The organism is Sandaracinobacteroides sayramensis, assembly GCF_022014495.1.
Taxonomy (GTDB): Bacteria; Pseudomonadota; Alphaproteobacteria; order Sphingomonadales; family Sphingomonadaceae; genus Sandaracinobacteroides; species Sandaracinobacteroides sayramense.
In genome coordinates, this window is record NZ_JAKLSQ010000034.1 from 64,653 (window position 1) to 115,746 (window position 51,094).

The window sequence follows — 51,094 nt, forward strand, 5'->3', positions numbered from 1 at the left end:
GCCCTTGTCCACGCCCATTTCGGGGAATTTCCGCGCCTTGGTGAGGACGCGGGCTTCGAGCGAGGCGATGAAGTCGTTGTAGGCGCCCGTCGCTTCGCCGAGGTTGCGGCCGACCCGGCCGACATGCTCGGTCATGGTGGCGAGGCTGGCGTAGAGGTCGGCGCCCAGTTCGCCGATGGCGCGGGCTTCGTCCGCCATCTTCTCCTGCCGCCAGACCATGGCGACGACGCGGGCGATGGCCAGCAGATTGGTCGGGCCGGCGAGCAGGATCCGCTGGTCCAGCGCCCAGGCGAGGAGATCGAGATCCTGCTCTAGCGCGGCGGAGAGGAAATTCTCGCCCGGCAGAAACATCACCACGAAATCCGCCGATTGCGCGAATTCCTTCCAATAGGCCTTTTCGCTGAGCCCCTTGGCGTGGTTGCGGACCGAGAAGGCGTGGCGCTTCAGCGCCGACAGCCGCTCCGCCTCGCCCTCGGCCTCGGAAGCGGCGAGATAGTCGGCGAGCGAGCATTTGCTGTCCACCACCAGCTCGCGGCCGCCGGGCAGCTTCAGCACCGCGTCGGGCCGGCGGCGCTGGCCTTCCGTGTCGGTCGTGCTGGCTTGCAGCTCGAAGTCGATGCCTTCGCGAAGCCCGGCCATTTCCAGCACGTTGCGAAGCTGCGCCTCGCCCCAGGCGCCCGACGCCCGGGAGGAGGAGCGCAAGGCGGCGACGATCTTGTTCGCTTCTGCTTTCACCGCCTGCTGGCCGAGTGCCACCGACTGCAGCTGCTCGCTGAGCGAGCCATAGGCCTGCTCGCGCTTCGTCTCCAGCGCCTTCAGTTCGTCGCCGTAGCGGGCAAGGGTTTCCTTCATCGGCGTGACGAGGCTCGCCAGCGCCTCGCGGCTGTCCGTCAGGCCCTTGGCGGCTTCCGCCCGGTGCAGCTTCAGGGTTTCGGCCGCCTGTTCCGTGAATTGCTTCTGCGCCCGCTCCAGCGCTTCGGCGGCGAGGCGCTGGAATTCGCCGCGCATTTCCTCCAGCTGGCGCGCGTGCACGCGGTCCCGCTCGGTCAGCGCCTCCGTCTGCACCCGGTCCCGCTCGGCGAGTGCCAGATGATGCGCGCGGTCGCGTTCGGCCGCGCTCGATTCGGCGGCGGCCAGGGCCGCTTGCAGCTCCGCCGCGCGGCCCATGAAGGGGCGGGCTTCTTCCGCCTGCGCCTTGAAGGAGGCCACCTCCGCCACGGCCCGGCCCAGCGCTTCCCGCCGTTCGGCGAGCTCGTTTCGGCTGGAGGCGAGCGGCTTGCCCCAGATCGCCCAGCCGGCCGCCATTGCCACGAGCAGGCTGAGGAGGATGACGAGGGCGATGACCAGTTCGGGCGACATGTTTGGAACATTAGGCGAACATTGGTTGGCGAGTCACGCTATTTCTTCTGCGCCTTATTTCTTCTGAGCCTTGTCCGTTTCAGGCGCGCGTGAAAGCATTCGCCTGAAGAAAGCAGGGGAGTGAGCATGGAGTTTCGGATTCTGGCCGAAGGCCTCGCCTTTCCGGAGGGGCCGGTGTTGATGGACGATGGCTCGGTGATCGTCGTGGAGATTGCCGCGGGGCGGGTGACGCGGGTGCGGCGCGATGGCTCGACGCAGGTGGTCGCCACCCCGGGCGGCGGGCCGAACGGCGCGGCGATCGGGCCGGACGGGGCGCTATATGTCTGCAACAATGGCGGTTTTCAGTGGGCGGAGGTCGAGGGGCTGCGCGTCCCCGGCAACGTCGCGACGGATTATGTGACCGGCCGGATCGAGCGAATCGACCTTGGGACCGGCAAGGTGGAGCGGCTCTACGACAGTTTCGAGGGGCATCGGCTCTCCGGCCCGAACGACATCGTCTTCGACGCCCATGGCGGTTTCTGGTTCACCGACCTCGGCAAGCATTTCGCGCATCACACCGACCATGGCGGACTCTACTATGCAACGCCGGACGGGCGGACGCTGAAGCGCGCCGTGCACGGGCCGGACTTCAACGGCGTCGGCCTGTCGCCGGATGGCAAGACGGTTTACGCCGCCGTCTGCACCCGCTGCTACATATTGGCGTTCGACATCACCGGGCCGGGCGAAGTCGCGCCGTCGCCGCTGGCCGCCGTGCCGGGGCGGCTGGTGGCGGACTTTCCCGGGCGGACGCTGCTCGATTCGCTGGCGATGCTGGAGAGCGGCCGGATCGCGCAGGCGACGCTGGTGGACCGGCCGGGGATCGGTGTCGCCGATCCGGCGACCGGGGACATCGTCTATCACCCCTTCCCGGACCTGCTGACGACCAACATCGCCTTCGGTGGCGCCGACATGCGCGATGCGGCGGTGACGCTGTCCTCCACCGGCAAGCTTGCACTTGCCCGTTGGGACGAGCCGGGATTGCGGCTAAACCATAAGGCGTGACCCTGCCGACCGATCCCCGCGCCATCGCCCTGTTCCTCGACATGCTGATGAGCGAGCGGGGGGCGGCGGCGAACACGGTTTCGGCCTACAGGCGCGATCTGGAGGGCGCTTCCGCCGATCTGTCGGGCGGGTTGACGGCGTCGGGGACGGACGAGCTGGAGCGGCTGTTCGCCGGCTGGGCGGAGCTGGCGGCGGCGAGCGTGGCGCGCAAGCGCTCGGCGCTGAGGCGCTTCTTCGCCTTTCTGGTGGCGGAGGGCATCCGCGGCGACAATCCGGCGCTGGCGATCGCCGGGGTGAAGCCGGGGCGGCCATTGCCGAAGACGCTTTCCATCGAGGAGGTGGACCGGCTGTTCGCGACGCTGGACGAGTTGCTGGCCGCCGATGCGAATCCGCCGCTCGTGCGGCTGAAGGCGCTGATGGAGCTGCTCTATGGATCGGGGTTGCGGGCGACCGAGCTGGTTTCCCTGCCGCGCAACGCCATCCGCCCGCCGCAGCCTTTCGCCATCGTGACGGGGAAGGGGAACAAGGAGCGGCTGATTCCGCTGTCGCCCACCGCCTTGCGGGCGGTGGAGGCGCAACTGGCGCTGGTGCCGCGCGAAAGCCGCTATCTGTTCCCGTCCGGCAAGGGGCATCTGAGCCGCGTCTGGCTGTATAAGCTGGTGCAGGGGCTGGCGGCGAAGGCGGGAATCGCGCCCGAGCGGATTTCGCCACACGTGCTGCGCCACGCCTTCGCCACCCATATGCTGGCGAATGGCGCCGACCTGCGCGCCTTGCAGACGCTTCTGGGCCATGCCGATATCTCCACCACCGAGCGTTACACGCATGTGGAAAGCGCCCGGCTGGTGGCGACGGTGAAGGGGCTGCACCCGCTCGCGGATGAGGGATAGGCGGTTAGGCGGTTCGAACCGAAGCAGACACCACCCCGTCACCCCGGGCTTGACCCGGGGTGACGGGGGGTGGGGTTGCAGAGGTTTGAATCTTCCTTCCGGTCCGCCGGAAGGTTGGGCGGCTATCGCCGGCCGCCGGCCTGTGCCATGCTGCCGCGCATGGGGAGAGAGGCCGCCGTCGCGCATGTGAACCGCATCGCCTGTGCGGTGCCCCCCTTCGATGTGCACGCAGCCTTCGAGCGATTCGTCGGCGGCCTGCTGAAGGGGCGGCGCGAGGAGGCCCTGTTCCGCCGCATGGCTGGACGCTCCGGGATCGAGCGGCGCTTTTCCAGCTTCGAGCCGGTGGAGGACCCGGACGGCTTCGTCGCCGACCGGGAAGGCTTCTACGCGCCCGGCGCCTTCCCGCCCACCAGCCGGCGCATGGCGCGCTATGCCGAAGTGGCGCCGGAACTGGCGGCGGAGGCGATCGGCGGCTTGCGGGCCGATCTTTCCGGCGTCACGCATCTGGTGCTGGCCAGTTGCACCGGCTTCATGGCGCCGGGGCTGGACCAGGTGCTGGTGCGGCGGCTGGGGCTGGACCCGGGCGTGGAGCGCACCGTCGTCGGCTATATGGGCTGCTACGCGGCGGTGAATTCGCTGCGGCTGGCGCACCATATCGTGCGATCCGATCCCGGGGCGCGGGTGCTGGTGGTGACGATCGAGCTTTGCACGCTGCACTTCCAGGACACGCTGGACGTGGAGAAGCTGCTGTCCATGCTGCTGTTCGGCGACGGCTGCGCGGCGGCGCTGGTGACCGCCGACGAGGAGGGGGTGGCGCTGGACGGTTTCCGCAGCTTCGCCCTGCCGGAGTCCGGGGAGCTCATCACCTGGGACATCGGCGACCATGGCTTCGACATGCATTTGTCGGGGCAGGTGCCGCAGCGCATCCGCGGCGCCATGGCCGACGAGCGGGCGCGAAACGCCGCCGATGGCGTGCTGCGCGGGCGGCAGCCGGAGGATTACCGCCTGTTCGCCGTGCACGCCGGCGGCAAGGCGATATTGGATGCGGTGGAAACCGGGCTTGGGCTGGCGGAAGGGCGGCTGGATTGGTCGCGCGGCGTGCTGCGGGATTTCGGCAATATGAGCTCCGCCACCTTGATGTTCGTGCTGCAGCGGATACTGGCCGATGCCGCGCCGGGGAACGGGCTGGCGCTGGCCTTCGGGCCGGGGCTGGCCTGCGAGACGTTCGCCTTCCGCAAGCTGTGAGCGGCTGGCCCGATTTTTCCGCACGGGCCTCCGGGCCGGAATGGATGGACGTGCGGGATTATCCGCTCGGCGAATTCGAGGCCATATTGGCCGATCTGGAGGCCGCCAACCGCTTGACCTTCGCCGCGCCGCCGACGCTAGCTTTCCTCCGCCGGCTGACGAAGGGCTGGCCGGAAGGGGCGGAATTGCGGGTGGCGGATCTGGGCTATGGCGAAGGGGCGATGCTGCGGCGGATCCACCGCTGGGCGGTGGCGCGCGGGCTGCGGCCGAAGCTGACCGGAATCGACATGAACCCGCGCTGCCGGGCGTTGGCCGAGGCGCATACGCCCGCCGCCATGGGCATCGAATGGCACGAAGGCGACCTGTTCGGCTGGGAGCCGGCCGTGCGGCCGCATGCCGTCATTTCCTCGCTGTTCGCGCACCATCTGGAAACGGCCGAGGTCGTGCGCCTGCTGCGCTGGCAGGAAGGGATGGCGACCGACGGCTGGTTCGTGAACGACCTGCACCGGCACTGGTTCGCCTGGGGCGGTTTTCGTGCCATGGCCTGGGCGATGCGCTGGCACCCTTGTGTGCGGCACGACGGAGCGCTTTCGGTTCGCAGGGGCTTCCGCGCCGGTGAGTGGCGGGCGATGCTGGAGGCAGCGGGCGTGCGCGGTGCGGAGCTGCGCTGGCATCCTTTGTTTCGCCTCTGCGTCGGGCGGCTGAAGGCCGGCGCATGAGCGCGGCGCGGCACGAGGGGGCGCTGGTGCTGGGCGGCGGGCTTGCGGGCGCCGCCGCCGCCATCTGGCTGGCGCGCGCCGGGCTGCCGGTTCGCCTGTGGGAGAAGGAGCGCGGACCCGCCCACAAGATCTGCGGCGAGTTCCTGAGCTGGGAGGCGCAGGCCTATCTGTCAGACCTTGGGCTGGATCTGCAGGCGCTGGGCGCCGTCGCCATTGACCGGGTGCGGCTGGTGACGGCCGAGCGCGTCGCCGCCGCGCGGCTGGGGTTCACCGCCCGCTCCCTGACGCGGCGGACGCTGGACGCCGCCTTGCTGGAGAAGGCCGCCGAAGCCGGGGCGCGGGTGGAGCGCGGGGTGGCGGCGCGGGAAATCCTGAACGACGGCACGGTTTCTGCCGGGCTCGAACGGCTGCGGGCGAAGCATCTGCTGCTGGCGACCGGCAAGCAGAATCTGCGCGGCGCGGCGCGGGACGGCGCGGGCACGCTGAACGGGCAACTGGGTTTCAAATCCTATCTGCGGCTGGCGCCCGCCGAGCGGGCGGAGCTTTCCGGGCATGTGGAGCTGATCCTGTTTCGCGGCGGCTATGCCGGGCTGCAGTTGGTGGAGCGCGACGCCGCCAATCTCTGCTTCCTGGTCGATCCGGAGCGGTGGAAGCGCTGCGGCGGGGATTTCCTGGCGCTGCTCGCCGATCTGGCGGCGGAGGTGCCGCATCTGGCGAAGCGGCTGGGCGGGGCGATGCCGCTGCTGGACCGGCCGCTGGCGATTTCCGGCGTGCCCTATGGCTTCCTGCACCGGCCGGGCCGCGAGACGGAGGGCTTCTGGCGGCTGGGCGACCAGGCCGCGGTGATCCCGAGCTTCGCCGGAGACGGGATGAGCCTGGCGCTGCACAGCGCCCGGCTGGCGACCGCCGCGCTTCTGACCGGGGCGGGGCACGGCGGCTATTACCGGCGGCTGGAGCGCGACGTGGCGGGGCCGCTGCGTCGGGCGACCTGGCTGCAGCGCCTGTCCGCCGAGGAAGGCCGCAGACGGCAACTGGCCGGCGCGGCGGCGCTGCTGCCCGGCCTGCTGCGGCTGGGTGCGCGTTGGACGCGGCTGTCGCCCGGAGCGGTGCGGCGGGGCCGGGTGATGTAGGGGGCTGGAATCGGAAGGGCCGCAAGGGAATTGCCCTTGCGGCCCTTCGGTTTGCCGGTGCTGCCCCGGCGAGACTGCTGCTCCGGCGAGACTGCGGGCCGGCGCCGGGGCGCCGGCTGCGGCCGACTACGACAGATGCTTGGCCAGATGCTTGTTCATTTCGAACATCGTCACGCTGTCCACACCGAAGATCGGCTTCAGCTTGGCGTCGGCGTTGATCCGGCGCTTGTCCTTCGGATCCTGAAGATCGTTGGCCTTGATATAGTCCCACACCTTCTTCACCACTTCGCCGCGCGCCAGCTTCGCGCTGCCCACGATGGCGGCGAGTTCGGCGGAGGGCGTAAGCGGGGTTTGCAGTGCGTTCGGTTTCTTGTCGGCCATCTGTCCCTCTCCCTTGTACCCTTTAGGTCCGGTCGCATGGGGGTATGGCGGCCGGACTGATCCACCGGATGCAAGGCGGGAAAACCGCGCTTTCACCCGCAATGGCGGAACGGCGGGCCGTTCACCATTGTCCGCTTCTCATTCCACCGCTTTTGCCCCTCGTCAAACGGCAAAGCGGGCGCGGAGGTGCCGATCGGCGCATTTTTGCCCACCAGCCGGCCGAAAATGCGGCCATGGGGGTTTATCCACAGGAAAGATGATTAACAGCGGCGGTGCCGGGTGGCGGCCTCCGGGGCGATTCCCACTGCAAAACCCCGGCCGAAGTGGGGGAATCAGGCTTCGTCAGCCGGAAAAAGTTGCGCGAAAGCCACAACTTGCAGCAGATTCTTTCATTTTGTTCAGAAAGGATTGCCGAACCGGAATCAGAAGTTTACAGTTAACTCAATAATGACGTGGTAAGACAGGGTATGTGGAAACCGCCCCATACACGCCTATCTTACGGCGCAAGAACAAGAACTACGGGTCAGGACTGGATTCACGGCATGCGTTGCGCGGTGCTCGACGACGACAAGGCTCAGACGGAGCTGGTGGCGAAGCTGCTGGCCGATGCGGGGCATCAGTGCGAAGTGTTCCACCAGGGGCGCTCGCTGATCAACCGCCTGCGCCAGGACACTTTCGACCTTCTGGTGATCGACTGGAACATGCCCGGCATGTCCGGCATCGAGGTGCTGGAAACCGTGCGCCACGGCCAGCATGCGACGCTGCCGATCCTGATGATCACCAGCCGCGCCGACGATGAGGATGTGGTGATGGGGCTGGCCGCCGGCGCCGACGACTATATCCTGAAGCCGCTTTCGCCGCCGGTGTTCCTGGCGCGGGTGGATGCGGCGCTTCGCCGCGCCCAGTTGAACCGCCCGCAGAAGACGGCGGCGAGCTACGGCGTCTACAGCTTCGACGTGCCCACCGAAACGGCGACCGTGAAGGGCGAGGCGGTGAAGCTGACCGCCAAGGAAATGGCGCTGGCGATGACGCTGTTCGAGAATATGTCGCGGCCGCTCTCGCGCTCCTATCTGCTGGAGAGCATCTGGGGCCAGAGCCCCGAGGCCGAGACGCGGACGCTCGACGCCCATGTCTCGCGCATCCGTTCCAAGCTGAACCTCCGGGCCGAGAACGGCTATCGCGTGCTTCCCGTCTATTCCTATGGCTATCGGCTGGAACCGACGAACGGCAACGCCAATGCCATCGCCGAGGCAGAGCTGAGCGGCTGACCATGCGCTTTGCCGCCCCCTCCCTGCTGCTGTTGCTCGCCGCGACCGCGCCGGCGCTGCCCAATGGCGCGCGGCTGGAGCAGCGCCAGCGCGCGCAGGCGGAGGCCGGCGACGAGATCATCGTCTATCGCACCAGGGCCGGCGACAGCCTGCAGTCGATCGCGGCGCAATGGTTCGTCCGCCCGGAAGACTGGCGGCGGGTGCAGGCGCTGAACAAGATCCAGGATCCGGCGGACCTTCCGGCCGGCACGGCGCTGCGGCTGCGCAGCTCCTGGATCAAGACCAACCCGATCACCGCCGAGCTTGCCGCCTTCCGGGGCACGGTGCAGGTGGTGCGCGGCCATGAATCCCGCCCGGTGATGAAGGGGATGGAGCTTTCCGAAGGCGACATCGTCGAGACCGGGCCGAACGGCTTCGCGACGCTGGTGCTGCCGGACGCGAGCCAGGTTTCGCTGCCGTCCTCCAGCCGAATCCGTCTGGCGCGGCTGCGGCAGGTGCCGATGTCGGATTCGATCGACCGGCGCTTCACGCTGGAGCAGGGGCGGTCCGAAGCGAAGGTGACGCCGATGGCGAACCCGGCCTCGCGCTTCCTCATCACCACGCCGGTGGCGGTGGCCGCCGTGCGCGGCACGCAGTTCCGCGTGACCTACACGCCGTCAGAGTTGAAGGCGGTGACGGAAGTGACCGAGGGCAAGGTGGCCGTCGGCCGCTTCCAGAGCATCGAGGAAGTGCTGATCCGCGCCAATCATGGGGCGATCGCCACCTCCACTTCGCTGACCCGCGCCTTCGAACTGCTGCCGGCGCCGGCCGTCGACACGCCGGAGCGGGTGCAGAATGAGAAGGCGGTGACCTTCCGCCTGAAGCCGGTGCCCGGCGCGGCGCGCTATCTGGTGGAGATCGCCACCGACAAGGATTTCGTCGACCGGGTGGGCAGCGTCGAGGTCGATGGGCCCACCGCCGTGTTCGAAGGCGTGGAGAATGGCGAATTCTTCGTGCGGGCCTTTGCCATCGACGCATTGGGGCTGGTGGGGCAGCCGGCGCAATATGCCTTCGAGCGCAGCTACGCCGGATCGCTGAGCGACGCCGAAGACAAGGCGCGTGAGCGCAAGCGCGAGGAACTGGCCAGCCTGGGAGACCCTGATCCGCTGGACTACGCCTGGTTCGAAGGGGACGGCGGCACGATCAGCCTGGTCGATTCCGGTGCCATCGCCGGTGACGTCGGCGGCGGAGCAGCGGATATCGGGGCCGGCGGCACGCCGGTGGTGCCGATCGAGGATGTCGCCCAGCTGTTCGAGGACAATTATGAGTCCGACAATGGCGGCTATTGGGGCATCGACGGCGGCGGCTGGAATGGCGATGCCGGGCCGGGTGGCTATTCCGGCGGCGGCGGTGGTGGTGGACGACCGGGCGGTGGCGGCTATTCCCGCGATCAGGATGGCGGCACGGACCCGGACGGCAACAATGGCGGCAATCCCGGAAATGGGCCCGGAAATGGCAATGCTCCCGTGGATAATGGGCAGCCCGGTGGCCAGCCCGGCAACGGCGGCAACCCCGGCAACGGCAATCCTGGAAACGGGGTGATCCCCGGCAACAACGGCCTGCCCGGGGATGAAAATGGCGCTGGTCCAGGCGATGACGGCCAGCCGGGCAATGGCGATGGCGGCAACCCGGGCAATGGTACTCCGGGGAATGGCGACGATGGCAACCCTGCCAATCCCGGTCCGGGCAACGGCGGCAATCCAGGCGATGGCGGCGACAATGGCGGCGGTGAGGATGACGATGGCATCATCGTGATCCCGGTCGATCCGGCGCCGCCGACGCAGCCGCCCGGCGATAACGACGATGGCAAGGGGCCGGACGAAAAGCCGGTGCCCGGTGGAAACGGCAATGGAACCGTGCCGGCAGCCGTGCCGGAACCCGCCACATGGGCGATGATGATCGCCGGCTTCGGGCTGGTCGGCTGGGCGGTGCGCCGCAGGCGCGGGCGCCTGCCGGCCTGAAGGCCGCGCCGGCCGCCGGCTTGAGCCGCGCATATCCGCCGGTTAGCATCGCCTGCGATGAACATGCCTTCCCATCCGCTCCCGGCCCTGCCCGAAGGGAAGGGGGGCATTGCAGCCCCCGGCGCGCAGGCCCCCGGCGCGCAGGCCCCCGGATCGCAGGCTCCCGGATCGCAGGCTCCCGGATCGCAGGCTCCCGGATCGCAGGCCTCCACCGGGCCTGCCGCGGGCGAGCCGGAGGAGTTCAATTTCCGCAGCCGGCGCATGCTCATCGAATGGTGGGCGGTGCTGGTGACGGCGACTCTGGCCATCGTTTCCATCAGCTATCTGTGGCCGCCGGTCCGCGCCGACAATCTGTTCTACGATCTGGTGCTCCGCCTCAACCCGCCGCCGCCCAGCCAGCGCGTGCTGATCGTCGCCATCGACAACCGCAGCCTCAATGAAATCGGCCGCTGGCCCTGGAGCCGGGACGTGCACGCCCGGCTGATCGAGCGTTTGACGGAAGCGAAGCCCGCCGCCATCGGCTACGACGTGCTGTTCCCCGAAGCGCAGGCGCCCGAGGCCGACGCGCATCTGGCGCAAGCGATCGCCCGCAACGGCCGGGTGATCCTGCCGGCGATCATCGAAATTCCCGGCCCGGACGGCGCGCCCTCGCTCAGGGTGCCGCCGGTCGAGCCTTTGGCGACGGCGGCGGCCGCGACCGGCCATGTCGTCACCCGGCCGGACCGCGACGGGGTGGTGCGCGGCATCGACCGGCTTTCCGACCCCGAGGGGCGGCGCAACCTGCACATGAGCGAGGCGGTTGTCGCCTATGCGCAGGGCGACTGGGACCTGCTGGACGCGCCCAGGCCCGCGCCGGACGCGCCCGTCTACGCCCCGGCGCGCGACCTCATCCCCTTCGCCGGGCCGGCGGGCAGCTACGCGCAGCTGAGCTTCGCCGACGTCATGGCCGGACGGGTTCCGCCAGACCTCATCGCCGGGCGCATCGTGCTGGTCGGCGCGACCGGATCGGGCCTGGGCGACCGTTTCTCGACTCCGATGTCGGGCACGCTGGAGACGATGGCCGGCGTCGAGCTGCACGCCAATTATGTCGACAGCCTGCTAACCGACCGGATGATCCGCCCCGTCCCGCCGCTGGTGTGGCAGCTGTTCTCGCTGCTGCCCGTCTGGATGCTGATGCTGAGCCTGTTGTTCCTGGGGCCGCGCGTGAATCTCTGGCTCGGCGTGGGGATCGGCATCGGGGTGTTCGCGATCACGGTCGTCAGCCTCGCCTTCTTCCACATCTGGCTGCCGCCGGCGATGGCGCTGATCGCCGTCGGCCTCATCTATCCGCTCTGGGGCTGGCGGCGGCTGGACATCGCCAGCCGCTACATGGTCGCCGAACTGAAGGAGCTGCGGGCCGAGGAAACCGTGCTGCCGCGCCATCGCGGGGAAGTCTCGGGCGACCCGGTCGAGCGGCAGATCATCCTGATGCACGAGGCTATCCGCGACGTGCGCGACTTGCGGCGCTTCATCGCCCAGTCTCTCGACAGCCTGCCGGACGCGGCGGTGGTCACCGATCTCGACGGCTATGTGCTGATCGCCAACGACGCCGCCGACGCGCTGTTCGAGCGGCGGCTGGCCGGGCCGACGCTGGGGCGGCCGCTGGAGGATCTGTTCCGCAGCCTCGATCCCGACCCGCGCCTGCCGGACCCGCGCGCGGCCGAATTGATGGCCAATCTCAGCACCATGGCGATCCCGGCCGACGGCAAGCCGCTCGACGCCGGTTATGAGACGCGGCTGGCGGACGGCAAGAGCCTGGAAATCCGCCTTGCCCATTTCACCGACGCCGAGCGGCGGCCGCTGGGCTGGATCGCCCGCTTCGCCGACATCACCGCGCTGCGCGCCTCGGAACGGCAGCGCGAGGACGCGCTGCGGCTGCTGACGCACGACATGCGGGCGCCGCAGGCCTCGATCCTGGCCGTGCTGGAAGCCGAGGGGCGCAAGGTGCCGCCCGAACTGGCGCGGCGGCTGGAACGCTATGCCCACCAGACGCTGAGCCTCGCCGACGATTTCGTGCATCTGGCGCGGGCGGAAAGCGGCCGCTTCCTGGTGGAGACCTTCAATCTTTCGGAGGCGGTGCTGGACGCGGTCGACGACCTGTGGCCGCTGGCGGATGCGAAGCGGATCCGGATCGTTTCCGATGTGCCCGAGGACGAAGCGCTGGTGACGGGGGACCGGGCGCTCATCACCCGCTCGATCACCAACCTCCTCGGCAACGCCATCAAATATTCGGACGAGCGCACGAAGGTGCAGGCGCGGGTGCGGCTGGAAGAGCCGGAGGTGGTCTGCGAGATCGTCGACGAGGGGCGTGGCATCGCCGCCGAGGATCTGCCTAAATTGTTCGAGGCCTTTTCGCGGCTGGCGCCCCCCGAAGGCGCGGCGCCAGCCGCCTCGGCGCCGGGCGCCGGGCTGGGGCTGGCCTTCGTGAAGGCGGTGATCGAGCGGCACGGCGGGGCGACCAGCGTAACCTCGGAAGAGGGGAAGGGATCGGTCTTCGGCTTCCGGCTGCCCCGCACGCGGCTGGACTAGGCTGGGGCTTCCTGTTTCCCCTTACCTTCGTCACCCCGGGCTTGACCCGGGGTCCAGCTTTCTTCTTCGAGCGCGGCGCCAGCCGAAAAGCTGGACCCCGGGTCAAGCCCGGGGTGACGGAAAAGAGGGTAAAGGTCTTTGCAGCTTTCCAGCCGGCTCGGGGGCGCAGCTCTAGGCCGGAATTGACAGGACCGGCCCGGCTGGACCAACCCTTCCGGGCAGGGAGAGGAAGATGCGCGCCTGGACGGTGGATGAACTGGGGGGAATCGGCAGCCTGAAGCTGGTGGAGGCGGCCGAGCCGCCGCCGCCCGGCCCCGGCGAGGCGACGCTTGCCATTCTGGCCGTGGGGCTGAACTACCCCGACCTGCTGATGCTGTCCGGCGGCTACCAGTATCGGCCGCCCTTGCCCTTCACGCCGGGGATGGAGGGCGTCGGCCGCATCGTCGCCGTGGGGGAGGGGGTTTCCGGCGACCTTCTGGGCCACCGCATGCTGCTGAGCGGCCGCACCGGGCTGCTGGCGGAGCGCGTGACCCTGCCGCTCGAAAAGCTGCGCGACGTGCCCGAGGCGCTGTCGGACGCGGAGGCCGCCGGTTTCACCATGGGGGCGCTGACCGCCTGGGTCGCGCTGGCGGTGCGCGGGCGCTTGCAGCCGGGCGAGCATCTGCTGGTGCTGGGCGCGGGCGGCGGCATGGGGCTGGCGGCGGTGGCGGTCGGGAAAGCGCTGGGCGCGCGGGTGACGGCCATTGCCTCCTCGGCCGAGAAGGAGGCCGCGGCCCTGGCGGCGGGCGCCGACCGGGCGCTGCCGATGGACCGGGCTGCTCCCGATTTCACCCCGCTGAAAGGCGAGGTGGATGTGGTGTTCGATCCTGTCGGCGGGCCGGCGGTGATTCCGGCGGTGAAGACGCTGCGCTGGGGCGGGCGGTATCTGGTGGTCGGTTTCGTCGCCGGTCCGCCGGTCCGGCTGCCCACCAATCTGGCTTTGCTGAAGGGGATCGAGATTCTGGGGGTGCGCGCCGGCGAGGCCGGGCGGCAGGACCCGGAAGGCGGGCGGGCGCATCTCGCCGCCATCGCCCGGCTGGCGATGGAGGGCCATTTGCGCCCGCTGGTGGGGCTGGACGTGCCGATGGAGGCCCTGCCGCAGGCGCTGGAGGCGATGCGCGACGGCCGGCTGGTGGGGAAGGCGGTGGTGCGCGTCTGCGCCGATTGACGGCCGATGGCGTTGACCGAATCGCGGGGCTGCGCCATGGCGGTGAAGTCGACGGGCGAACGCCCGGCGGCGCTGCGGGAGAGTGAGGGCAAGCCCTCCGCCGAAGGAGCAACCGCCCCCGGAATCTCTCAGGCCAAAGGACCGCAGCGGCGCGTCCCCGAAAAGGGGGAACGGCAGTCTGGAAAGCGCAGGTTCCTGCCTGCCACCGAAGGGGTAAGCCCGGCCGCCTGGCGGGGTGAAAGCTCTCAGGTCTCGTGACAGGCGGGGGCGGGCGACAAGGGCCTTCGCGGGGAGGGCTGCGTTCGCGTCACGGGGAAAGGCTGCCGCCATGGCCGATTGCGACGTTACGGGCCTGAAGACATTGCCGCTGGATGCGCTGCACCGGGAACTGGGCGGGCGGATGGTGCCGTTCGCCGGCTATGCGATGCCGGTGCAATATCCGTCCGGCGTGATGGCCGAGCATCTGTGGACCCGCGAAAGCGCCGGCCTGTTCGACGTCAGCCACATGGGCCAGTTGACGCTGGAGGGCGAGGGCGCCGCGCAATGGCTGGAGACGATCGCGCCGGGGGATTTCCTGGCGCTGGCGCCCGGCCGGATGCGCTATTCGCTGCTGCTGGCGGACGATGGCGGCATATTGGACGACCTGATGGTCACCAGCACCGGCCGCTATTTCTATCTGGTGGTGAACGGCGCCACGAAGCAGGGCGACATCGCCCATATGTGCGCGCGGCTGCCGGCCGGGCTGGTGCTGACGCATCTGGAGCATTTCGCGCTGCTGGCGCTGCAAGGCCCGAAGGCGGTGGAGGTGATGCTGCGGCTGGGCGTGAAGCCCGAAGGGGCGGATATTCCCACCATCGAGGCGATGAAGTTCATGACCGCCGGGCCCTATCTGTGGGGCGATGTGCGGCTGGGCGTCAGCCGTTCGGGCTACACCGGCGAGGACGGCTATGAGATTTCGCTGCCCGCCGGCGACGCGCGGGCGTTCGCCGAGGCGCTGCTCGCCGATCCGGCGGTGAAGCCCATTGGGCTGGGCGCACGGGATTCGCTGCGGCTGGAAGCGGGTCTGCCGCTCTATGGCCATGACCTGACGCCGGAGATCGAGCCGGTGGAAGCCGGGCTGGGCTTCGCCGTCTCCAAGCGCCGTAAGGCCGAAGGCGGCTTCCCCGGCGCGGAGCGCATCCTGAAGGCGCTGGCGGACGGCCCGGCGCGGAAGCGTGTGGGGCTGAAGCTGGATGGTCGCCAGCCGGCGCGCGAGGGGGCGGAGCTGTTTTCGGGCGGCGAGAAGCTGGGGGTGGTGACGAGCGGCGGCTTCGCCCCCTCGGTCGGCGCGCCCATTGCCATGGGCTATGTGCCGGCGGCCTTCGCCGCCGAGGGAACGGCGCTGGAAATCGAGGTTCGGGGCAAGAGGCTCGGCGCCACCGTGGTGCCGACGCCCTTCCACCAGAAGAATTACGTCCGCTGAGGAGAGGGTTATGCGTTACTATTCCAAGGACCATGAGTGGATCGAAGTGGTGGGCGACGTCGTGACCGTCGGCATCACCGATTATGCCCAGGGGCAGTTGGGCGATGTGGTGTTCGTGGAGTTGCCCGCCGCCGGCACCGAGGTCGAAGCCGGCAAGGAAGCCGCCGTCGTCGAAAGCGTGAAGGCGGCGAGCGAGGTGTTCGCGCCGGTTTCGGGCACCATCATCGAGGCCAATGCGGCGCTGGAGGCGACTCCCGATCTGGTGAATTCCGCGCCCGAGGGGGACGGCTGGTTCTTCAAGCTCAATCTTTCCAATCCGGGCGAACTGGAAGGCCTGCTGGACGAGGCCGGCTACAAGGCGTTCGTCGAGACGCTTTGATCCGATGGGTTGGAACGCCACCGACTATGCCGCCAACGCCGGCTTCGTGCCGGCGCTCGGCGCGCCGGCGCTGGAGTTGCTAGCGCCGCGGGCGGGGGAGGCGATCCTCGACCTCGGCTGCGGCGACGGGGTGCTGACGAAGCGCCTCGCCGAAAGCGGCGCCGAGGTGCTGGGCGTGGACAGTTCCGGGCCGATGCTGGCGGCGGCGCGGGCGCTGGGGCTGAAGGTGGAAGTGGCCGACGGGCAGGCGCTGCCGTTCGACGCTCGCTTCGACGCGGTTTTCAGCAACGCGGCGCTGCACTGGATGCCGAGGCAGCGGGCGGTGGCCGGAGGCGTGTTCCGGGCGCTGAAGCCCGGCGGCCGCTATGTCGGCGAATGCGGCGGCTTCATGAACATCGCCGCCATCCGCACCGCCCTGCGCGCGGTGCTGAAGGCGCATGGCTACAGCCCGGAATCGGGCGGCGGGCAGACCTATCTGACGGCGGAGGCCTTCACCCATATCCACGAAGCGGCGGGCTTCGAGGCGGTGGAAGCGCGGATCATCGCCCGCCCGACGCCGCTGCCCACGGGGATTCGCGGCTGGCTGAAGACCTTCCGCGCCGGCTTCCTGGACGAGGCCGGCGTGCCGGAAGCCGCCCGCGCGCGAATCGTCGAGGAAATCGAGGCCCTGCTGGAGCCGGTGCTGAACGACGGCGCCGGCAACTGGAAGGCCGATTATGTGCGCCTGCGCTGGCAGGCGAAGAAGCCGCTTTAGGAGCATCGGATGCGCTACCTCCCCCTCACCCCCGAAGACCGGCAGGCGATGCTGGCGAAGATCGGGGTGGACAGCATCGACGATCTGTTCGTCGACGTGCCGGCCGAAGCCCGGCTTCCCGGCCCGATCCCCGACCTCGCCGCGCACCAGCCGGAAATGCTGGTGGAGCGCGACCTCACCCGCATGGCCAAGCGCAACATGGCTGCCGGCGAGCATCCCTTCTTCCTGGGCGCGGGCGCCTATCGCCACCATGTGCCGGCGAGCGTCGACCATCTGATCCAGCGCGGCGAGTTCCTGACCAGCTACACCCCCTATCAGCCGGAAATCGCGCAGGGGACGCTGCAATATCTGTTCGAATTCCAGACGCAGGTGGCGCGGCTGCTGGGCATGGAGGTGGCGAACGCCTCCATGTACGATGGCTCCACGGCGATGACCGAGGCCGTCTTCATGGCGCGGCGGATCACCAGGCGCGGCAAGACCATCCTCTCGGCCGGTGTGCACCCGCATTATGTGCGCGCGGCGGAGACGCTGTGCCGCTTCACCGGCGACCGGCTGGACGTGCGGCCGCCCGAGCCCGCCCGCAGCGATGTGGCGGAGCTGATCGCCCGGATCGACGACGACACCTCCGCCGTGGTGGTGCAGAACCCCGACGCCTTCGGCCATGTCGCCGACCTGACCGGGCTTGCCGAGGCGGCGCATGCGAAAGGCGCGCTGCTGATCGTGGTGGTGACGGAAGTGGTGTCGCTCGGCCTCCTGAAGTCGCCCGGAGAGATGGGGGCGGATATCGTCGTGGGCGAGGGCCAGTCCCTGGGCGTCGGCCTGCTGTTCGGCGGGCCGCATCTTGGGCTTTTCGCCTGCAATTCGAAGCATGTGCGGCAGATGCCGGGCCGCCTCTGCGGCGAGACGGTGGACGCCGACGGCCGGCGCGGCTTCGTGCTGACGCTTTCCACCCGCGAGCAGCACATCCGCCGCGAGAAGGCGACTTCCAACATCTGCACCAACTCCGGGCTGATGAGCCTGGCCTTCAGCATCCACATGACGCTGCTGGGCGAAAAGGGGCTGCGGCATCTGGCGGAACTGAACCACGCCCGCGCCTGCGAAGCCGCCGACAGGCTGGCGGCGGTGCCCGGCGTGGAGATGCTGACGCCGCGCTTCTTCAACGAATTCGCCCTGCGGCTGCCGGTGCCGGCGCGCAAGGCGGTGCGGGACATGGCGGAAATGGGCGTGCTGGGCGGAGTCAGCGCCGCGCGGCTCTATCCGGGCCAGCCCGATCTTGAGAATGTGCTGCTGGTGGCCGTGACCGAGACCGCCTCTTCCTCCGACATCGAGGCGCTGGTCCGCGCCCTCCAGCATGTGGTGACGCAATGAGCATGATGAGCGAAGGCCGCCCGACCCAGCCGCTTGCCGGCGCGGGCCATTCCGTGGCCACTTTCACCGGCAACAGGGCGCTGATGCTGGAAGAGCCGCTGATCTTCGAAAGCGGCTCGGCCGAAGTGACGGGTGTCGATCTGGAGCCGGTGCCGGCCCATGCCTCGCGCCTAGGCGGGCTGGAGCGCAAGGGCGCGATCGGCCTGCCGGGGCTGGCGGAAGGGGAGGCGGTGCGCCACTACACCCGCCTGTCGCGGCAGAATTACGGGATCGACCTGGGGCTGTTCCCGCTCGGCTCCTGCACGATGAAGCATAATCCGCGCCTCAATGAGAAGGTGGCGCGGCTGCCGGGCTTCGCCGACGTGCACCCGCTGCAGCCGCAGGACACGGTGCAGGGCGCGCTGGAGCTGATCCATGAATTGGCCGAATGGTTGAAGGCGCTGACCAACATGCCGGCCGTCGCCATGGCGCCCAAGGCCGGCGCCCATGGCGAGCTTTGCGGGATGCTGGCGATCCGCGCCGCGCATGAAGCCCGCGGCGACGCGCGCAGCGTGGTGCTGGTGCCGGAATCGGCGCATGGCACCAACCCGGCGACGGCGGCCTTCTGCGGCTATCGGGTGGAAAGCATTCCGGCCGACGCGCGCGGCCGGGTGGACACGGCGGCGCTGCTGGCGCGGCTGGGGCCGGATGTGGCGGCGGTGATGATCACCAACCCCAACACCTGCGGACTGTTCGAGCCGGACCTGAAGCGCATTTCCGATGCGGTGCACGCCGCCGGCGGCTATGTCTATTGCGACGGCGCCAATTTCAACGCCATCGTCGGCCGCGTCCGCCCCGGCGATCTCGGCGTCGACGCGATGCACATCAACCTGCACAAGACCTTCAGCACCCCGCACGGCGGCGGCGGGCCGGGTTCCGGGCCGGTGGTGTTCTCCGAAGCGCTGGCGCCGTTCGCCCCCTTGCCCTTCGTGGTGGAAGAGGGCGGCCGCCTGCATCTGGTGGAAGAGGAAAGCGCCTCGGCCGAAAACCATGGGCAGAGCTTCGGGCGCATGTCGGCCTTCCACGGCCAGATGGGCATGTTCGTGCGGGCGCTGGCCTACATCAAGAGCCATGGCGCCGACGGCCTGCGGCAGGTGGCCGAGGATGCGGTGCTGAACGCCAATTATGTGCTGCGGAGCCTCGACGACCTGCTGTCCGCGCCGTTCGGCGACAGTGGGCCGTGCATGCACGAGGCGCTGTTCGACGACGGCTTCCTGAAGGACACGGGCGTGACGACGCTGGATGTGGCGAAGGCGCTGATCGACGAGGGCTTCCACCCGATGACCATGTATTTCCCGCTGGTGGTGCATGGGGCGATGCTGATCGAGCCGACCGAAACCGAAAGCCGGGCGCGGCTGGACGAGTTCATCGCCTCGCTGCGGGGCCTTGCCGAAGCGGCGAGGGCGGGGGACGCCGGGCGCTTCCGGACGGCCCCGCATTTCGCGCCGAGGAGCCGCCTCGACGAAACGCGGGCGGCGCGTTCACCGGTTCTGGCCTGGACTCCTGCGCAGACTGCGGAATAGGCGCTTCCCTGTTCCGGAACGCCTTTTGCGCCCCTGAAAAGGGGGTGGGCGCCACTTGCACGGGCAGCAAGTGGCGTGCGTGCGCATTTCGTTAACGAACAGAGAGAGTTGTTAAAAGCGCGTTGCAATTCGATGACTGATTGCTAACCTTTCCGCAGTCGAAAGCGAGTCTTTCGATCAGGGGTCAATCCAAGCAGGGGCATGTCATGAAAAGGATTGCATTTTTTGCTTTTGCGGCGCTTGCGCCGCTCGCACTGGCTGGCACTGCGCAAGCTCAAGTCAAGTTTGCGTCCGGTGCTCGGGACGGTCTGGTCTGGAAAGCTCAGAATGGCATCGTCGGGGTTACTTCGACCGCGACTGCCGACGGCGGTGGTGATCCTATCTATTTTGCTAATCAGCCCAAGTATAACGGCGTGGTCACTCTGATCATGCAATATGAAGGCGGCAGCGCCTTCATCTGCACCGGCACGCTGATCAGCGGCAATTCCATCGCCACGGCCGCGCACTGCGTCTCCGACGGCTATGGCACGAAGGGGCCGGCGCGAGTCCGGGCCTATTTCACGGACAGCCTGGATCCCGATCTGATCAGGTTCGATTCGGCCAACGATTTCAACGCTGTGCCCGGCGCCACGGCGATCGACGTCAGCCGCGTCTATGTGAATCCCGGCTATACGGGGGAAGTGATCGACCAGAATGATATCGCGATCCTGCGCCTTGCCGAAGCCGCGCCGGACTATGCCAAGGTCTATGGCCTTTACAGCGCCGGCGACCTGACGGGCGAGCAGTTCAATGTGGTCGGCAATGGCCGCCGCTCCGACACGGGTGGCGATGTCGGGGCCAACCTCGGCACCGGGCGGATGCGCCAGGGCGAGAATATCTATGATTATGCCTGGGGCAATTCGGCGTTCGGCGGCTTCTTCACCGAGATCATCGACGGCGAGAATTTCTTCGGCACCGCCGAGATCGAATACAGCTACGTGTCGGACTTCGACAATGGGCTGATCGCCAACGACACCGCCTGCCTCATCGCCTTCGCGGTGACCGGCGGGACGAGCTTCTGCCAGCAGGGCATAGGCGCGCTGGAAATCGGCGTCGCCGGCGGGGACTCGGGCGGCCCCGGTTTCATCGGCGACCGTCTTGCCTCGATCAACTCCTATGGCGTGACCTTCGGACCCAATTTCGGGGATGTCGATGGAAACCTGAACAGCAGCTTCGGCGAATTCTCGGGCTATGTGCCGATCTACATCCACGAGGATTGGATCGGCGGCGTGGTGCCGGAACCGGCCACCTGGGCGATGATGATCGCCGGCTTCGGCCTTGTGGGCGGCGCGCTGCGCCGCCGCCGGGTTGCGCTCAGCGCCTGATCCTATCCGGATCGCCTATGGAAGGGCCGGTGGCGCAAGCCGCCGGCCCTTTCTTTTGCCGGCGGTCCCATTGCCGGCCGGCTCCGCAATCGCCATCTGAAGGCCTCTGTCTGCTCTGGAGATGATCGAATGGAAAAGGCGAAGGGCCTCGAAACGGCGGTGCTGGCCGGCGGCTGCTTCTGGTGTGTGGAAGCGATCTTCGACCGGCTGCGCGGAGTCGAAAGCGTCGAAAGCGGCTATACCGGAGGCCATGTGGAGAATCCCTCCTACAAGCAGGTGTGCGGCGGAGACACCGGCCATGCCGAAGCCGTGCGGATTGCCTTCGACCCCGATGCCATTTCCTATGGCGAATTGCTGGACATCTTCCTTGCCACGCACGATCCGACGCAGTTGAACCGCCAGGGCAATGATGTCGGGCCGCAATATCGCTCGGCGATCTTTCCCCAGTCTCCGGCGCAGGAGGCCGAGGCGAAAGCCGCGATCGCCCGCGCCCAGGCCGACTGGCCCGCGCCGCTGGTGACGACCATCGAAGCCGCCGCCTCCTGGTATGTGGCCGAGGATGAGCATCAGGAATATTTCGACCGGGTGGGTGACAGGAATCCCTATTGCACGGCGGTGGTCAGCCCGAAGGTCCGGAAATTCATGCAGAAATATGGTGAACGGCTGAAAGGCTGAGGCCTTGCTCCAAGGGGATTCGGCCCCCTTTCCTTGACTCCTGCGTGAAGGTTTCGCGCCGGTTCCGCAATCCGTCGCGATTCTGCGGCGATTCGTCACGGATTCGCATCCGCGCGAGTCGGTCCTTGCCCGAGTGCCTGCTAGGCGGCGGCGCAAGCAGGGACATTTCAAGGGGTTCGCTCGCCAGTGCCAGCACATGATCGCTGGGGTTTCGCCTCCGGCCGATGGAATAATCTGTTTCGCGATCACGAACTCATCGTTCGAACCGATGGGCATGTCCGTTTCCTGCGCCTGAGCGCCAATGTGCAGCGCAAGGCCGCGTTCGTCGCCGTCTGCTCGCTCAGCGCATGGCTGGCGAGCACCGCGGCGCTTGTGGGCTGGCAGGCCTGGACGAGCTACCAGAACCGCGACATGCAAGCCCGCACGCTCGCGGTCGAGAAAGCGGAAGCCCGGGTGGCGGCGGAGCGCCGTTCGGTGGAGCAGATCGCCGACAATCTGGACGACCGGCAGGACCAGCTGGAAACGCTGTTCAAGCTACACTTCGGAGACGAGCCGAATCCGGACGCGCAGAAGGCCGGGCAGGCGGGAACAGGGCAGGCGGAAGCCGCGCCTCAAGCGCCTGCCGCCGACGCGCAGACCATGGAAACCGCCGCCGTTGAGGCCGCGCCGCAGATGAGCCAGGTCGCCCGCCTGCAGCAAAGCAGCCTGCGCCAGGAACAGCTTGTGCGCGCGCTCACGGAAGCGGCGGGCCAGCGCGCCTCGCGCGCGGAAGCGGCGCTGCTGGCGATCGGCCTGAAGGCGAACGGCCGGCCGCAGGGTCGGCTGGCGCAGGGTGGGCCTTTCCTGCCCTGGCGGTCGAAAGCGAAGGCGCCGCCGGTGGAGGCGGAAGACCCGGCCATGCGCCAGCTGATCGTGGCGCTGGAGCGCATGGAGCAGATGGAGTCGCTGCTGGTCGCGGTGCCCTCCGGCCGGCCGGCGGACGGCATGGAGCTGACCAGCAGCTTCGGCTATCGCTACGATCCCTTCAACGGCCAGCGCGCCATGCACGCCGGCATCGATTTCAGGGGGCCGCATGGCAGCCCGATCCGCGCCGCCGCCGCCGGGCGCGTCAGCTTCGTCGGCGTGAAGAACGGCTATGGCAATGTCGTCGAAATCGACCATGGCCATGGCATAGAGACCCGTTACGCCCACCTGTCGGGTTTCAACGCCCGCGTGGGGCAGACGGTGCATATGGGGGACATGGTCGCCCGCATGGGCTCGACCGGGCGCTCGACCGGCACGCACCTGCATTTCGAAGTCCGGGTGGATGGCGCCGCCGTCAACCCCCGCCGTTTCCTGGAGGCCAATCGCGATGTTCTCGAAGTCAAGGCAGACGCCCGCTCAAGGGTCCTCGGGCGTGTCGCAGCCGGCTAGGGCCGCGGGGCTTGCCAGCAGTTTCTCCGTGCTGGCCGCCGATGTGACCGTGAAAGGCAACATCGCCGCGGAAGTGGACCTGCATCTGGACGGGCGGGTGGAAGGCGATGTGGCCTGCGCGACGCTGGTGCAGGGGCCGGGCAGCGTCATCAAGGGGGCGGTCATCGCCCAGACCGCGCGGCTTTCCGGAACAGTCGAAGGCTCGATCGCGGTCAAGGAACTGGTGGTTCTGGCGAGCGCGCGGATTTCCGGCGACGTCAGCTATGAAACGCTGACGATCGAGCAGGGCGGGCAGGTGGATGGCCGGCTGAGCCATGGCACGCACACCACCGCCATCGGCCATTTCGGCGATGGGCCGAAGGTGGAGCTGATCGCCAGCAATTAGGTTGAGAACCTATAGAAGTATATGGTTTCCGTCACCCCGGGCTTGACCCGGGGTTCCGCTTCTTGCCTAAGCCAGCCGGAAAGCTGGACCCCGGGTCGAGCCCGGGGTGACGAAGGGGAATATGGGGCCCAGTCCAGGTCCGCCCGTTGGGTGATCCGGGCTTATTTGTTGCGTGAAAGGATTGACCATGAACAGGGTTTCGCTTCTGGCCGTTTCCGGCCTTTGCCTCACGCTTGCCGCCTGCGGCGGCGGCAAGGAGGCTGAGGAAGGCTCCAACGATTTCGCCAAGTCGGTTGCGGCCTCGGCCGTGGCTTCGGCGACGGGCCTCTCGGTCTCGACCGACGATCTGCCGGATTTCGTGGTGCTGCCGAAGGATGCGAAGGCGCTGCACCGCATGAACATGAACAACCCCACGCAAAAGGGCGGGATGCTGACGGTGGAAACCTCCATGGCGCCGGCCGAGGCGCTCGCCTTCTATCGCGAGGTTTTCGCAAGGCAAGGGCTGAAGGTGGTGATGGAAACCGCCAACGAGGATGGCGCGATGCTGGCCGGCACCAACGAGGGCGAGAATCACAGCCTGAACGTGGTGGTGGCGCCGGGCGAAGGCGGCAAGACCAATGTGACCGTCACCCATGTGGAGAAGCAGGCCGGCTGATCCGGCCCGGCTTGGCGGCGGGTCAGCTTTCGAGTTCGACCGTCGGGCGGATGTTGGGATAGATTTTCTCGATCGGCGGAGCGCCCGGCTCGCCCGGGCGCTTCATGCCATAGGCGTTCACCGGCTGCGAGCGGTTGACCCACAATGTGTAGTAAAGATGGTCGGCGCGCGGATCGTCGGAATTGGGGTGCAGCAGGATGGTGAGCCCGAGGCTGTTCAATTGCAGCCAGGGCACGATCACCGGCAGCAGGTCGTTGGTGAAGCCGAAATAGAAGGAGGGGGTGACATGCGGCCCCCTCGGCTCCAGATTCCAGTTGCCCAGTTCCACCGGGAAGCGCTCCACCACCCATTGCCGGAGGCGCTCGGCCTTGGGGTAGCTGTCCTCGTCGAAATAGATGTGGGCGTGATAGCTGTGGATGTCGGTATAGGGCCGGGGCTTGTCGGGCAGGCCGAAGCCACCTTCCGGGCGGACGCTGGCCGGGCGGACGGCGGGTTCCGACGCGGTTGCATAGCCCCAGGGGCTTTTCCCGACATCGCGGGGCGGAACGGTGGCGCGGAAGCCCGGATCGCCCAGCTTCGGCTCGGGCTTCGCGGCCGACGCCGGGCTTGTCGCCGCGACGAGGCCCAGCGCCCCGGCGGCGCCTGCGACCAGCGAGCGGCGCGTGGGCGCGAGGAAGTCCGCCCAGGCCTGATCCTGCTCGGAATTGGGAATGCCGTCTTTTGCCGTCATCGCGGAGCCATGTTCCTGCCTGTGAAGGCCGATTCTTCACGCCTATGGCAGCGGCTGTCGACGAAACTTGTCTGTTCGGCCCTGAAGCTCGGCTTCGGCGGAGCGGTGGGTGCGCCAATGCCCGCTTGTTTCGGGTGGAGGCTAGACACCGCATGTCCGTCTCCCCGGGCTTGACCCGGGGTCCAGCTTTTCTGCGGGCGCGGCGTGCGAAGAAGAAAGCTGGACCCCGGGTCAAGCCCGGGGAGACGGGGGGATCAGTTGTAATGGCTGGCCACGAACCGGAAGCCGGCCGCCAGCTTATTTCGCCTTGCGCTGGTTGAACCAGTCGATCGGCGCCAGGATAGATTGCAGCCACTGGCTCGGGCGGCCCATGCCATGGCCGGCGCCGGGCAGGCGGATCATCTCCGCTTCCACCCCGCGCAGCTTCAGCGCGCCGAACATCTGCTCGGTCTGGCTGATGGGGGTGCGATAGTCGTTTTCCCCGGTGATGAGCAGCGTCGGCGTCTTGATCTCGCCCGACAGGCTGAAGGGGGAGCGCTGGAAATAGAGGTCCGGCTTGTCCCAGGGGGTGGCGCCCATCCAGTGCTTCATGAAGAAGGCGGTGCCGTCCGACGTCGTCACCTGGTCGGTCCAGTCCACGACCGGGCGCAGCGCGACCGCGGCGCGGAACTTGTCCGGCTCCTTGCCGATGGCCCAGAGCGTCAGCACGCCGCCGCCCGAGCCGCCGCCGATGAAAAGGTTCTTCGCATCGGCATAGGGGCGGGCGGCCAGCGCGTCGACCATGGTCATCAGGTCGTCATGGTCCTGCCCGGGGTAGGCGTTGGTGATGAGGTTGGCGAATTCCCGCCCATAGCCGATCGAGCCGCGCGGGTTGGTGTAGAGGACCAGATAGCCGGCCGCCGCATAGAGGCTGTGCGTCACCGAGAAGAAGGGGCCGTAATCGGTGTTGGGCCCACCGTGGATATCGAGGATGATCGGGTAGCGGCGCGCCGGGTTGAAGTCGGGCGGATAGGCGATCCAGCCCTGCACGCGCCGGCCGTCCGCGCGCGAGGCGACGGTGATTTCCGCGATCCGCGCCGGCTTGCGGGCGGCGGCCCACTGGGCGTTGAAATCCAGCCCGTCCGTCTCGGCCGCGCCTTTCGAGACGCCGAGGCCGGTCGGCCGGTCGGTGAAGGCCGTCGTCCAGGCGCAGGTGCCGCCGGCGCAATCCGCCTGGCCGCTGGCGGAGGGCAGATAGAGGCGGGTGCCGCCGACCGAGGGGATCATCACCCGGGTGGCGCCGCTCGCCGCGTCGATGCGGGCGAGGCGTTGCGTGCCCTCGTCATGGTAGAGGATGTGGAGCGAGCGGCCGTCGTCGTCCCAGCCGAAGCCGGCGATGGGGCGGTCCAGCGCCTTCGAGAGGTGGTTGATCGGGCTGCCGGGGGCGATTCCGGTCGTCCACAATTCGGGCATGTCGTAGAATTCGCCCGAGGCTTCCGCGCCGACGAAGGCGACGCTGCGCCCGTCCGGCGAGACCTGCGGCGCCGTCTCGCTGCCCGGGCGGGAGGTGAGGCGGGTGGGCGGCTTGGGCTGGCCGCCGGCCGCCACATGCGCGTCGTAGAGGTAGAGGTCCACCTCGCGCGGGCCGTTGATGGGATCGGCGGTGAAGGCGCCGACGATGGCGCGGCCGTCCCGCGTCCAGTCGAGGCCGCCATTGTCGTTGATCCGGTCGGTGTCGCCGCTGGTCAACTGGCTGACGGCGCCCGTCGCCGCGTCGGCGACGAACAGGTGGGTGGCGCCGGGCTTGATCTCACCCGCGCCGTCGGCGCGCCAGAACAGGTCCGAGACGATCTTCGCGTCCGCCGCCGCTTCCACCCCCATGCCGGTCGGCTTCTCGGGCATGCCGGGGATGCTGGCGGGCTTCGCCTCCACCCGCCCGGCGAAGGCGATGCGCTTCCCGTCCGGCGACCAGACCGGGCCGACCGGCGAAAGATTGCCGCTGGTGAGCGGCTTGCCCACCGCTTCCGCCAGCGCCATCACATGCAGCTGCGGCTTGCCCAGATATTGCGCGACATAGACGATGCGGCTGCCGTCGGGCGAGAAGCGCGCCTGCCGGGGGGAGACGTCGCGGCCGACGAGCAGGCGCCTGTCGATGATCTTGCCGGCGGCGTCGACATGCGCCAGCCACAGTTCGGAGGCGCGGCGATCCGTCCCGCGGTCGAAGGCGCCGCGCGTGAAGAGGATGCGGCTTCCGTCCGGCGAGACGACCGGCTGCGTCACCATCTGCAGGTCGTAGATGTCGGCGGGCTGGAACGGTTTCGCTTCTTGCGCGACGACTTGCGTGGCGATGGGCAGGCTGCTTGCGGCCAGAAGCGCCGCTATCAGGATTTTCATCAGTTTATCCCCTCTTTCCGCCCTTGCTAGCGTGGAGGGAAGGGAGAGTTCAATGCGGCTTTTCGAAAAGTGGCGGGCGAAGAGCCCATATTATGACGCGAGCCATGAAGCGGTGGCGCAAAGCGTCCGCAGATTCGTGGAGACGGAGATCGCGCCCCATATCGACCGATGGGAGCGCGAAGGGGAATTGCCGCGCGAACTGCACCGCAAGGCCGCCGCCGCCGGAATATTGGGGCTGGGCTATCCCGAGGCCTATGGCGGCTGCAGCGAAGGCTTCGACATCTTCCATTCGCTCGTCCAGTCGGAGGAGCTGGCGGCGCCGGGGGCCGGCGGCCTCATCGCCAGCCTGATGACGCACGGCATCGGCCTGCCGCCGATATTGGCGATGGGGTCCGAGGCGATGAGAGAGCGGGTCGCCTGCGAAGTGCTTTCGGGCGAGAAGATCATCTCTTTGTGCATCACCGAGCCGGGCGCCGGTTCCGACGTGGCGCAACTGAAGACCCGCGCCGAAAGGAAGGGCGCGCATTATCGGGTGAACGGCTCGAAGATGTTCATCACCTCGGCCATGCGCGCCGATTACCTCACCGTCGCCGTGCGCACCGGCGGGCCGGGCATGGGCGGAATCTCGCTGCTGCTGGTGGAGGCGGACCGCCCCGGCGTTTCCCGCACCCGGCTGGAGAAGATGGGCTGGCACTGCTCCGACACCGCCGCCCTCTATTTCGAGGATGTGGAAGTGCCGGCGGAAAATCTGATCGGCCCGGAGAATGGCGGCTTTCCCGGCATCATGCGCAACTTCAATTCCGAGCGGCTGGGGATGGCGCATGGCTGCATGGCGATGTCGCGCGTGGCGCTGCAGGAGGCGGTCGACTGGGCGCTGCAGCGCGAGACCTTCGGCAAGCCGCTGATCGGGCACCAGTCGATCCGCATCAAGCTCGCCGATCTCGTCCGCCAGATCGAGGCGACGCAGGCGTGGGTCGATCTGCTGGCGCTGCAGCATCGCGAAGGCATCGGCGAGCCCGCCAGCTACGCCATGCTGAAGGTGCAGGCGACGCGCACCCTGGAGAATGTCGCCCGCGAGGCCGCGCAGGTGCTGGGGGGCGCCAGCTACCTGCGGGGCAGCAAGGTGGAGCGGATTTACCGCGAGGTGCGGGTGAACGCGATCGGCGGCGGATCGGAGGAGATATTGCTGGACCTCGCCGGGCGGCAGTTGTTCGGCGGGCGGCGGTAGCGGGTGGGCAGGTCTGCCACACAGGCTGTGTATAGGAACTCCAGCCGCGCGCGGTTCCTGAAAGATTTTCCAGAAAGGTTGACGCCATCATGAAACGCAATCCCGTCTTTCCCGCCGACCGCCACGCCCTTTACGAGGCGCATGGCTATTCCGCTGCCATCGCCTCGGGCGATCTTCTGTTCGTTTCCGGCCAGGTGGGAAGCCGCGCCGACGGCTCGCCGGAGCCGGACTTCGCCGGACAGGTCCGGCTGGCGTTCGCCAATCTGAAAGCGACGCTGGCCGCCGGAGGATGCACTTTCGACGACATCGTCGACGTGACGACTTTTCACACCGATCCCGAAAAGCAGTTCGAGACGATCATGGCGGTGAAAGGCGAGATGTTCCCGCAGCCGCCTTATCCGAACTGGACCGCGATCGGCGTCAACTGGCTCGCCGGTTTCGATTTCGAGATCAAGGTGATCGCCCGGATTCCAGATGAAAGCTGACCCATTGTCTCTGGCTAGGGGAAGCTGGTCGGTTTGAATCACAATAGCGGATCCGTCGGCCCGGGTTTGACCCGGGGTCCAGCTTCTTGCCTACGGCGGCCGGAAAGCTGGGCCCCAGGTCAAACCCGGGGCGACGTGTTCGGAGTGAAATGGGTTGGGGTCGAAATGGGTTGGGCGGGGCCCCGCCGGGGCCGAACCTGTTGCCGCGGGTGATTGACCCTTGCCGGCGCAACGGGCATCGCCCGCGGCAGCCAGCAAGGGAGACGAACATGCAGCCGACGGCGAAGATCCTGCTTCTGGGCTCGGGCGAACTGGGCCGGGAATTCGCGATCTCGGCGAAGCGGCTGGGGGCCGAGGTGATCGCCTGCGACAGCTACGCCGGCGCGCCGGCGATGCAGGTGGCGGACGGCTTCGAGGTGTTTTCGATGCTGGACGGCGAGGCGCTGAAGGCGGCGATCGCGAAGCACGCGCCCGATCTGGTCGTGCCGGAGGTGGAGGCGATCCGCACCGAGGTGCTGGCCGAGGTGGAGCGTGAAGGGGTGACGGTGGTGCCCTCGGCGCGGGCGACGGTGATGACGATGAACCGCGACCGAATCCGCGAACTGGCCGCCGTGGAGCTTGGCCTGCGCACCTCGCGCTATCGCTACGCCGAGAGTTTGGAGGAGGTGCGCGAAGGCGCGGCGCACGCGGGTTTCCCCTGCGTGGTGAAGCCGGTGATGTCGTCGTCCGGCAAGGGCCAGTCGACTGTGAGGGATGCCGATGGGCTGGAGACCGCCTGGGACTATGCGGTGGCCAATATGCGCGGCGACCGCAGGCGGGTGATCGTCGAGGAGTTCATCGATTTCGACTATGAGATCACGCTGCTGACGATCAGCTCGAAGCGCGGAATCAGCTTCTGCCCGCCGATCGGCCACCGGCAGGAACGGGGGGATTATCAGGAAAGCTGGCAGCCCACGCCCATGTCGGAGGCGGCGCTGCGCGAGGCCGAGGCGATGGCGGCGAAGGTGGTGCGCAACCTCGGCGGCCATGGCCTGTTCGGCGTGGAATTCTTCGTGCGCGGCGGCGAGGTGATCTTCTCGGAACTGTCGCCGCGGCCGCACGACACGGGCATGGTGACGTTGATTTCTCAGGATTTTTCCGAGTTCGACCTGCACGCCCGCGCGGTGCTGGGCCTGCCGGTGCCGGATGTGCGGCAATTGGGGCCGTCGGCGTCGGCGGTGATCCTGGCCGACCGGGAGGCGACGGATTTCCGCGTCGAAGGCCTGGAGGACGCCCTGGCGACCAGCGGAGGGGTGGTCGACCTCAGGGTCTTCGGCAAGCCTTCGACGCGGCCCTGGCGGCGGATGGGTGTCGCGCTGGCGCTGGCCGGAACAACGGACGAGGCGCGCGCGCTGGCCAAGGCGGCCGCCGACAGAATCGTGATCCGCTACCAGGGATAAAGCGGTGCCGGCACGGCGCGCACCGCTGCCTGCCAGAGGCGGCCGCGGTCGGTGACGGGTAGCATTTCCTCCAGCAGGCGCTGGGCGGCGGCCTCGTCGCCGTCGGCGGCTTCGGCCAGCAGGTCGAGCAAGGTCGCCTCGTCCGGCGAGACCTGCGCGGCGCAGGGCGGATAGGCGGTGAAGGCGTCGGGCCAGGCCGTCACCACCGTTTCCATCAGCGTGCAGAAAGCCCCCGTGTGGCCGGCCAGAAGCGAGATCAGCACCGGGCGGGGGTTGCGCTGGTGGCGGGCGAGCATGATCCACATGCGCGCCGCCTTCAGCCGCAACCGCGCCTCTTCTGGGAGGGCGGAGACCGGAGGGGCCATGAAGTTCAGCGTGGTGAGGCCGGCGCGCATTGCAAGCTCCTGCGAATGAGTCGCAGAAAAGTTATTGCGAAGAACTCGCAGGAGCAAGCGTTAATTCGCCGCGGTCTTCAAGAAGCTTGGCCGGCGGCTCGGCGGGCGAGCAATTCGTTGCGGTAATGCCAGGCGGTGCGGCCCGAGCGACCGCCACGGGCAAGGGCGAAGGCGATGGCGTCGGCCTCGTCCAGCGGCAGCCCTTCGGGTTCAAGATGGCGGCGGACCATTTCCAGCCAGGTGGGCTGGTCCGGCACGTGGAAGCCCAGCACCAGCCCGAAGCGGTCGACGAGGGCGAGCTGGTCGTCGGCCGAGTCGCGGGCGTGCCGGCTGTCGGCCGGCGGGCGTTCCACCAGATGCCGGTGGTTGGAGGTGACGGCGAGGCGGACATTGGCCGGGCGCTCGGCGATGCCGCCGTCCAGCAGCGAGCGCAGCGCCCGCACATCGCGGTCGGCGGAGTCGAAGGCGAGGTCGTCCACGAACAGCAGGAAGGGGCGCGGCACCGCCGCCAGCCGCTCGAAGAGGGCGGGGAGGGTGGCGAGCGCGTCGCCGCCGGCTTCCACCAGCGCCACGCCCTGTTCCACCGCGATCGAGCGCAGCAGCGCCGACTTGCCCATCCCGCGCGAGCCCCAGAGCATCATGTCGTGGGAAGGCGCGCCCTTCGCCAGCGCGCCGATATTCTGCCGGAGCGCCGCCACCTGCGCTTCGGCTCCGGCGAAACGCTCGACCGGGAAGGCGTGCGGGTTGGCGACCGCGTGAAGCCGCGCGCCGTCCCAGCGGAAGGCGGGGCCTTGCCCGGAATCGATCTCGGCGCGGGCGGGCGGGGCGAGCCGCTCCAGGCTGTCGGCTATGCGCCGCAGGGTTGCGGCAATTTCTTCGCTCAGGGCCTGATTCATGGCTTGTCCCTAGCGCCGGCCTTCCCATTTGAAAAACGCATTGCGCCCGTGTAAGCGCGGCGGCTTGAACAAATGCTCGCTTTCAGGGCCTGAACGGACGGACCAAAGATGTTTTCTTCACCTGCCTATGCCCAGGCCGCCGGCGGCGCGCCGGGCGGAACCGAGGCCTTTCTGATCCAGATCGTGCCGCTGATCCTGCTGTTCGTGATCTTCTGGTTCCTGATCATCCGCCCGCAGCAGCAGAAGCTGAAATCGCACCGCGCCATGGTGGACGCGGTGAAGAAGGGTGACGATGTGGTCACCGGCGGCGGCCTCGTCGGCAAGGTGACGAAGGTGACCGACGGCGAAGTCGAGGTGGAGCTGGCGCCCAATGTGAAGGTGCGCGCCGTCAAGGGGACGCTGAGCGCCGTCACCCCGCGCGGGACGCCCGCCGCCGCCAACGACGCAAAGGCCTGAGCCCTTTTATGCTGGATTTCCCGCCCTGGAAGATATGGGCCATTGCGCTGACGGTGCTGGCCGGAATCGTCTTCAGCGCTCCGAACTTCCTCAGCGAGCAGCAGGCGGCCTCGCTTCCCGGCTGGGTGCCTTCGAAGCAGCTTAACCTCGGCCTCGACCTGAGGGGCGGGAGCCATATCCTGCTGGAAGCCGACGCGGCCGATGTGCGCAAGGCGCGCATCGAGACGCTGGAGGAAATCGTCCGCACCGAGCTTCGGCAGGCGGACGGCGGCCCCATCCCCTTCCTCGACCTGTCGACGCGGGGCGGGGAGATCAGCTTCACGCTGCGCAACCCCGGCGACATCGACCGGGCGGTGGAAACCATGCGCGGCGTCTCGCGGCCCGTGGGGCAGTTGTCCGCGCAGCGCGACCTCGACGTTTCGGTGATGGACGGCAACCGCGTGGTGGTGCGGCCGACCGAAGCGGGAATCGCCGCCGAGGTGGACGCGGCCATGGGGCAGGCGGTGGAAGTGATCCGCCGCCGGATCGACGAGATGGGCACGCGCGAGCCGACCATCGTGCGCCAGGGCGCCACGCGGATCGTGGTGCAGGTGCCAGGCCTGCAGAACCCGGACGCGCTGAAGGCGCTTCTGGGCAAGACCGCGAAGCTGGAGTTCCGCCTGGTCGACACCGAGGCGGACCCGCAGCAGGCGGCCGCCGGCCGCGCCCCTCCGGGCAGCCAGATCCTGCCCAACGCCGATGGCGGCGTGCTGGTGGTGAAGCGCCGGGCGCTGATCACCGGCGACCAGCTGATCGACAGCCAGCCGACCTTCCAGGACGGCATGGCGGTGGTCTCCTTCCGCTTCGATTCCGTCGGCGGCAAGCGCTTCGCGCGCGCCACGCAGGAGAATGTCGGCAAGCCTTTCGCCATCGTGCTCGACGGGCAGGTGATTTCCGCGCCGCGGATCAACGAGCCGATCCTAGGCGGCTCGGGCATTATCAGCGGCAATTTCACCACCGCCAGCGCCAATGAGCTGGCGATCCTGCTGCGCTCGGGCAAGCTGCCGGTCGCCATGAAGGTGATCGAGGAGCGGACCGTCGGGCCCGACCTGGGCGCCGACTCGATTCGCGCCGGCGCCATCGCCTCGGTGCTGGCGACGGTGCTGGTCGCCATCTTCATGGTGATGACCTATGGCCGCTTCGGTCTCTACTCGGTCGTCGCGCTGGTGCTGAACGCCGTGCTGATCTTCGGCTTCATGTCGATGATCGGCGCCACGCTCACCTTGCCTGGAATCGCCGGCTTCGTGCTGACGATCGGGGCGGCGGTCGACGCCAACGTCCTTATCAACGAGCGGATCCGCGAGGAGTTGCGAAAAGGCCGCCCCATCATTCCGGCGGTCGAGACGGGCTATACCGAAGCCTCGCGCACCATCTTCGACGCCAATGTCACCAATGTGATCGCCGCCGCCATCATGTTCTGGCTCGGCTCCGGCCCGATCAAGGGCTTCGCCATCGTGCTGATGATCGGCATCGTCACCTCGGTGTTCACCGCCGTCACCGTCACCCGTCTGCTTGTCTCGCTGTGGCTGCGCCGGCAGCGCCCGCAGACGCTCGTGCTTTGAGGAACCTCCCATGCGATTGCTGAAACTGGTTCCCGACAACACCAACTTCCCCTTCCTCAGGTGGCGCAACACCGCCGTCTGGCTTTCGGTTCTGCTGATCCTCGCCTCGATCGCCCTGGTGGCGATTCGCGGGCTGAACTTCGGTGTCGATTTCGCCGGCGGGCTGATGATGGAAGTTCGGTTCGAGCAGCCGGTGGAGCTGGACGAACTGCGCCAGACGGTGAATTCCGCCGACGCGGGCGAGGGCAGCCTGCAGGCCTTCGGCGACCCGCGCACGGTTTCCGTGCGGCTGCCGCTGCCCGAAGGCGACGATGCCGCCGTGCAGAAGGTGGTGGCGCAGGTGCAGGACACCATCCGCAAGGGCCATCCGGACGCGGAATTCCGCCGCGTCGAGACCGTCTCCGGCAAGGTTTCGGGCGAGCTGGTGCGCGACGGGGCGATCGCCATGGTGCTGGCGATGGTCGGCATCTCCATCTACATCTGGTTCCGCTTCGAATGGCAGTTCGGGGTCGGCGCGCTGTTCGCGCTGGTGCACGACGTGGCGCTGACTCTGGGCTTCTTCGCGCTGACGCAGCTGGAGTTCGACCTGAACATCGTCGCCGCCGTGCTGACGATCATCGGCTATTCGCTGAACGACACCATCGTCATCTACGACCGAATACGCGAGAATCTGCGAAAATACCGCAAGATGGAAATCGCCGACATATTGAACCTGTCGATCAACGAGACGCTGTCGCGCACCATCGTCACCTCGGTCTCGATGATGATCGCGCTGGGCACGCTGGTGGTGCTGGGCGGCTCGGTGCTGTTCGGCTTCTCGGTGGCGATGCTGCTGGGGATCGTGATCGGCACCTATTCCTCCATCTTCGTGGCGGCGCCGCTGCTGATGTGGATGGGCGTGGGGCCGCACAGCTTCATCCCCAACGACCAGGGGCCGGAAGCGCGGCTGAAGGCCAAGGCGGACGCCCAGCGCGGGCAGGTCTGAGCCGCGGATGAGCGGCGTCCGCCTGGAACCGGGCGCCAGCCGCATCGCGGGCCGGGCCGCCGGCGGCTGGGTGGTGGGCAACCGCCTCTACCAGCCGGCGCTCTGGGTGACGGCGGGGCTGGCGGGCTCCCTGCCGGGCCTGACCTTCCCCGATCTGGACGCCGGACGGCTGCCCGATCCGGGCGCCATCGAACTGCTGCTGCTGGGAACCGGGGAACGGCTGCTGCAGCCCGCACGCGCTTTCGTGGAAGGCGCGCGCCTGCGGGGCTGGCGGGTGGAGGCGATGGACAGCGCCGCAGCCGCGCGGACCTTCAACGTGCTGGTGGCGGAAGAGCGGCTGGTGGGGGCGCTGATCCTGTAGCGCGCCCGATTCCGGCGCCAGTCCGATATTGCCTGTTCGTAATATTGCTACTACGCCGTGTTGGTTCGCTGCGCGACAGGGAGGCACATGGAAGGCTTGCTGGAACCGTCAATATTGGCGGGTCTGTTCACCCTCATCATCCTGGAGGTGGTGCTGGGGATCGACAATCTCGTGTTCATCGCCATCCTGGCGGACAAGCTTCCACCGCATCAGCGCGACCGGGCACGGATCCTGGGCCTTTCGCTGGCGCTCATCATGCGGCTGGGGCTCTTGGCCTCCATCGCCTGGATTATCGGGCTGACGGCGCCGGTGTTCGAGCTGGGCGGGCAGAGTTTCTCCTGGCGCGACATCATTCTGATCGGCGGCGGCTTCTTCCTGCTGCTGAAGGCCACGAAGGAAATGCACGAGCGGCTGGAGGGCGACGTCCATCATGGCGGCGGGGATGGGGTGGCCCATGCCAGCTTCGGGATCGTGATCGCCCAGATCATCGCGCTGGACGCGGTCTTCTCGCTCGACAGCATCATCACCGCCGTCGGCATGGTGGACGAGCTCTGGGTGATGATGGCGGCCGTCGTCATCTCCATGTCGATCATGATCGTCGCCTCCAAGCCGCTGACGGCCTTCGTCGGGCGGCACCCCACCGTCATCATCCTCTGCCTGTCGTTCCTGCTGCTGATCGGCGCCAGTCTGATCGCCGAGGGCTTCGGCTTCAAATTCCCCAAAGGCTATCTCTACGCCGCCATGGGCTTCTCGATCGCCATCGAGACCTTCAACCAGCTGGCGCTGCGCAACCGCCGGAAGGCGCTGTCGCGCGGGCCGATGCGCCAGCGCGCCGCGGACAGCATCTACCGCCTGCTGTCGCCGGCCAATCGCGATCCGGGTTCGCCCGTGGAAGCGGATCTGGCCGGCGAATCGGCCGAGCCCACCTTCCAGCGGAGCGAGCAGGACATGATCCGGGGGGTGATCGAACTGGCGGACCGGCCGGTGCGCGCCATCATGACGGCGCGCGCCGATCTCTTCTGGCTGGACCTCGACGACCCGCGCGAGCAACTGGTGGAACGCCTGCTGGAAACCGGCCGCACGCGGGCGCTGCTGGCGCGCGGCGGGCTGGACCGGGTGGAAGGGGTGGTGGAAACCCGCGCCGCGCTGCAGCTTCTGATGAAGGGCGGCGCCGACCTCGCCGGTATCGCCACCCGGCCGCTGATCGTGCCCGACAGCATCACCGCCCTGAGGCTGACCGACGTGATGCGCGAGACCGGCGAGCGCTTCGCCATCGTCATCGACCAGGACGGCAACATCGACGGCGTCGTCACTTCCACCGACGTCTTCGCGGCCATCGCCGGCGATCTGGCGGAGGACGAGGATGAAGACGCGCTGGAACGGATCGACGCCCACAGCGTCGACGCGCCGGCGCATATCGGGCTGGACGAGCTGGCGGAGGAGCTGGGCCGCCCGCTGTCGGGAGACGGCCGCTATACCTCGCTGGCCGGCTATCTGCTGTTCGAATGGGGCCGCCTGCCAGCCGTGGGGGAAAGAATCGAGCGCGGCGGCCTGACCTTCGAGATATTGTCCGCCAGCGCCAGCCGGCTGGAGCGGGTGCGAATCCGCAGCGCCGAGCCGCTGCCGGTCTGATCTTTCCCCGCTTGACCCTTCACGGCTCGGTCAGGCCGCGAAGGGGGCGCTCTGCTCCAGCAGCCGGGCGCGGGCGGCTGCATATTCCCGCTTCAGCCGGGCGACCAGTTCGGCGGCCGGCAGCACTTCCTTCACGGCCCCGATGCCCTGGCCCGAGCCCCAGATGTCGCGCCAGGCCTTGGCGTCGGTGTTGCCGCCGGAACCGAAGTTCATCGTTTTATAGTCGCCCTTGGGCAGATTGTCGGGGTCGAGGCCGGCCGCGACGATCGAGGGGCGCAGATAATTGCCGGAGACGCCGGTGAAGAGGTCGGAATAGACGATATCGGACGCGGTGCCGTCGACGATCGCCTGCTTGTAATGCGCGTCGGCCCGGGCTTCCTCGGTGGCGATGAAGGCCGAGCCCATATAGCCGAAGTCGGCACCGGCCGCCTCGGCCGCCAGAATGGCGGCCCCGGTGCCGATGGCGCCCGAAAGCACCAGCGGCCCGTCGAACCACTCGCGGATTTCCGAGACCAGCGCGAAGGGCGACAGCGTGCCGGCGTGGCCGCCGGCGCCGGCGGCGACGGCGATGATGCCGTCGGCGCCCTTTTCGATCGCCTTCTTCGCGAAGCGGTTGTTGATCACATCGTGGAGGACGATGCCACCATAGCTGTGGACGGCGGCGTTCACATCCTCGCGCGCGCCGAGCGAGGTGATGACGACCGGCACCTTGTATTTCACCACCAGTTCCAGGTCGGCCATCAGCCGGTCCGTCGACTTGTGGACGATGAGGTTGGCGGCATAGGGCGCATCCGCCTCGGTCAGTTCGGTGGAGAGGCGCTGCAGCCATTCCTCCAGTTGCGGCAGCGGCCGGGCGTTCAGGCTGGGAAAGCTGCCGACCACCCCGGCGCGGCATTGGGCGATCACCAGGTCCGGATTGGAAATGATGAACAGCGGCGAGCCGATGAGCGGCAGCTTCAGGCGCGACTTCAGCTTCGCGGTGATCGGATGCATTCCCATTATCCTTCCATCTGCTTCAGCGGCACGGCGCCGTCGGCGAGAAGCGTCGGCGCGATGCGCGCGCCGCGCTCCACCAGCGCCTTGCCCTGAACATAGTCCCGGGGGGCGTTGATGCAGTCGAGCGCTATCACCGCGCCACCCCTCAGATAGACGAGGGACCAGCTTCCCGTTGCCGGATCGCCGCGCACCACGGTCTCGTCATGGCCGGCGGAGAGGCCCACCGTCTGCAGCTTCAGATCATATTGGTTCGACCAGAACCAGGGGCAGGCCTCGTAAGGCTTCGCCGTGTCGCCGTGCACGATATGGGCGGCGGCGGCCTTCGCCATGTCCACCGCATTCTGCACCGATTCCAGCCGGATGAGGGCGTTGCCGGCGTAGCGGTTGCGGTGCGTGGCGCAGTCGCCCACGGCGTAGATGCCCGGCAGGCCGGTGCGGCCGTGGCCGTCCACTTCCAGCGCGTCCAGCCCGAGCGGGGCGATGGAGGGGATGAGGCCGATTCCGACGATGGCGAGATCGGCCGGCAGTTCGCGCCCGTCCGTCAGGCGCACGCCGGTGATTCGGGTTTCGCCCAGCAGGCAGTCCACCTGCGCGTCCAGCAGGATTTCCACGCCATGGGCTTCGTGCGCGGCCAGATAATAGTCGGAGACCGGCGCTGCGGCCACCCGCGCCAGCAGGCGTGGCTGTGCTTCCACCAGCGTCACCGACTTGCCCTGCTTGCGCAGCACGGCGGCCGCTTCCAGCCCGACATAGCCGCCGCCGATCACCACCACGCGGTTGGCGACATGCAGGTCGGCGCGGAGATTGTCGTCGTCCTGGCGGGTGCGGATCACATGCACGCCGCCAAGTTCGGCGCCGCCGCAGGAAAGCCGCCGGGCATGGCCGCCGGCCGCCCAGACCAGCTTGTCGAAGCGGAAGCGGCGGCCGTCCTCGGCGGTGGCGACGCCGTCCTTCACTTCGGTGATGCGGGTGTGGGTCAGGATGTCCACCTGCCGTTCGGCCCAGAAGGCCGGCGGGCGCAGCAGCAGCCGCTCGGGCGGGCGCTCGCCGGAGAGATATTCCTTGGAGAGCGGCGGCCGTTCATAGGGAAGGTCGGCTTCTTCGCCGACGATGGTGATCCGCCCTTCGAACCCTTCCTGCCGAAGCGAGATGGCGGTTTGCGCCCCGGCCTGGCCGGCGCCGACGATCAGGATGTCCGTTTCGATTTCAGTCATTCGTCACCATAGACCTTGATTTCATGCAGCCCCGAGCCGCTGGCGCGACCCCGGTACATGCCCGCGGAGTTGAAGGCAAAAAGCGGCTCGCCTTTCGGGGGCAGCAGGATCACGCCGCCGTCTCCGCCCATAGCCTTCACCTCGGCCAGAACCTCGTCGGCGGCCTGCTGCAGGGGCTGGCCGCCGAAGCGGCTGCGGTCGCAAATCTGCGAGGCGACGCGGGCGCGGATGAACATCTCGCCGCTGCCGGTCGCCGAAAGCGCGAGGCAGCGGTTGTCGGCGAGCGTGCCGGCGCCGATCACCGGCGCGTCGCCGACGCGGCCGGGGCTCTTGCCGGTGAGCCCGCCGGTGGAGGTGCCGGCGGCCAGATTGCCGTTCACGTCCCGGGCGACAGCCCCCACCGTGCCCATCCGCAGTTCGGCGGGCAGGGAAAGGGAAGCGCCCTGGTTCCGCTGGCGCAAGTCCTGCAATTGCTTCAGCCGGCGCTCGGTCACGAAATGGCTGTTGGGCACCTGAGTCAACTGGTGGGTGCGGGCATAGGCGTCCGTCGCCGGGCCGGCGAGGAAGACATGCGGCCCCTTGTCCATCAGCGTGCGGGCAAGGGCGATCGGGCTGAGCGTGGTGGTGACGCCGGTGACGGCGCCTGCGCCCTGGCTGGCGCCATCCATGATGGCGGCATCCAGTTCCACCGTCCCCGCCGAGGTGAGGACCGCGCCGATGCCGGCGTTGAACCAGGGCGAGGTTTCGAGGCGGCTGACGGCCGCCACCACCGCGTCGGTGGACGAGCCGCCGGATTTCAGGATCTGCGCGCCCGCGTCCAGCGCTTCGGCCAGCGCCGCGCGAATGGCCTTGTCATCCTCGGCGGAAATCCCCGTGCGGGAAATGACGCCGGCGCCGCCGTGGATGGCGATCGCCCACTCCGCGCCCATGGGACCGGCGGCGAAAGAGGGGGAGGCGGCCGCGAGTGCCGCGGCGACGAACAAGGCCCTGCTGTGCATCCCATGCCCATAGCGGGCCGGCAAGGGGACCGCAAAGAGCCGATCATTCGCCAAATTGCAGCTTTGTTCCAAGACAGTTTTCTTTCCAATCTGTTGCCGTGGCAAGATGATGGACAGAGGCTTTGCAATGAGGCAGTCTCCAGGTCTCCAACAGGGAAGGAAATTCCATGGCCAATCTATTCGACACGATTCTTTCCAGTCTTCCGGCCAACACAGGGGACGCATTGGGTGCCGCTTTCGGGGACAGCCCCGATGCCAGCTTCAAGGGGCTTTCGGCCATCCTTCCCCTGCTTCTCTCCAGCTTCGCGGGCAAGGCGGCTTCCGGCGGCGATCTCGGCGGGCTCCTGTCCAGCATCACCGGCGCGCTGTCGCAGGGCAATCCGCTCGACAATCCGGCCGCGCTTCTGAGCGGCGGCGCCCCCGCCACCGGTCTCGGGGCTCTGGCCTCGCAGCTGCTGGGGTCCAATCTCGGCCCGGTCTCCTCGACCGTGGCGCAACTGTTCGGCCTGAAGGGCAGCACGGTGAACTCGCTGCTGACGCTGGCCGGGCCGCTGCTGGCCGGCGGCATCGGCAAGGTTCTGGGCCCCACGCCGACGGTCGCCGGGGTGCGCAACCTGCTGCTTTCCGAAAAGGACAGCTACGCCGCCGCCTTGCCGCCGGAGCTGCGGCGCCTGATCGGCCCGGCGCCGGCCGCCGCCACCCCGCATGTGGTGGAAGAGGAAAAGGCCGGTTCCGGCTGGTGGAAATGGCTTCTGCTCGGCCTCGGCCTGCTTGGCCTCCTCTGGTGGCTTTTCGGCCGCGGCACCAAGGAAGAGGTGGTCACGCCTGAGCCGGTCGCCGTCGAGGCGGCGCCGATCGAACCGGTCGCGGCGCCGACGGGCGCAGGGGTGGTGACCGAGGACCGGGCCGGCCGTCCGGCGCTGGTCGTGTTCTTCGACGTCGGCAGGAGCGACGTGACGAACGATCTCGCCCCGGCTTCCTCCACGGTGAAATCCTATGTGGACAGCCACCCGGATGCCCGCATCTCGGTTTCCGGCTTCAACGACCCGACCGGCGACGCCGCGGCCAATGAGGCGCTTTCCAAGAGCCGCGCCGAGCAGGTGAAGGCGGCGCTCGTCGCGGCCGGTTTCGCGGCGGATCGGATCGACCTCGATAAGCCGGCCGCCTCGACCGACACTTCGGACAGCTATGCCGCTGCCCGTCGCGTGGAAGTGACCATCAAGGAATAACAGTCCCCGACCGGGTTCTGGAAACCAGGCCCTCGATCGGGCCGGAAGAGGGGCCGGGCACCATGGGTGCCCGGCCCTTTTCCTTTCACGCCTCTCCTCGAATTCCGCCGCCACGCCCGCGACCGCCGGCCGACAGGCGAGGGGTTCGGGCTTGCCTGCGTGGCGCCGATCGCCTACGCAATTCTGATAATGCGTCGCAACAAGCATCTGCTGCCGGATAGCTGTGGGTTGCTGCGGCGCATGCGCGCTGGGGATGGCGGCCGATGAAGCCCGACCATCCCGCGATGCGCGCCTTCATGGGCCACAGGGCCATGTTGACGGACTATGCCGCGAAGGTGACCGGCGACCGCGCCGTGGCGGACGACATCATCCAGCAGGCCTGGATCGCCCTTGCCGAGAGCGACGACCGGCCGCAGATTCGCGAGCCGCTCGGCTATCTGCGCACGATGGTGCGCAACCTCGCCATAGACCATCTGCGGCGCAAGGCGCGCGAGGGGCGGCTGGCGGGGGCGGACATGGAAACGGCGACCCGCACCGTCGCCGACGCCGGCGCTTCCCCGGAGATGGCGCTGGCGGGCCGCCGCGATCTCGCCTGCGTGATGGGGGTGCTGCAGCAATTGCCGGAACGCCAGAGGCTGGCGGTGGAGCTCTATTGCTTCGGCGGGCACAAGCTGCGGGAGGTGGCGCTGCGCCTTGGAATATCGGTGTCGCTGGTGCACCTGCTGGTGTCCGAGGGGCTCGCGGCCTGCGCCGGGCGCTGCGGTCTCGACAGGGGGCGGCGCCGGTGAGAGGAGCCGTCTTGAAAAAACCCCGCGCCCGCGCGTCTCACGCATATGAGGTCTTCGCGCTTCCCTTTTCGCCGACAGGGGCTGCCCATGGACGCTGATACGCCAACGAACGGGCGCGATGTGCATCTGCAGGCGTCGGACTGGCTGATCCGCCTGCGCGAAGCGCCGGGCGACGCGGCGTTGCAGGAGAGGTTCGAGGCCTGGCTGGACGAGGATCCGCTGCATGTGCAGGCCTGGGCTTCGGTTTCGGACCTGTTCGAGTTCATGCAGGAGGCGCGGCCCGCTGTTTCAACCGCCTGGCCGGCTCCTCCGCGCACGCGGCCCCGGCGGAAATGGCTTGGGATTCCGGGCCGTCGTGGGCGCGCGCCATTGCTGGCTGGCATGGCCGCCGCGCTGCTGGCCATCTGGCTCGCGCCCGGCGCCATGCTCCACCTGCGTTCGGATCATGTGACGCAAGCCGGGGAGACGGCGGCGTTCAGCCTTCCGGACGGCAGCAGCGTTCGGATCGGGCCCAAAAGCGCCATCGCCATCGACCATGGCAAGGGCGGGCGCACGGTGCGCCTGCTGGCCGGGCAGGCCTGGTTCGATGTCCGCCACGATCCGGCGGCGCCTTTCCGTGTGGAAGCCGGCACGGTGCGGACAACAGTGCTGGGCACCAGCTTCGACGTCCGGCGGGTGGGCGCCTCGACCTATGTGTCCGTTGCGCGGGGGCGCGTCCGGGTGGAGGAGAAGGACGACGCCTTCGCCGCGCGGGAGCTGGGGGCCGGCCAATGGCTGCGGATCGACCCCGGCGATCCGATGCAGGCCGGGGTGGAGAATCCGGCGCTGCTGGGCGGCTGGCGCGACGGAAGCCTGATCGTGCGGGACAGGCCGATCGCCGACGTGATCGAGGAACTGCGCCCCTGGTATGGCGGGCGAATCCTGCTGCTGTCGCCCGATCTTGGCCGGAGGCGGGTCGATGGGGTCTATGATGCGCGCGATCCGGCGCGGGCGCTGGCGGCGCTGGCCGAGCAGACCGGCGCACGGCTCCACCGGCTGACGCCCTGGCTGATCGTCATCGCCTGATTTGCCGCTTTTTTCCGTTGGATAGCGGCCTGTAGCGGGCACGCACGAAAAAAATCCTGAAAAACACGCCGCCCGGCTCGTCTCACTCGGGTCAAGCAAAAGATGCTGCTAATTCGCAATAGCATCTTTATGGAGCCATGAAGGGATGTCGTCGATGCGCCGGGAAAGCAGTATCTATGGTCGAACGCGGGCGGTCGTCGCCGGTGCGCTGCTGGGAACCGCCATGCTGACGGCGGCGGGAGTCGCGGCCCCCGCCGCCGCCCAGGATGCTGGGGCCCGTGCGTTCGACATCCCGGCGCAGCCGCTCCGCGACGCCATCGTGCTGTTCAGCCGCCAGTCGGGGCTTCAGCTGACGGCGGAGGGCGGGCTGACCGCCGGGCGCATGTCGTCGGCGGTGAAGGGCGAGCAGCCGCCGGCGGAAGCGCTCGGCCGGCTGCTGGCGGGCACGGGGCTGACGTGGCGCTGGCTGGACGGCGGCAGCGTGGTGCTGCAGCCCGCGCCCGACGCCTCGGACGGCAGCGTGCAGCTCGACACCTTGCGGGTGGAAGGCGCGGGCGCCGCCGCCGGGATCGTCCGGGCCGGAACGGGGGAGGGCGGAGACCCCGACCCCTTCGCCATCTTCCGCGACCCGCGCCCGGTCGTCACCGTGAACCGGCAGAGGCTGGACAGAATCCCGCAGACCTCGCCCGCCGACATGTTCAACGGCCTGACCGGCGTGCAGATGGGCAACGCCAGCCTCTCCTCCAGCTTCGATCCGAATGTGCGCGGCCTTCAGGGCCATGGGCGGGTGAAGGTGCTGCTGGATGGAACCGACACCAGCCAGGCCAGCCGCGTCACCTATGCCGGCAACCGCACGCACAATTATGTCGATCCCGACTTCGTGGCCGGAATCGATGTGGAAAAGGGGCCGGGGCTGGAAAGCGGCGGCCTGGGCGGGACGATTTCGATGCGGACCTTCAACGCCGCCGACATCATCACCGACGACAGCCGCCAGTGGGGCGTGCGCGTGCGCGGCACGCTGGGGGACAACAGCGGAACCAGCAATGAGACATCCCGGTGCCAATATGTGCGCACCTTCGACAACGGCGACCCCAGCCGCACCACCTTGCTGAACAATCTCAACAGCACCACGGCCGAGCGCTGCAAATCCGGCGCCGTGATCGAGGTGCCCGCCTCAAGGTGGAATCCCGCCTACAGCGACACCTATGGCTTCATTCCCTTCCGGGCCGATGCGGATGTGCCGTCGGTCAACGCTTCGGGCAGCCTCATCGCCGCCTACCGTCCGTCCGACGGTTTCGATGTGGTGGCCGGCTATTCGAAGCGCCAGTCGGGCAATTACAGCGCTGGGCGCAACGGGGTGGTGGACCGCGACTATCCCTCGAACGGCGGTTTCTACCACGACGGCTCGGCGAAGGACAGTTTCTCCTACTGGCAGCCCGGCCAGGAGATCTACGGCACCTTCACCGACAGCCAGAGCGTGCTCGCTAAGGCGCGCGCCGCCTTCGGGGACCACAGCCTGCTGGCGAAGTTCAACCATTTCGAAAGCCGCTATGTCCAGCACGCCAACACCGGCGCGCAGGTCGCCCCCGGCGTGCTGGATTTCTTCCCGCCCGCCAGCCGCACCCAGCAGCAGCGCTACGGCCTCGACTACGCCTGGCAGCCGGACAATGACTGGATCGGCCTCAGGGCGGACCTCTGGAAGGCCGACACGCGGGAGAAGCTCTATCTGGGGGAATTCGCCGCCAGCGAGACGCCGCAGAATGTGAAGACGAAGAGCTTCGGTTTCGGCCTGAGCAACACGAGCTATATCCCCCTGTTCACCCGCCAGCTCACCTTGAAGATCGGCGGCCAGTACAAGCAGGAAAGCCTGGAGAGCGACACCGAGGTGAACGGGCTGGAAACCCGGCTCTACGGGCTGTTCCTGTCGGGAAGCCTTCCGGTCGTGGAGTGGATCACGCTGGATGGCGGCCTGCGCTACGACCATTACAAGGCGACGCTCGATCCCGAGCAAAGCTATCGCTTCGCCGAGGACAACAGCGACGGCGGCACCAGCTTCCACGCCGGCATCACCCTGCAGCCGGCCGAGCCGCTGCAGTTCTTCGTCCGCCACGCGGAGGGCTGGCGGGCGCCGAGCGCGCGGGAAAACACGCTGAACAACTGCAACGGCGGCGCGGAACCCTATCAGACGCGGCCGAACGGCCCCATCTATTACCGCTGCGTGCAGGGGCTGATGAAGCCCGAGCGCTCGCGCAGCTTCGAATTCGGAACCAATCTGATGTTCGAGAACCTGCTGGAACGAGGCGACCGGCTGGGAATCCGACTGAGCCGCTTCAACAACAATATCCGGGACTATATCTTCGGCTCCGGCACCAGCGTGCTGCCGCTGATGAACATCGAGCGGGCCATTTTCGTCGGCTATGAAGTCTCGGTCTCCTATGACGCCGGCTGGGTGTTCGCCGATTACGGCTATACCAACAACGACCGCGTGGAGTTCTGCGGCACCACCTACCCGACCAGCACCCTGCCGCCCGCAGGCTGCGTCGGCGCCGGTGGCTGGGGCGATCTCTTCTCGCAATATGTGCCGGCGACGCACCGGCACAACGGCACGCTCGGTGTGCGGCTGCTCGACCGCAAGCTGACCGTCGGCGGCAATGCGACCCTGGTGCGCGGCACCGGCTGGGATTTCGACGGCATGCGCCGCTACGAAGTCTATGACCTGTTCGCCAGCTACGAACATGGGCCGCTGACCTTCGGGCTGAGCGCCGAGAATATCGGCGACCGCTATTATTTCGAAGCCGGGACCGGCGCCGCCTGGCCGCTCCCGGCGCCCGGCCGCATGGTGCGCGGCACGCTCACCTTCCATTACTGATCCCCGGATGGGCGGCCGGGCGGAAACGGGGATGCGATGCGGCAGATGTTGAGGGCAGCCCCGGCGCCGGAGATGCAGCCCGCGAGGACGGCGACGGGCGAAGCGCCGCCCGCCGTGGCGGAGTTCCAGCCCTACACCCCCGGCACCGGCTACAGCGGCCAGCCGCTCGACTGGCGCATCCGGCTGAAAGGGGCGGGCGGAACCGCGCTGATCCTGGCGCTGTTCCTGGGCGGCGGCTTGCTGACATGGCGGGTGGCGCATCCGCCCGTCGAGCCGGCGCCGTCGCCGCTGGTGGTGGAATTGCTGGCGCCTTCCTCTCCGCCCGAACCGGCGCAGGAGGTGCCGGAAGGCCCGCAGCAGGTGGAGCGGGAGCAGCGCCGGCCGGAGGTGCAGGACGAGCCGCCGCCCGAAATCCGGCCGCCCACGCGCGCCGAGAGCGCCACCCCGCTGCCGCAGGCCGCGCGGCCTTCGGAAACCGCCGAGGCGGTGCCGGAGACCACCGCCCCCGCTGCCATCCACGCGCAGCCGGCCGCCCGGCTGTCGAGCGACGCCGAAGCGACATGGGAGGCCCGGCTGCTGGCGCATCTGGGCAAATATCGCCGCTATCCGGGCGCCGCGCGCGCCCGGCGCGAGGAGGGCGTGGCCTATGTCCGCTTTCGGATGAACCGGCAGGGGCAATTGCTGTCCGTGGAGATCGCGCGCTCGTCGGGCTCCCCGCTGCTGGATCGGGCGGCGCTCGACACCGTCCGCCGCGCCCAGCCGTTTCCACCCATCCCGGACGACAGGCCGGATACGCTGGAACTGTCGGTGCCGATCGAATTCTTCGTCCGCCGCTGAGGGCGGCATGGCGCCGCGATCCGGGCCCTCAGCTCATCAGCACGACACCGCCGGCCAGATGGCGGACCCTGAGGTTCAGCAGTTGCTGCATCTGCGCCACGGCGTCGTCGATGCGGTCGGTGTGGAACACCGCGTTCACCGGCAGGGTGCCGGTCGAGGCGTTGGTAAGGACGATCCGCCCCGGTCGATAGAGATTGAGCTGTTCCACCACCTCGGACAGCGGGGCGCCCTCGAACACCAGAAGCCCATGCCGCCAGGCAGTCGCCTTATGGGCGTCGATCCGGTTGTGGCGGACGCTGCCGTCCGTCATCAGCGTCATCTGCTCGTTGGCGCGGAGCGTGACCGGCGCGTCGCCGCCCCGGCATTCCACTTCGCCGCCGACGCAGGCGATGCGCACCCCGTCCGCCATCGTCTGCACATTGAACTGCGCCGTGCTGGCGGCCGCCCGCAGGCGTCCGGCCACCACCCGGAAGGGCCGGTGCAGGTCGGCGGCGTTGACGAAGGCCTCGCCCGTCACCAGGTCGATGCCCCGGTCGCCGTCGATCAGCGACAGCGCCGTGCGGGAGTTCATCTCCACCTTGACTCCGGCAGCGGGCGCGAAGGCGAAGCGCTCGCCCACCGCCGTGCGGTGATCGGCCGTCAGTTCCGCATAGGTGGGCCAGAGGCCGAACGGAGGCCGGGTGGCCCCGATCATCGCCACGGCGAGCGCCGCGGTGGCGCCGCCGGCGAGCACCGCGCGGCGGCTGACGGCGGGCGGCTTGCGGCTGCGGCTGGCCACTTGCGCGAAGCTGCGCACGCCGGCCACTTCGCGGAACGCGGCTTCATGCGCCGGGCTGGTCGTGCGCCACTGTTCCAGCCGCGCGGCATCCTCCCGGGTCGCTTCTCCAGACGTCAGGCACACCAGCCAGTCCGCCGCCTCGACCAGCAAGGCGTCGTCGATATCGTCCTGACGAATCTGACGATTCGTCATGCGCGCAGCCTGTCCATGTCGGGGAAACGCACCGGCATCGGCATCCTCAATACAGCCCTTTCTATCTGGTAGACACGCGAGCGGCTCGCTCTGCGAAAGGATTTTTTCGCCGCGAGCGGCGCGCGCAGTGCAGAATGGCGTTGCGCAGGTCGATCTGGATCATCCGGACGCTGACTCCATAATGCTCCGCCAGTTCCCTGTGGCCCATCGTTCCCGAGAAGCTTTCGAGGAATATATGGCGCTGGCGCGGCGTCAGTTCCTCCAGCACTTTCCAGACATGGGCGAGTTCGCTTCTGGCGATCGCCACCCGCTCCGGGCCGGGGGCGTCGTCGGCGACCTTCAAGATATCCTCTATGTCCCGGTCGCCCAGCGCCCGGCGCTGCCGGGCGTTGAGGGTGGAGGCCATGTTGATCGCCGCGCGGTAGAGATAGGCGTCCTGGTCGGCGACCGGTGCTTCGTCGTGCACGTCGTTCAGCTTCAGCCAGGTCTCGTGCAGCGCCTCGCCCGCCAGTTCCTGCGAGCCGAGGCGCGCCGCCAGCCGGTCGCGCAGCTGCGTGTAGCGGGCGACGAGCGACGCCTTCAGGTCGGCGCGGGTTGCGCTCATCGGCGGAGCCCCGGACCATTTTGCCCCGGACCATTCTGCAAGGCGCCACCGCGCGCCGGCCGGTCGCTGAGGCTGTCCGCTTCCACCTCGAAGCGCATCGTCTCCACCAGCCCGTCGGGCGGCGGCAGGCTGATGGTCTGGCCCAGCAGAAGCGTCCGAACCCGCTCGTCCCAGTCCGGCTCGGCACTCGGGCGGAGGAAGGCGAGGCCGCCGATCCGCCCGTCCGGCTCGACGGTGACGGCGATCTCGATCCGGAACCTCCGGCCTTCATAGGCGCCGTCCTGCTTCAGCCGCTCGAAGATCTCCCTTTGCACCCGCAGCGCATAATGGCTGAACAGGCTGCGGTCCGGCTTGCCGACCAGGCGGGGCGCCCGCACCTCCGCCATGTCGAGGCGAAGCGCCGGCCTGCCTTCGGCCTTGCCCGCGGTCGGCGGCGGTGCCGGGCTGCCGTCCTTCGCGAAAATGATCGCGGAGGCCGGGCCTGTGAAACGCGCCGTCAGCCCCGTTCCCTCCAGCAGCTGCCGCAGGGCGACCGGCGCGGGCAGCACGCCCTCCACTGCGGCGGAACGGCGGTTGCCGGCGAGGCTTTGCGGGTAGATGATGTTCACGCCGCTCAGCCGCGCGAACCTCGCCAGCGCCGCCGCGACGGGCTGGGAGGGAATGCTGTAATGCCGCTCGCCATCGTCCACCGCCGGTGGCGAGGCTGCGGGCTGCGCGCCGGCAGTCGCCGGTGGGAGAAGCAGCATCGCCGTGACGACAGCAAGCCAGGGGTTGCCCCGGCAAGCGCTGCTGGAAGAAATCCGCGCAACCGCCTTCATCCCAGCCGGAAGCTGACAGGCAGGATGATGTCGAGCTGGCCGGGCCAGCTTTGCGGGAAAGGTGGAAGCGGCTGCGCGCGCAGGACCGCGGCGACGGCTTCGCGGTCTATGTCGGCGACTCCGGAGCTTTCCCCCACCCAGGCCTTCAGCACCTTGCCGTCGTGCGTCATCTCGAAATGCAGCATGACGACTCCTTCGCGTCCGCCCTCGCGTGCGGAAGCCGGATAGAGGCGGTAGCGGGCCAGATGCGATTCCAGGCGCTGCCTGTAGGCCAGCACTTCGGCGCTTGGCAGTTCGGCCATGGCGCGCGAATCGGCGCGGGTCTCCGCGGCCAGACGCGGCAACCGGGATTCGGGGCCGGCGGCGGCGCTGCTGACAGGCTGCCGATCGCCTTCGCCGCCCCTGTCCACCGGCGGTGCCCGTTGTGGAATCGGCTCCATGGCCTCCTGGTCGCGGGCGGCCTGGCGCTCGCTTGCCATGTCTTCTCGGTCGAGCGGGATCAGCTCCACCACCAGCACCGAGCCTTCGTTGCCGCCCAGAGGGTCTTTGAGAGGCGTGCCCTCCTTCCACGCCGTCAGCAGCGCGAGGCCCGCCGCGAGGTGCAGGGAGAGCGACAGGAATCCGCCCAGGAACCGCTCTGGCAACAGCCGCCTCATCGCGCTGGAGTCACCCCTTTGTCATCAAAATGCTCCGCCCGTAAGCGGCGTTTGGCGCGTTTTTGATGACAGTTTCCGCGATGCGGCGATGTGGCCGGAAAAGGGCGCGGCAAAAAAAACGCCGGAAGCGAAAAAGTCGTTTCGTTCGATTTCGCGGCGCTGGTCTTCAGTTCGAGGACCATGACGATGCAACGCATATCGGCCACCACGATCCAGTCCCCGGGCGCCGGCTGCCCGCCGGCCGCGCTTGCCGCGGCCCGCTCGCTTGCGCCGTCGCCGCAGGCCATGTCGGAGCGCACGGCGATCCTGCGCCAGCGCTTCAGGATCGGCCGGATGGACTTCGATTACCGCGCCTTTCCCCGGCAGCGCGCCGTCGCGCTGACGTCCGGGGATACTATGATCCATGTCGTCCTGCCCATCGCCGGCTCGATGCTCGTGCCGGACGGCAGCGGGGGCAATGGCAGGCTCGGCGCCGGTTCGGCGCTCCTGCTCGCGGCGGGCAGCCGCACCACCTGCATATGGGCCGCCGGCTCCCGCGCGCTCATGCTGCACATTCCACGCGCCGCCGTTCAGGCGGAGGCTTCGCGTGCCACGGGCGAACCCCGCAGACTGGCGGCGATCGACCATGTTTTCGGCTGGTCGGCCGCACAGGCCGGAACCGCCTTGCCAAGGCCGGCGGCGGTCAGCCGGCTGGAATATTCCGGGCTCGACGACATCCTGCTGGAACGGCGAACGCTGGCCGACCTCGTGTCCACGCTGCTGGAAGAGCCGATGGCGGCGACGCTGTTCCCGGTCGCCCGATCGGTCCAGCGCGCGGTCGAGCAGATTCGCGCCAATCCGCAGCATGGCTGGTCGGCCCATGACCTGGTTCCGGTGGCAGGAGTCACGGTCGGCACGCTGCGCCGCAATTTCCGCACCTGCCTCGGCGTCACCATCACCCAGCATGTCCAGCAGATCCGCCTGGAATGGGTGCGCCTGCGGCTGGAGAGCCAGACGGAGAGCCGGTCGATCAGCGACCTGTCGCTCGCGGCGGGCTTCGGGGCTTCCGGGATGCTGAACCGGGCTTATCAGCGCCATTTCGGTGAGACGCCCAGCCAGACAAGGGCGCGCGCCTTTCGATCCCGGCGCGGCTAGATATCCCTCCTGAACAGGAGGGGGCGAATAATATATGGCGTCATGATAATTCATCATGGCGTATATTTTGCTGTTCCAAAATATAGATTCATTATTTTTGGCCATAAATTCCAGTAATTGTATTTATTGTGCGACAACATGTCTGCCATATCTCATTCCTATGTGTAATACAACTTACATACTAACCTTACGAAGTGAAACGAAACGCGCCTCCGGTCTGCTTTGGTCTTGAGAACCCCCGCGCCATGTCCCTAAGGGCACTGCGTCAACAGGGCGTTGCATGGCGGCACAGATCATCGCCGCGCCCGCATTTTTTTGACGAAGGCGACGGTGCGGCCGCCGGCTGCGCTGCCGCTTTCGGCAAGGGGGTATGATTTTGAGATTCGCGAGAAATCAGTGGCGGGTCGCGCCAGCCCATATGGTTCTGGCGCTTGCGCTGGCCGGCTTTGCCTCGCCAGTTTTATCCCAGGAGTCTGTATCGACGTTTGAGATACGAGCGTTTCAGGTACGTGG

46 protein-coding genes, 2 pseudogenes and 2 riboswitches (1 of these 50 running past the window's edge) are annotated in these 51,094 nt (G+C 68.3%); of the genes and pseudogenes, 34 read left to right on the forward strand and 14 right to left on the reverse strand.

Annotated features, from left to right (window positions below; all coding sequences use genetic code 11):
* A protein-coding gene (locus L6Q21_RS17530) for a DNA recombination protein RmuC (RefSeq protein ID WP_237832051.1) crosses the window boundary here: on the reverse strand, positions 1 to 1,359 show its 5' portion. The gene continues 90 nt to the left of window position 1, outside the view; 1,359 of the gene's 1,449 nt are visible here — the first part of the coding sequence; it begins with the start codon at positions 1,357 to 1,359; its stop codon lies off the left edge, out of view.
* A gap of 126 nt (positions 1,360 to 1,485) precedes the next feature.
* Between L6Q21_RS17530 and L6Q21_RS17535 the strand changes: the two genes are divergently transcribed.
* The 5 genes from L6Q21_RS17535 to L6Q21_RS17555 all read left to right on the forward strand — a co-directional run bounded on the left by L6Q21_RS17535 (position 1,486) and on the right by L6Q21_RS17555 (position 6,381).
* Positions 1,486 to 2,400, forward strand: coding sequence for an SMP-30/gluconolactonase/LRE family protein (locus tag L6Q21_RS17535; protein WP_237832052.1), 915 nt, complete (start codon positions 1,486 to 1,488; stop codon positions 2,398 to 2,400).
* 2 nt (positions 2,401 to 2,402) lie between these two features.
* Entirely contained in the window at positions 2,403 to 3,287 is an 885-nt protein-coding gene (locus tag L6Q21_RS17540; protein WP_255696985.1) for a tyrosine-type recombinase/integrase, read from the forward strand.
* A 159-nt stretch (positions 3,288 to 3,446) separates the two neighbouring features.
* On the forward strand, positions 3,447 to 4,532 hold the full coding sequence (locus L6Q21_RS17545) for a type III polyketide synthase (RefSeq protein ID WP_237832097.1): 1,086 nt from the start codon (positions 3,447 to 3,449) through the stop codon (positions 4,530 to 4,532).
* Entirely contained in the window at positions 4,529 to 5,251 is a 723-nt protein-coding gene (locus tag L6Q21_RS17550; RefSeq protein WP_237832053.1) for a class I SAM-dependent methyltransferase, read from the forward strand. Before L6Q21_RS17545 ends, L6Q21_RS17550 begins: the two co-directional genes overlap by 4 nt.
* The gene (locus L6Q21_RS17555) at positions 5,248 to 6,381 is read left to right on the forward strand and encodes an NAD(P)/FAD-dependent oxidoreductase (RefSeq protein ID WP_237832054.1); all 1,134 of its coding nucleotides are present in this window, start codon (positions 5,248 to 5,250) and stop codon (positions 6,379 to 6,381) included. The genes L6Q21_RS17550 and L6Q21_RS17555 overlap by 4 nt, the downstream gene beginning before the upstream one ends.
* A gap of 126 nt (positions 6,382 to 6,507) precedes the next feature.
* Here the strand turns inward: L6Q21_RS17555 and L6Q21_RS17560 are convergent, their stop codons facing one another.
* On the reverse strand, positions 6,508 to 6,762 hold the full coding sequence (locus tag L6Q21_RS17560) for an SWIB/MDM2 domain-containing protein (RefSeq protein WP_237832055.1): 255 nt from the start codon (positions 6,760 to 6,762) through the stop codon (positions 6,508 to 6,510).
* Between the two features lie 542 nt (positions 6,763 to 7,304).
* Here L6Q21_RS17560 and L6Q21_RS17565 point away from each other — a divergent pair.
* From L6Q21_RS17565 to L6Q21_RS17630, 15 genes and pseudogenes are all read left to right on the forward strand, one after another.
* Positions 7,305 to 8,030, forward strand: a complete 726-nt coding sequence (locus L6Q21_RS17565; protein ID WP_237832056.1) for a response regulator transcription factor — start codon at positions 7,305 to 7,307, stop codon at positions 8,028 to 8,030.
* A 368-nt stretch (positions 8,031 to 8,398) separates the two neighbouring features.
* Positions 8,399 to 8,716: pseudogene (locus tag L6Q21_RS18285) on the forward strand (FecR family protein); the annotation flags it as partial.
* 1,206 nt (positions 8,717 to 9,922) lie between these two features.
* A pseudogene (locus tag L6Q21_RS18290) lies at positions 9,923 to 10,030 on the forward strand (PEPxxWA-CTERM sorting domain-containing protein); the annotation flags it as partial.
* A 57-nt stretch (positions 10,031 to 10,087) separates the two neighbouring features.
* On the forward strand, positions 10,088 to 12,598 hold the full coding sequence (locus L6Q21_RS17575; protein ID WP_237832058.1) for a CHASE2 domain-containing protein: 2,511 nt from the start codon (positions 10,088 to 10,090) through the stop codon (positions 12,596 to 12,598).
* A 232-nt stretch (positions 12,599 to 12,830) separates the two neighbouring features.
* On the forward strand, positions 12,831 to 13,805 hold the full coding sequence (locus tag L6Q21_RS17580) for a zinc-binding dehydrogenase (protein ID WP_237832059.1): 975 nt from the start codon (positions 12,831 to 12,833) through the stop codon (positions 13,803 to 13,805).
* Positions 13,806 to 13,870: 65 nt separating this feature from the next.
* Positions 13,871 to 13,959: riboswitch (glycine riboswitch) on the forward strand.
* Between the two features lie 14 nt (positions 13,960 to 13,973).
* Positions 13,974 to 14,076: riboswitch (glycine riboswitch) on the forward strand.
* 57 nt (positions 14,077 to 14,133) lie between these two features.
* Positions 14,134 to 15,267, forward strand: coding sequence for a glycine cleavage system aminomethyltransferase GcvT (gene gcvT, locus L6Q21_RS17585; RefSeq protein ID WP_237832060.1), 1,134 nt, complete (start codon positions 14,134 to 14,136; stop codon positions 15,265 to 15,267).
* A gap of 10 nt (positions 15,268 to 15,277) precedes the next feature.
* Positions 15,278 to 15,646 (forward strand): glycine cleavage system protein GcvH, encoded by a 369-nt coding sequence (gene gcvH / locus L6Q21_RS17590; protein WP_237832061.1) that lies wholly within the window; start codon positions 15,278 to 15,280, stop codon positions 15,644 to 15,646.
* A gap of 4 nt (positions 15,647 to 15,650) precedes the next feature.
* Positions 15,651 to 16,400, forward strand: coding sequence for a class I SAM-dependent methyltransferase (locus L6Q21_RS17595; RefSeq protein WP_237832062.1), 750 nt, complete (start codon positions 15,651 to 15,653; stop codon positions 16,398 to 16,400).
* A gap of 9 nt (positions 16,401 to 16,409) precedes the next feature.
* A complete protein-coding gene (gcvPA, locus tag L6Q21_RS17600) occupies positions 16,410 to 17,768 on the forward strand; it encodes an aminomethyl-transferring glycine dehydrogenase subunit GcvPA (protein ID WP_237832063.1) in 1,359 nt (452 codons plus the stop codon).
* Positions 17,765 to 19,330: an aminomethyl-transferring glycine dehydrogenase subunit GcvPB gene (gcvPB, locus tag L6Q21_RS17605; protein WP_237832064.1), complete on the forward strand. Its 1,566-nt coding sequence runs from the start codon at positions 17,765 to 17,767 to the stop codon at positions 19,328 to 19,330. The genes gcvPA and gcvPB overlap by 4 nt, the downstream gene beginning before the upstream one ends.
* A gap of 413 nt (positions 19,331 to 19,743) precedes the next feature.
* Positions 19,744 to 20,694, forward strand: coding sequence for a PEPxxWA-CTERM sorting domain-containing protein (locus L6Q21_RS17610; protein ID WP_237832065.1), 951 nt, complete (start codon positions 19,744 to 19,746; stop codon positions 20,692 to 20,694).
* A 129-nt stretch (positions 20,695 to 20,823) separates the two neighbouring features.
* Entirely contained in the window at positions 20,824 to 21,369 is a 546-nt protein-coding gene (gene msrA, locus L6Q21_RS17615) for a peptide-methionine (S)-S-oxide reductase MsrA (protein ID WP_237832066.1), read from the forward strand.
* Positions 21,370 to 21,555: 186 nt separating this feature from the next.
* On the forward strand, positions 21,556 to 22,782 hold the full coding sequence (locus L6Q21_RS17620) for a M23 family metallopeptidase (RefSeq protein ID WP_237832067.1): 1,227 nt from the start codon (positions 21,556 to 21,558) through the stop codon (positions 22,780 to 22,782).
* Positions 22,783 to 22,810: 28 nt separating this feature from the next.
* Positions 22,811 to 23,167, forward strand: coding sequence for a bactofilin family protein (locus L6Q21_RS17625; protein ID WP_237832068.1), 357 nt, complete (start codon positions 22,811 to 22,813; stop codon positions 23,165 to 23,167).
* A gap of 187 nt (positions 23,168 to 23,354) precedes the next feature.
* The gene (locus L6Q21_RS17630; protein ID WP_237832069.1) at positions 23,355 to 23,822 is read left to right on the forward strand and encodes a hypothetical protein; all 468 of its coding nucleotides are present in this window, start codon (positions 23,355 to 23,357) and stop codon (positions 23,820 to 23,822) included.
* Between the two features lie 22 nt (positions 23,823 to 23,844).
* On the opposite strand, the gene L6Q21_RS17635 is transcribed toward L6Q21_RS17630, so the two are convergent.
* The gene (locus tag L6Q21_RS17635; protein WP_237832070.1) at positions 23,845 to 24,552 is read right to left on the reverse strand and encodes a DOPA 4,5-dioxygenase family protein; all 708 of its coding nucleotides are present in this window, start codon (positions 24,550 to 24,552) and stop codon (positions 23,845 to 23,847) included.
* Positions 24,553 to 24,849: 297 nt separating this feature from the next.
* On the reverse strand, positions 24,850 to 26,925 hold the full coding sequence (locus tag L6Q21_RS17640) for a S9 family peptidase (RefSeq protein ID WP_237832071.1): 2,076 nt from the start codon (positions 26,923 to 26,925) through the stop codon (positions 24,850 to 24,852).
* A gap of 52 nt (positions 26,926 to 26,977) precedes the next feature.
* On the opposite strand from L6Q21_RS17640, the gene L6Q21_RS17645 reads away from it, so the two are divergent.
* The 3 genes from L6Q21_RS17645 to purT all read left to right on the forward strand — a co-directional run bounded on the left by L6Q21_RS17645 (position 26,978) and on the right by purT (position 30,077).
* On the forward strand, positions 26,978 to 28,153 hold the full coding sequence (locus tag L6Q21_RS17645) for an acyl-CoA dehydrogenase family protein (protein ID WP_237832072.1): 1,176 nt from the start codon (positions 26,978 to 26,980) through the stop codon (positions 28,151 to 28,153).
* A gap of 89 nt (positions 28,154 to 28,242) precedes the next feature.
* Positions 28,243 to 28,638 carry a RidA family protein gene (locus L6Q21_RS17650; protein WP_237832073.1) on the forward strand — a complete coding sequence of 132 codons (396 nt, stop codon included), beginning with the start codon at positions 28,243 to 28,245 and terminating at the stop codon, positions 28,636 to 28,638.
* Between the two features lie 269 nt (positions 28,639 to 28,907).
* Positions 28,908 to 30,077, forward strand: coding sequence for a formate-dependent phosphoribosylglycinamide formyltransferase (gene purT / locus L6Q21_RS17655; RefSeq protein ID WP_237832074.1), 1,170 nt, complete (start codon positions 28,908 to 28,910; stop codon positions 30,075 to 30,077).
* On the opposite strand, the gene L6Q21_RS17660 is transcribed toward purT, so the two are convergent.
* Complete coding sequence (locus L6Q21_RS17660; RefSeq protein WP_237832075.1) at positions 30,065 to 30,472, reverse strand: hypothetical protein; 408 nt, start codon at positions 30,470 to 30,472, stop codon at positions 30,065 to 30,067. The genes purT and L6Q21_RS17660 overlap by 13 nt on opposite strands.
* 77 nt (positions 30,473 to 30,549) lie before the next feature.
* Positions 30,550 to 31,368, reverse strand: a complete 819-nt coding sequence (locus L6Q21_RS17665; protein ID WP_237832076.1) for a DUF815 domain-containing protein — start codon at positions 31,366 to 31,368, stop codon at positions 30,550 to 30,552.
* A 108-nt stretch (positions 31,369 to 31,476) separates the two neighbouring features.
* On the opposite strand from L6Q21_RS17665, the gene yajC reads away from it, so the two are divergent.
* From yajC to L6Q21_RS18190, 5 genes are all read left to right on the forward strand, one after another.
* The gene (yajC, locus tag L6Q21_RS17670) at positions 31,477 to 31,824 is read left to right on the forward strand and encodes a preprotein translocase subunit YajC (protein WP_237832077.1); all 348 of its coding nucleotides are present in this window, start codon (positions 31,477 to 31,479) and stop codon (positions 31,822 to 31,824) included.
* An 8-nt stretch (positions 31,825 to 31,832) separates the two neighbouring features.
* On the forward strand, positions 31,833 to 33,425 hold the full coding sequence (gene secD / locus L6Q21_RS17675; protein WP_237832078.1) for a protein translocase subunit SecD: 1,593 nt from the start codon (positions 31,833 to 31,835) through the stop codon (positions 33,423 to 33,425).
* 10 nt (positions 33,426 to 33,435) lie between these two features.
* Positions 33,436 to 34,410, forward strand: coding sequence for a protein translocase subunit SecF (secF, locus tag L6Q21_RS17680; protein ID WP_237832079.1), 975 nt, complete (start codon positions 33,436 to 33,438; stop codon positions 34,408 to 34,410).
* 7 nt (positions 34,411 to 34,417) lie between these two features.
* The gene (locus L6Q21_RS17685; RefSeq protein ID WP_237832080.1) at positions 34,418 to 34,771 is read left to right on the forward strand and encodes an Mth938-like domain-containing protein; all 354 of its coding nucleotides are present in this window, start codon (positions 34,418 to 34,420) and stop codon (positions 34,769 to 34,771) included.
* Positions 34,772 to 34,858: 87 nt separating this feature from the next.
* Positions 34,859 to 36,403, forward strand: coding sequence for a TerC family protein (locus L6Q21_RS18190; protein ID WP_336246255.1), 1,545 nt, complete (start codon positions 34,859 to 34,861; stop codon positions 36,401 to 36,403).
* A gap of 30 nt (positions 36,404 to 36,433) precedes the next feature.
* Here the strand turns inward: L6Q21_RS18190 and L6Q21_RS17700 are convergent, their stop codons facing one another.
* The 3 genes from L6Q21_RS17700 to L6Q21_RS17710 are packed head-to-tail and all read right to left on the reverse strand — an operon-like array spanning position 36,434 to position 39,611.
* Entirely contained in the window at positions 36,434 to 37,396 is a 963-nt protein-coding gene (locus L6Q21_RS17700) for an NAD(P)H-dependent flavin oxidoreductase (RefSeq protein WP_418895838.1), read from the reverse strand.
* Positions 37,397 to 37,401: 5 nt separating this feature from the next.
* Entirely contained in the window at positions 37,402 to 38,613 is a 1,212-nt protein-coding gene (locus tag L6Q21_RS17705; RefSeq protein ID WP_237832082.1) for an NAD(P)/FAD-dependent oxidoreductase, read from the reverse strand.
* Complete coding sequence (locus tag L6Q21_RS17710; protein WP_237832083.1) at positions 38,610 to 39,611, reverse strand: isoaspartyl peptidase/L-asparaginase family protein; 1,002 nt, start codon at positions 39,609 to 39,611, stop codon at positions 38,610 to 38,612. Before L6Q21_RS17710 ends, L6Q21_RS17705 begins: the two co-directional genes overlap by 4 nt.
* A 167-nt stretch (positions 39,612 to 39,778) precedes the next feature.
* Here L6Q21_RS17710 and L6Q21_RS17715 point away from each other — a divergent pair, with 167 nt between their 5' ends.
* The 5 genes from L6Q21_RS17715 (at position 39,779) to L6Q21_RS17735 (ending at position 46,399) form a co-directional block, all read left to right on the forward strand.
* Positions 39,779 to 40,840 (forward strand): OmpA family protein, encoded by a 1,062-nt coding sequence (locus tag L6Q21_RS17715; RefSeq protein ID WP_237832084.1) that lies wholly within the window; start codon positions 39,779 to 39,781, stop codon positions 40,838 to 40,840.
* Between the two features lie 263 nt (positions 40,841 to 41,103).
* Positions 41,104 to 41,628, forward strand: a complete 525-nt coding sequence (locus tag L6Q21_RS17720; RefSeq protein ID WP_237832085.1) for a sigma-70 family RNA polymerase sigma factor — start codon at positions 41,104 to 41,106, stop codon at positions 41,626 to 41,628.
* A gap of 87 nt (positions 41,629 to 41,715) precedes the next feature.
* Positions 41,716 to 42,693, forward strand: a complete 978-nt coding sequence (locus tag L6Q21_RS17725) for a FecR family protein (protein ID WP_237832086.1) — start codon at positions 41,716 to 41,718, stop codon at positions 42,691 to 42,693.
* Between the two features lie 154 nt (positions 42,694 to 42,847).
* On the forward strand, positions 42,848 to 45,562 hold the full coding sequence (locus L6Q21_RS17730) for a TonB-dependent receptor (RefSeq protein ID WP_237832087.1): 2,715 nt from the start codon (positions 42,848 to 42,850) through the stop codon (positions 45,560 to 45,562).
* Between the two features lie 72 nt (positions 45,563 to 45,634).
* On the forward strand, positions 45,635 to 46,399 hold the full coding sequence (locus L6Q21_RS17735) for an energy transducer TonB family protein (protein ID WP_237832088.1): 765 nt from the start codon (positions 45,635 to 45,637) through the stop codon (positions 46,397 to 46,399).
* 28 nt (positions 46,400 to 46,427) lie between these two features.
* Here the strand turns inward: L6Q21_RS17735 and L6Q21_RS17740 are convergent, their stop codons facing one another.
* The 5 genes from L6Q21_RS17740 to L6Q21_RS17760 form a co-directional block, all read right to left on the reverse strand.
* Positions 46,428 to 47,369, reverse strand: coding sequence for a FecR family protein (locus tag L6Q21_RS17740; protein WP_237832089.1), 942 nt, complete (start codon positions 47,367 to 47,369; stop codon positions 46,428 to 46,430).
* A 61-nt stretch (positions 47,370 to 47,430) separates the two neighbouring features.
* Positions 47,431 to 47,973, reverse strand: coding sequence for an RNA polymerase sigma factor (locus tag L6Q21_RS17745; RefSeq protein ID WP_237832090.1), 543 nt, complete (start codon positions 47,971 to 47,973; stop codon positions 47,431 to 47,433).
* Positions 47,970 to 48,719, reverse strand: coding sequence for a TonB C-terminal domain-containing protein (locus L6Q21_RS17750; protein ID WP_237832091.1), 750 nt, complete (start codon positions 48,717 to 48,719; stop codon positions 47,970 to 47,972). The genes L6Q21_RS17745 and L6Q21_RS17750 overlap by 4 nt, the downstream gene beginning before the upstream one ends.
* A gap of 68 nt (positions 48,720 to 48,787) precedes the next feature.
* Positions 48,788 to 49,435 carry an energy transducer TonB family protein gene (locus L6Q21_RS17755; protein ID WP_237832092.1) on the reverse strand — a complete coding sequence of 216 codons (648 nt, stop codon included), beginning with the start codon at positions 49,433 to 49,435 and terminating at the stop codon, positions 48,788 to 48,790.
* Between the two features lie 8 nt (positions 49,436 to 49,443).
* Positions 49,444 to 49,734: a hypothetical protein gene (locus tag L6Q21_RS17760; protein ID WP_237832093.1), complete on the reverse strand. Its 291-nt coding sequence runs from the start codon at positions 49,732 to 49,734 to the stop codon at positions 49,444 to 49,446.
* On the opposite strand from L6Q21_RS17760, the gene L6Q21_RS17765 reads away from it, so the two are divergent.
* Positions 49,733 to 50,581 (forward strand): AraC family transcriptional regulator, encoded by an 849-nt coding sequence (locus L6Q21_RS17765; RefSeq protein WP_237832094.1) that lies wholly within the window; start codon positions 49,733 to 49,735, stop codon positions 50,579 to 50,581. The two genes, L6Q21_RS17760 and L6Q21_RS17765, sit on opposite strands and share 2 nt — an antisense overlap.
* The last annotated feature ends 513 nt before the right edge of the window (positions 50,582 to 51,094 follow it).

Bases quoted from the DNA above. Each gene is read 5' to 3' on its own strand.
- L6Q21_RS17535 (WP_237832052.1), top strand. From the start codon at position 1,486: ATGGAGTTTCGGATTCTGGCCGAAGGCCTCGCCTTTCCGGAGGGGCCG.
- L6Q21_RS17545 (WP_237832097.1), top strand. From the start codon at position 3,447: ATGGGGAGAGAGGCCGCCGTCGCGCATGTGAACCGCATCGCCTGTGCG.
- L6Q21_RS17555 (WP_237832054.1), top strand. From the start codon at position 5,248: ATGAGCGCGGCGCGGCACGAGGGGGCGCTGGTGCTGGGCGGCGGGCTT.
- L6Q21_RS17560 (WP_237832055.1), bottom strand. From the start codon at position 6,762: ATGGCCGACAAGAAACCGAACGCACTGCAAACCCCGCTTACGCCCTCC.
- L6Q21_RS17565 (WP_237832056.1), top strand. From the start codon at position 7,305: ATGCGTTGCGCGGTGCTCGACGACGACAAGGCTCAGACGGAGCTGGTG.
- L6Q21_RS17575 (WP_237832058.1), top strand. From the start codon at position 10,088: ATGAACATGCCTTCCCATCCGCTCCCGGCCCTGCCCGAAGGGAAGGGG.
- L6Q21_RS17580 (WP_237832059.1), top strand. From the start codon at position 12,831: ATGCGCGCCTGGACGGTGGATGAACTGGGGGGAATCGGCAGCCTGAAG.
- gcvT (WP_237832060.1), top strand. From the start codon at position 14,134: ATGGCCGATTGCGACGTTACGGGCCTGAAGACATTGCCGCTGGATGCG.
- gcvH (WP_237832061.1), top strand. From the start codon at position 15,278: ATGCGTTACTATTCCAAGGACCATGAGTGGATCGAAGTGGTGGGCGAC.
- L6Q21_RS17595 (WP_237832062.1), top strand. From the start codon at position 15,651: ATGGGTTGGAACGCCACCGACTATGCCGCCAACGCCGGCTTCGTGCCG.
- gcvPA (WP_237832063.1), top strand. From the start codon at position 16,410: ATGCGCTACCTCCCCCTCACCCCCGAAGACCGGCAGGCGATGCTGGCG.
- gcvPB (WP_237832064.1), top strand. From the start codon at position 17,765: ATGAGCATGATGAGCGAAGGCCGCCCGACCCAGCCGCTTGCCGGCGCG.
- msrA (WP_237832066.1), top strand. From the start codon at position 20,824: ATGGAAAAGGCGAAGGGCCTCGAAACGGCGGTGCTGGCCGGCGGCTGC.
- L6Q21_RS17630 (WP_237832069.1), top strand. From the start codon at position 23,355: ATGAACAGGGTTTCGCTTCTGGCCGTTTCCGGCCTTTGCCTCACGCTT.
- L6Q21_RS17635 (WP_237832070.1), bottom strand. From the start codon at position 24,552: ATGACGGCAAAAGACGGCATTCCCAATTCCGAGCAGGATCAGGCCTGG.
- L6Q21_RS17640 (WP_237832071.1), bottom strand. From the start codon at position 26,925: ATGAAAATCCTGATAGCGGCGCTTCTGGCCGCAAGCAGCCTGCCCATC.
- L6Q21_RS17645 (WP_237832072.1), top strand. From the start codon at position 26,978: ATGCGGCTTTTCGAAAAGTGGCGGGCGAAGAGCCCATATTATGACGCG.
- L6Q21_RS17650 (WP_237832073.1), top strand. From the start codon at position 28,243: ATGAAACGCAATCCCGTCTTTCCCGCCGACCGCCACGCCCTTTACGAG.
- purT (WP_237832074.1), top strand. From the start codon at position 28,908: ATGCAGCCGACGGCGAAGATCCTGCTTCTGGGCTCGGGCGAACTGGGC.
- L6Q21_RS17660 (WP_237832075.1), bottom strand. From the start codon at position 30,472: ATGCGCGCCGGCCTCACCACGCTGAACTTCATGGCCCCTCCGGTCTCC.
- L6Q21_RS17665 (WP_237832076.1), bottom strand. From the start codon at position 31,368: ATGAATCAGGCCCTGAGCGAAGAAATTGCCGCAACCCTGCGGCGCATA.
- yajC (WP_237832077.1), top strand. From the start codon at position 31,477: ATGTTTTCTTCACCTGCCTATGCCCAGGCCGCCGGCGGCGCGCCGGGC.
- secD (WP_237832078.1), top strand. From the start codon at position 31,833: ATGCTGGATTTCCCGCCCTGGAAGATATGGGCCATTGCGCTGACGGTG.
- secF (WP_237832079.1), top strand. From the start codon at position 33,436: ATGCGATTGCTGAAACTGGTTCCCGACAACACCAACTTCCCCTTCCTC.
- L6Q21_RS17685 (WP_237832080.1), top strand. From the start codon at position 34,418: ATGAGCGGCGTCCGCCTGGAACCGGGCGCCAGCCGCATCGCGGGCCGG.
- L6Q21_RS18190 (WP_336246255.1), top strand. From the start codon at position 34,859: ATGGAAGGCTTGCTGGAACCGTCAATATTGGCGGGTCTGTTCACCCTC.
- L6Q21_RS17700 (WP_418895838.1), bottom strand. From the start codon at position 37,396: ATGCATCCGATCACCGCGAAGCTGAAGTCGCGCCTGAAGCTGCCGCTC.
- L6Q21_RS17705 (WP_237832082.1), bottom strand. From the start codon at position 38,613: ATGACTGAAATCGAAACGGACATCCTGATCGTCGGCGCCGGCCAGGCC.
- L6Q21_RS17710 (WP_237832083.1), bottom strand. From the start codon at position 39,611: ATGCACAGCAGGGCCTTGTTCGTCGCCGCGGCACTCGCGGCCGCCTCC.
- L6Q21_RS17715 (WP_237832084.1), top strand. From the start codon at position 39,779: ATGGCCAATCTATTCGACACGATTCTTTCCAGTCTTCCGGCCAACACA.
- L6Q21_RS17720 (WP_237832085.1), top strand. From the start codon at position 41,104: ATGAAGCCCGACCATCCCGCGATGCGCGCCTTCATGGGCCACAGGGCC.
- L6Q21_RS17725 (WP_237832086.1), top strand. From the start codon at position 41,716: ATGGACGCTGATACGCCAACGAACGGGCGCGATGTGCATCTGCAGGCG.
- L6Q21_RS17730 (WP_237832087.1), top strand. From the start codon at position 42,848: ATGCGCCGGGAAAGCAGTATCTATGGTCGAACGCGGGCGGTCGTCGCC.
- L6Q21_RS17735 (WP_237832088.1), top strand. From the start codon at position 45,635: ATGCAGCCCGCGAGGACGGCGACGGGCGAAGCGCCGCCCGCCGTGGCG.
- L6Q21_RS17740 (WP_237832089.1), bottom strand. From the start codon at position 47,369: ATGACGAATCGTCAGATTCGTCAGGACGATATCGACGACGCCTTGCTG.
- L6Q21_RS17745 (WP_237832090.1), bottom strand. From the start codon at position 47,973: ATGAGCGCAACCCGCGCCGACCTGAAGGCGTCGCTCGTCGCCCGCTAC.
- L6Q21_RS17750 (WP_237832091.1), bottom strand. From the start codon at position 48,719: ATGCTGCTTCTCCCACCGGCGACTGCCGGCGCGCAGCCCGCAGCCTCG.
- L6Q21_RS17765 (WP_237832094.1), top strand. From the start codon at position 49,733: ATGTCGGAGCGCACGGCGATCCTGCGCCAGCGCTTCAGGATCGGCCGG.
- L6Q21_RS17760 (WP_237832093.1), bottom strand. From the start codon at position 49,734: ATGGCCTGCGGCGACGGCGCAAGCGAGCGGGCCGCGGCAAGCGCGGCC.